At 55.6% G+C, this 57,671-nt stretch carries 48 protein-coding genes, 4 tRNA genes and 2 pseudogenes (2 of these 54 cut by a window edge); 25 read left to right on the forward strand and 29 right to left on the reverse strand.

Features of this window, described 5'->3' with window-relative positions; translation table 11 throughout:
• Positions 1-144, forward strand: the 3' portion of a protein-coding gene (gene queF / locus KCG46_RS07150) for a preQ(1) synthase (RefSeq protein ID WP_218404582.1). Its footprint begins 327 nt before the window's first position; the window shows 144 of its 471 coding nt (coding positions 328-471); its start codon lies beyond the left edge, outside the window; the stop codon is at positions 142-144.
• Between the two features lie 14 nt (positions 145-158).
• Here queF and KCG46_RS07155 read toward each other — a convergent pair whose 3' ends face one another.
• On the reverse strand, positions 159-1,445 hold the full coding sequence (locus KCG46_RS07155; protein WP_218404583.1) for an NADH:flavin oxidoreductase/NADH oxidase family protein: 1,287 nt from the start codon (positions 1,443-1,445) through the stop codon (positions 159-161).
• 189 nt (positions 1,446-1,634) lie between these two features.
• Between KCG46_RS07155 and KCG46_RS07160 the strand changes: the two genes are divergently transcribed.
• The 3 genes from KCG46_RS07160 to KCG46_RS07170 all read left to right on the forward strand — a co-directional run bounded on the left by KCG46_RS07160 (position 1,635) and on the right by KCG46_RS07170 (position 3,709).
• Positions 1,635-2,741 carry a class I SAM-dependent methyltransferase gene (locus KCG46_RS07160; RefSeq protein WP_218404584.1) on the forward strand — a complete coding sequence of 369 codons (1,107 nt, stop codon included), beginning with the start codon at positions 1,635-1,637 and terminating at the stop codon, positions 2,739-2,741.
• A gap of 187 nt (positions 2,742-2,928) precedes the next feature.
• Positions 2,929-3,486 (forward strand): helix-turn-helix domain-containing protein, encoded by a 558-nt coding sequence (locus KCG46_RS12630; RefSeq protein WP_255551813.1) that lies wholly within the window; start codon positions 2,929-2,931, stop codon positions 3,484-3,486.
• Positions 3,487-3,622: 136 nt separating this feature from the next.
• Positions 3,623-3,709, forward strand: a tRNA-Leu gene (locus KCG46_RS07170).
• A gap of 198 nt (positions 3,710-3,907) precedes the next feature.
• On the opposite strand, the gene KCG46_RS12635 is transcribed toward KCG46_RS07170, so the two are convergent.
• From KCG46_RS12635 to KCG46_RS07190, 5 genes and pseudogenes are all read right to left on the reverse strand, one after another.
• Positions 3,908-5,296 (reverse strand): PLP-dependent aminotransferase family protein, encoded by a 1,389-nt coding sequence (locus KCG46_RS12635; protein WP_255551814.1) that lies wholly within the window; start codon positions 5,294-5,296, stop codon positions 3,908-3,910.
• A 417-nt stretch (positions 5,297-5,713) separates the two neighbouring features.
• Positions 5,714-6,190: pseudogene (locus tag KCG46_RS12735) on the reverse strand (TniQ family protein); the annotation flags it as partial.
• Positions 6,126-7,022 carry a TniB family NTP-binding protein gene (locus KCG46_RS07180; protein ID WP_218404586.1) on the reverse strand — a complete coding sequence of 299 codons (897 nt, stop codon included), beginning with the start codon at positions 7,020-7,022 and terminating at the stop codon, positions 6,126-6,128. The pseudogene KCG46_RS12735 and the gene KCG46_RS07180, both read right to left, overlap by 65 nt.
• Positions 7,015-9,216 (reverse strand): TnsB C-terminal domain-containing protein, encoded by a 2,202-nt coding sequence (locus KCG46_RS07185; protein WP_218404587.1) that lies wholly within the window; start codon positions 9,214-9,216, stop codon positions 7,015-7,017. The genes KCG46_RS07180 and KCG46_RS07185 overlap by 8 nt, the downstream gene beginning before the upstream one ends.
• Complete coding sequence (locus tag KCG46_RS07190) at positions 9,213-9,698, reverse strand: hypothetical protein (RefSeq protein ID WP_218404588.1); 486 nt, start codon at positions 9,696-9,698, stop codon at positions 9,213-9,215. Before KCG46_RS07190 ends, KCG46_RS07185 begins: the two co-directional genes overlap by 4 nt.
• Positions 9,699-10,172: 474 nt before the next feature.
• Here KCG46_RS07190 and KCG46_RS07195 point away from each other — a divergent pair, with 474 nt between their 5' ends.
• On the forward strand, positions 10,173-10,616 hold the full coding sequence (locus KCG46_RS07195; protein ID WP_218404589.1) for a DUF6471 domain-containing protein: 444 nt from the start codon (positions 10,173-10,175) through the stop codon (positions 10,614-10,616).
• A 634-nt stretch (positions 10,617-11,250) separates the two neighbouring features.
• Here the strand turns inward: KCG46_RS07195 and KCG46_RS07200 are convergent.
• Positions 11,251-11,823, reverse strand: a complete 573-nt coding sequence (locus KCG46_RS07200; RefSeq protein ID WP_218404590.1) for a hypothetical protein — start codon at positions 11,821-11,823, stop codon at positions 11,251-11,253.
• Between the two features lie 391 nt (positions 11,824-12,214).
• On the opposite strand from KCG46_RS07200, the gene KCG46_RS07205 reads away from it, so the two are divergent.
• From KCG46_RS07205 to KCG46_RS07220, 4 genes are all read left to right on the forward strand, one after another.
• On the forward strand, positions 12,215-14,911 hold the full coding sequence (locus KCG46_RS07205) for an ATP-binding domain-containing protein (RefSeq protein WP_218404591.1): 2,697 nt from the start codon (positions 12,215-12,217) through the stop codon (positions 14,909-14,911).
• A gap of 331 nt (positions 14,912-15,242) precedes the next feature.
• The gene (locus tag KCG46_RS07210; protein ID WP_218404592.1) at positions 15,243-16,862 is read left to right on the forward strand and encodes a DEAD/DEAH box helicase; all 1,620 of its coding nucleotides are present in this window, start codon (positions 15,243-15,245) and stop codon (positions 16,860-16,862) included.
• On the forward strand, positions 16,855-18,684 hold the full coding sequence (locus KCG46_RS07215; protein WP_218404593.1) for an ATP-binding protein: 1,830 nt from the start codon (positions 16,855-16,857) through the stop codon (positions 18,682-18,684). The genes KCG46_RS07210 and KCG46_RS07215 overlap by 8 nt, the downstream gene beginning before the upstream one ends.
• A complete protein-coding gene (locus tag KCG46_RS07220) occupies positions 18,681-19,598 on the forward strand; it encodes a phospholipase D family protein (RefSeq protein ID WP_255551815.1) in 918 nt (305 codons plus the stop codon). Before KCG46_RS07215 ends, KCG46_RS07220 begins: the two co-directional genes overlap by 4 nt.
• 63 nt (positions 19,599-19,661) lie before the next feature.
• Here the strand turns inward: KCG46_RS07220 and KCG46_RS07225 are convergent, their stop codons facing one another.
• From KCG46_RS07225 to KCG46_RS07235, 3 genes are all read right to left on the reverse strand, one after another.
• Positions 19,662-20,495, reverse strand: a complete 834-nt coding sequence (locus KCG46_RS07225) for a phosphoadenosine phosphosulfate reductase domain-containing protein (RefSeq protein WP_218404595.1) — start codon at positions 20,493-20,495, stop codon at positions 19,662-19,664.
• Positions 20,492-23,581, reverse strand: a complete 3,090-nt coding sequence (locus KCG46_RS07230; protein WP_218404596.1) for a hypothetical protein — start codon at positions 23,579-23,581, stop codon at positions 20,492-20,494. The genes KCG46_RS07225 and KCG46_RS07230 overlap by 4 nt, the downstream gene beginning before the upstream one ends.
• A gap of 209 nt (positions 23,582-23,790) precedes the next feature.
• Positions 23,791-24,741, reverse strand: a complete 951-nt coding sequence (locus KCG46_RS07235; RefSeq protein WP_218404597.1) for a DUF4007 family protein — start codon at positions 24,739-24,741, stop codon at positions 23,791-23,793.
• Positions 24,742-24,766: 25 nt separating this feature from the next.
• Between KCG46_RS07235 and KCG46_RS07240 the strand changes: the two genes are divergently transcribed.
• Positions 24,767-25,972 carry a cysteine desulfurase family protein gene (locus tag KCG46_RS07240; RefSeq protein ID WP_218404598.1) on the forward strand — a complete coding sequence of 402 codons (1,206 nt, stop codon included), beginning with the start codon at positions 24,767-24,769 and terminating at the stop codon, positions 25,970-25,972.
• Between the two features lie 24 nt (positions 25,973-25,996).
• Here KCG46_RS07240 and KCG46_RS12640 read toward each other — a convergent pair.
• The 4 genes and pseudogenes from KCG46_RS12640 to KCG46_RS07255 form a co-directional block, all read right to left on the reverse strand.
• Positions 25,997-26,134, reverse strand: a pseudogene (locus KCG46_RS12640) (IS3 family transposase); the annotation flags it as partial.
• A gap of 254 nt (positions 26,135-26,388) precedes the next feature.
• Positions 26,389-27,651, reverse strand: coding sequence for a DGQHR domain-containing protein (locus KCG46_RS07245; RefSeq protein ID WP_218404599.1), 1,263 nt, complete (start codon positions 27,649-27,651; stop codon positions 26,389-26,391).
• Positions 27,651-28,178: a hypothetical protein gene (locus tag KCG46_RS07250; protein WP_218404600.1), complete on the reverse strand. Its 528-nt coding sequence runs from the start codon at positions 28,176-28,178 to the stop codon at positions 27,651-27,653. The genes KCG46_RS07245 and KCG46_RS07250 overlap by 1 nt, the downstream gene beginning before the upstream one ends.
• 517 nt (positions 28,179-28,695) lie before the next feature.
• Positions 28,696-28,771, reverse strand: a tRNA-Thr gene (locus KCG46_RS07255).
• Positions 28,772-28,960: 189 nt separating this feature from the next.
• On the opposite strand from KCG46_RS07255, the gene KCG46_RS07260 reads away from it, so the two are divergent.
• On the forward strand, positions 28,961-29,362 hold the full coding sequence (locus KCG46_RS07260) for a TM2 domain-containing protein (RefSeq protein ID WP_218404601.1): 402 nt from the start codon (positions 28,961-28,963) through the stop codon (positions 29,360-29,362).
• Here the strand turns inward: KCG46_RS07260 and KCG46_RS07265 are convergent, their stop codons facing one another.
• The 4 genes from KCG46_RS07265 to KCG46_RS07280 are packed head-to-tail and all read right to left on the reverse strand — an operon-like array spanning position 29,363 to position 33,059.
• Complete coding sequence (locus KCG46_RS07265) at positions 29,363-30,136, reverse strand: hypothetical protein (RefSeq protein ID WP_218404602.1); 774 nt, start codon at positions 30,134-30,136, stop codon at positions 29,363-29,365.
• 15 nt (positions 30,137-30,151) lie between these two features.
• Positions 30,152-31,051, reverse strand: a complete 900-nt coding sequence (locus KCG46_RS07270; protein ID WP_218404603.1) for a hypothetical protein — start codon at positions 31,049-31,051, stop codon at positions 30,152-30,154.
• Positions 31,051-31,779, reverse strand: coding sequence for a hypothetical protein (locus KCG46_RS07275; protein WP_218404604.1), 729 nt, complete (start codon positions 31,777-31,779; stop codon positions 31,051-31,053). Before KCG46_RS07275 ends, KCG46_RS07270 begins: the two co-directional genes overlap by 1 nt.
• A complete protein-coding gene (locus tag KCG46_RS07280; RefSeq protein ID WP_218404605.1) occupies positions 31,743-33,059 on the reverse strand; it encodes a replication-associated recombination protein A in 1,317 nt (438 codons plus the stop codon). Before KCG46_RS07280 ends, KCG46_RS07275 begins: the two co-directional genes overlap by 37 nt.
• A 103-nt stretch (positions 33,060-33,162) precedes the next feature.
• Here KCG46_RS07280 and KCG46_RS07285 point away from each other — a divergent pair, with 103 nt between their 5' ends.
• Together KCG46_RS07285 and KCG46_RS07290 are read left to right on the forward strand one after the other, a co-directional pair.
• Positions 33,163-33,810, forward strand: coding sequence for a PadR family transcriptional regulator (locus KCG46_RS07285; protein ID WP_255551816.1), 648 nt, complete (start codon positions 33,163-33,165; stop codon positions 33,808-33,810).
• Between the two features lie 114 nt (positions 33,811-33,924).
• Positions 33,925-34,362: a hypothetical protein gene (locus tag KCG46_RS07290; protein ID WP_255551817.1), complete on the forward strand. Its 438-nt coding sequence runs from the start codon at positions 33,925-33,927 to the stop codon at positions 34,360-34,362.
• A 4-nt stretch (positions 34,363-34,366) separates the two neighbouring features.
• Here the strand turns inward: KCG46_RS07290 and KCG46_RS07295 are convergent, their stop codons facing one another.
• Positions 34,367-35,581, reverse strand: a complete 1,215-nt coding sequence (locus KCG46_RS07295; protein WP_218404607.1) for a glycosyltransferase family 4 protein — start codon at positions 35,579-35,581, stop codon at positions 34,367-34,369.
• Between the two features lie 171 nt (positions 35,582-35,752).
• On the opposite strand from KCG46_RS07295, the gene KCG46_RS07300 reads away from it, so the two are divergent.
• The 3 genes from KCG46_RS07300 (at position 35,753) to KCG46_RS07310 (ending at position 39,808) form a co-directional block, all read left to right on the forward strand.
• Entirely contained in the window at positions 35,753-36,931 is a 1,179-nt protein-coding gene (locus KCG46_RS07300) for a phosphoserine transaminase (protein ID WP_218404608.1), read from the forward strand.
• A gap of 103 nt (positions 36,932-37,034) precedes the next feature.
• Positions 37,035-38,618 (forward strand): phosphoglycerate dehydrogenase, encoded by a 1,584-nt coding sequence (gene serA, locus KCG46_RS07305; RefSeq protein WP_218404609.1) that lies wholly within the window; start codon positions 37,035-37,037, stop codon positions 38,616-38,618.
• Between the two features lie 83 nt (positions 38,619-38,701).
• Positions 38,702-39,808 carry an ATP phosphoribosyltransferase regulatory subunit gene (locus KCG46_RS07310; RefSeq protein WP_218404610.1) on the forward strand — a complete coding sequence of 369 codons (1,107 nt, stop codon included), beginning with the start codon at positions 38,702-38,704 and terminating at the stop codon, positions 39,806-39,808.
• Here the strand turns inward: KCG46_RS07310 and KCG46_RS07315 are convergent.
• On the reverse strand, positions 39,805-40,839 hold the full coding sequence (locus tag KCG46_RS07315; RefSeq protein WP_218404611.1) for an alpha/beta hydrolase: 1,035 nt from the start codon (positions 40,837-40,839) through the stop codon (positions 39,805-39,807). The genes KCG46_RS07310 and KCG46_RS07315 overlap by 4 nt on opposite strands.
• A gap of 261 nt (positions 40,840-41,100) precedes the next feature.
• On the opposite strand from KCG46_RS07315, the gene KCG46_RS07320 reads away from it, so the two are divergent.
• The gene (locus KCG46_RS07320; protein WP_218404612.1) at positions 41,101-42,390 is read left to right on the forward strand and encodes an adenylosuccinate synthase; all 1,290 of its coding nucleotides are present in this window, start codon (positions 41,101-41,103) and stop codon (positions 42,388-42,390) included.
• Positions 42,391-42,484: 94 nt separating this feature from the next.
• Positions 42,485-43,051 (forward strand): L,D-transpeptidase family protein, encoded by a 567-nt coding sequence (locus KCG46_RS07325; RefSeq protein ID WP_218404613.1) that lies wholly within the window; start codon positions 42,485-42,487, stop codon positions 43,049-43,051.
• Positions 43,052-43,056: 5 nt separating this feature from the next.
• Here KCG46_RS07325 and KCG46_RS07330 read toward each other — a convergent pair whose 3' ends face one another.
• Together KCG46_RS07330 and KCG46_RS07335 are read right to left on the reverse strand one after the other, a co-directional pair.
• Entirely contained in the window at positions 43,057-43,440 is a 384-nt protein-coding gene (locus KCG46_RS07330; RefSeq protein WP_218404614.1) for a DUF6768 family protein, read from the reverse strand.
• The gene (locus KCG46_RS07335; protein WP_218404615.1) at positions 43,437-44,024 is read right to left on the reverse strand and encodes an RNA polymerase sigma factor; all 588 of its coding nucleotides are present in this window, start codon (positions 44,022-44,024) and stop codon (positions 43,437-43,439) included. Before KCG46_RS07335 ends, KCG46_RS07330 begins: the two co-directional genes overlap by 4 nt.
• A 128-nt stretch (positions 44,025-44,152) precedes the next feature.
• Here KCG46_RS07335 and KCG46_RS07340 point away from each other — a divergent pair, with 128 nt between their 5' ends.
• Positions 44,153-45,133, forward strand: a complete 981-nt coding sequence (locus tag KCG46_RS07340; RefSeq protein WP_218404616.1) for a winged helix DNA-binding protein — start codon at positions 44,153-44,155, stop codon at positions 45,131-45,133.
• A gap of 13 nt (positions 45,134-45,146) precedes the next feature.
• Here KCG46_RS07340 and KCG46_RS07345 read toward each other — a convergent pair whose 3' ends face one another.
• Genes KCG46_RS07345 through argH form a run of 4 tightly spaced genes read right to left on the reverse strand, consistent with a single transcriptional unit; the run spans position 45,147 to position 48,882 of the window.
• On the reverse strand, positions 45,147-45,998 hold the full coding sequence (locus tag KCG46_RS07345) for a precorrin-2 dehydrogenase/sirohydrochlorin ferrochelatase family protein (RefSeq protein WP_218404617.1): 852 nt from the start codon (positions 45,996-45,998) through the stop codon (positions 45,147-45,149).
• Positions 45,995-47,254: a diaminopimelate decarboxylase gene (gene lysA, locus KCG46_RS07350; RefSeq protein WP_218404618.1), complete on the reverse strand. Its 1,260-nt coding sequence runs from the start codon at positions 47,252-47,254 to the stop codon at positions 45,995-45,997. The genes KCG46_RS07345 and lysA overlap by 4 nt, the downstream gene beginning before the upstream one ends.
• Before the next feature lie 12 nt (positions 47,255-47,266).
• Positions 47,267-47,506: a hypothetical protein gene (locus KCG46_RS07355; protein WP_218405360.1), complete on the reverse strand. Its 240-nt coding sequence runs from the start codon at positions 47,504-47,506 to the stop codon at positions 47,267-47,269.
• A 2-nt stretch (positions 47,507-47,508) separates the two neighbouring features.
• Positions 47,509-48,882, reverse strand: coding sequence for an argininosuccinate lyase (gene argH, locus KCG46_RS07360; RefSeq protein ID WP_218405361.1), 1,374 nt, complete (start codon positions 48,880-48,882; stop codon positions 47,509-47,511).
• 52 nt (positions 48,883-48,934) lie between these two features.
• On the opposite strand from argH, the gene KCG46_RS07365 reads away from it, so the two are divergent.
• Positions 48,935-49,516 (forward strand): TlpA family protein disulfide reductase, encoded by a 582-nt coding sequence (locus tag KCG46_RS07365; protein ID WP_218404619.1) that lies wholly within the window; start codon positions 48,935-48,937, stop codon positions 49,514-49,516.
• Between the two features lie 33 nt (positions 49,517-49,549).
• Here KCG46_RS07365 and KCG46_RS07370 read toward each other — a convergent pair.
• Positions 49,550-49,625, reverse strand: a tRNA-Val gene (locus KCG46_RS07370).
• A 109-nt stretch (positions 49,626-49,734) separates the two neighbouring features.
• On the opposite strand from KCG46_RS07370, the gene KCG46_RS07375 reads away from it, so the two are divergent.
• Together KCG46_RS07375 and KCG46_RS07380 are read left to right on the forward strand one after the other, a co-directional pair.
• Positions 49,735-50,715 carry an asparaginase gene (locus KCG46_RS07375; protein WP_218404620.1) on the forward strand — a complete coding sequence of 327 codons (981 nt, stop codon included), beginning with the start codon at positions 49,735-49,737 and terminating at the stop codon, positions 50,713-50,715.
• A 91-nt stretch (positions 50,716-50,806) separates the two neighbouring features.
• A tRNA-OTHER gene (locus tag KCG46_RS07380) sits at positions 50,807-50,915 on the forward strand.
• A 144-nt stretch (positions 50,916-51,059) separates the two neighbouring features.
• Here the strand turns inward: KCG46_RS07380 and KCG46_RS07385 are convergent.
• Positions 51,060-53,369: a putative bifunctional diguanylate cyclase/phosphodiesterase gene (locus KCG46_RS07385; protein ID WP_218404621.1), complete on the reverse strand. Its 2,310-nt coding sequence runs from the start codon at positions 53,367-53,369 to the stop codon at positions 51,060-51,062.
• Positions 53,366-53,983, reverse strand: coding sequence for a cupredoxin domain-containing protein (locus KCG46_RS07390; protein WP_218404622.1), 618 nt, complete (start codon positions 53,981-53,983; stop codon positions 53,366-53,368). The genes KCG46_RS07385 and KCG46_RS07390 overlap by 4 nt, the downstream gene beginning before the upstream one ends.
• Positions 53,984-54,097: 114 nt before the next feature.
• Between KCG46_RS07390 and KCG46_RS07395 the strand changes: the two genes are divergently transcribed.
• From KCG46_RS07395 to KCG46_RS07405, 3 genes are all read left to right on the forward strand, one after another.
• Positions 54,098-54,943, forward strand: a complete 846-nt coding sequence (locus tag KCG46_RS07395; protein ID WP_255551818.1) for a DUF3034 family protein — start codon at positions 54,098-54,100, stop codon at positions 54,941-54,943.
• Between the two features lie 10 nt (positions 54,944-54,953).
• Positions 54,954-55,484 carry a group I truncated hemoglobin gene (locus KCG46_RS07400; protein ID WP_255551819.1) on the forward strand — a complete coding sequence of 177 codons (531 nt, stop codon included), beginning with the start codon at positions 54,954-54,956 and terminating at the stop codon, positions 55,482-55,484.
• A 168-nt stretch (positions 55,485-55,652) separates the two neighbouring features.
• Positions 55,653-57,671 carry the 5' portion of a serine protease gene (locus tag KCG46_RS07405; protein ID WP_218404625.1) on the forward strand. 144 nt of this gene lie beyond the right edge of the window, so 2,019 of the gene's 2,163 nt are visible here — the first part of the coding sequence; the start codon lies at positions 55,653-55,655; its stop codon lies off the right edge, out of view.

Genomic DNA, 57,671 nt, shown 5'->3' on the forward strand with positions numbered 1-57,671 from the left:
ATGAAGCCGCGTTGGCTTCGCATTGGTGGATATTGGTATCCGCGCGGCGGTATTCCGATTGATGTGTTCTGGCAGACCGGCGCACCGCCAGCGGATTTGTGGGTGCCTGATCAAGGCGTCGCCAGCTATCGCGGCAGGGGCTAGGTTCAGGGGCTGGCTTACCCGCGCGCTTTCATGATCGCTTTGTTGCGGGCTTCAACAGCGCGAAACGCTTTGAAAACTGGAAAGCTTTCATCCACGCGGCCCTGATGACCGAGCATCCAGAGTTGCTCGTAAAACCAGTAAATGCCCGCAAAACCGTTGATCGCTTTCATGATTTGCAGACGCTTGAGGAAACCGAGCCACTTTGGGATCAGGTCGAGGTTGTCTTCATAGCGCGGAAGGGCATCCAGCCCCGTCATCAGCTGCGTCGGGGCATCAGTCATCAGGCACATTGGCCGTCCCAGACCGACCACATCGGCTGCGCCGATGTCGAGCGCCTGCTCCATCGCAGCGCGGGTTCTAAAGCCGCCAGTGACCATCAGCGGCACGGCCACTTCGGATTGCATCGCTTTGGCGAAATCGACAAAGTAGGCCTCCCGCGCGGCGGTGGATGGGGCGACATTCTGGGCCTCTTCTTCCTCCATGCCTTCGACCCCCATCAATTTCGGCTGTTCATAGGTTCCGCCAGATATTTCGATCAGGTCAACCGATGCTGCTTCGAGCCATTTGACCACGGCGATGCTGTCCTCAAAGGCAAAGCCGCCTTTCTGGAAATCGGCACTGTTGAGTTTGACCGAGATCGGGAAATCGGCACCGACGGCTGTCCGGACAGCTTTGACCACCTCGAGCAGAAGACGCGCACGGTTTTCCAGACTGCCGCCATATTCATCGGTGCGCAGGTTTACGCGCGGACTAAGGAACTGTGAAATGAGATAGCCGTGTGCGCCGTGCACTTGGACACCGGTAAAGCCGGCATTTCGGCATGCCTTTGCCGCAATCGCCCAGCGGTTTACGAGGTCGGCGATTTCGTCTTTGGAAAGCGGTGTTGGTTTTCCGAACTGTCCACCGGGCAGGGCCAGTGCGACATCTGATGATGACTTTGGATTCGGGTTTACCAGCTTCTGCGTTTGCCGACCGCCGTGGCTGATCTGGGCCCACAGATGGTTGCCGGTACGCGTGCCTGCCTTGGCCCAACTTGCCAACCGTTTGGCCATATCGGCGTCGGGCTTCTGATCGATCACAACATTGCCGGGCCGTTCGAGATGGTCCTTGTCGATGATAATGTTTCCGGTCAGCAGCATCCCCGCGCCTCCGTCGGCCCAGATGCCGTAGAGCCGTTCTAACTCCGCCGTCGGGCGACCGTCGGGCGTTGCCAATCCCTCCGTCATTGCGCCTTTGGCGATCCGATTGGGCATGACGGCCCCGCAAGGTAATGTCAGCGGGTTACTCAGTTCGATGCCCATGATGTGCTCCTAATTAGGTCGTGATTTGCAACCCAACTAACGAAATGGAGGTGGAACGGCAAATTGGAAGCCCAACTAGGCGGATTGGTTTCGTCGGGGACAACGCTGGTCCGTTTTTCGAACCTATATCCCAATGCGCCACGATATATTCTGGCGCGGACGCGCCCCGCCACATCTTAGAGGTTTGCCATGCCTTTCGAGAGACCGTATTCGCCTTCGCCGCACAAGCTTTCGATTTTTTGGGGTAATAATTCTATCAACGCCTACACCGCAATAGCGCATCATGCCGTCTTGGCGGTGCCTCCTGGGCTAGAAGCTTTTGGGATTTCTACAGCTCGCCGTGAGTATGGACTAAAGTTCAAGATACTCGCGAGAGGCTTTATCCAATCGAAGGACACTAGCGAAGCCAAAGGTGTCGCGAATATTCTCGACAACGCACCGCTTTGGACATTTGGTAGTTACCGCCTTGTCGGCCAATTTAAGAAACTAGATCAAGATGCGACCGCGATATTGACTCAACGGCTTCGTGAAACGGTTAATGGTACGCAATGGGGCGGTCGCTCCTATTGGCTGGACAGTCCCGACAAGCGGCAGGATGAGCTCGCGCGTTGGGCACGCTCATTCATGAAGATTGATTTTGGTCTGATTAACAATCCGAGCAATTATTCAATTGCCCTGAAATTCTGTCAGGATGGCGCGGCTACCTATGCTTTGCTGGGCAAATCCATCTCGGTGAGAGAGAGGTTTGCTTATCGGCGCAGTGATGTGGGCGCGTCGATAAACCCCGTGCTTGCGGCCTGCCTTGCGCGGATGATGCCTGCAAAACTTGATGGTATGGCGATTGACCCGACATGCGGAAGCGGGACGCTTTTGTTCGAGCGTCTGCGCTATTCTCAGGAGCAAGGCGGGCTTGGCATTGACGTTAGCAAGGTGGCGCAGGAGGCTTTCACAGAGAACCTGCGTGACGCTGGTCTTGGAGGCCGCGACGTGAGATTCCAGCTGGGATCGTCAATAGATGCCAAGCATTGGCAATCCTGTTCGTCTGTGACGGCAAATCTGCCATTCGGAATACGTGTTCGCGAAAAGCCGGGTGCGCTTGATGAAATGTACCGCGCGATCCTAGGGAATGCGCAATCCAATCTCGCGGATGACGGGCGAATTCTGCTTACCAGCAGTTATCGCAGAGGCTTGGAGGGTGCTGCCCATGATTGGAGAGACCAACTAAAACTTCTCTCGAGATATCGGGCTGAGATGGGCGGACTACACTATCAAATTTTTGTCTTTGGCAGACGATAATGCCCGGTCACTTTTGTTGGAGAAGAGATTTGGGAAAGTGTGGGGTGTAACAACAGCTTGGATTTTGTAGACGTACTTTCAATGGCTTAGAGCCTTTCTGCGTCCAAGTTGATTGGACTAAACATCACAACTCATTGGTCCAAATTGCTGAGGTTTCAGAACTGGTTGGACTAACCTTCTCGCTTAAATGAGGATCGGCCTCTGGCTGCAAAATCATAGCGTTCTGCTATATCTCACTTCCTGCGAAAGGGAGATACGAGTGACTAATTCGGGAAAATTTGTTGAAGGTTGGCCAGCACTGATGTCGTCGGAAATGGCGGCGCGCTACGTCTCGGTCGATGAAGACTTACTCCTTCATCTTGCGAGCCAAATGGACATTCCGGTTGTCGAGGTGGAGGACCTCGCAATTCGCTGGCGGAGGCAAGACCTTGATCGACTGATCAAGAAACTACCTTCAGCATCAAGCAAGCTTATCAGCGATCGGCCAGCGCGTATTTTTAAGCTTGAGCGTTCGCAAGTCGAGGCGATCGCGGAAACAGTCGCAAGACATCTTGAACGTCATGAGTCGAGATCAGAGAGTAAACTTGTTTCGATAAATGAAGCGACTTCAATCCTCGGGATCGGGCGTTCTAGTGTCTACAGAATGATCAGCGAAGGCACCTTGGAGACCAGACACATCGGCCGAAGAACGCTCCTTCTTAGGAGCGACCTTAATGCGATCCTTGAAGGTTCTTGCGACAGCTGACTTGGCCGAAGATTGCAGGCCACTACCTTGGTGATTCTTTTGCGTAGCACAGGCTATTGTTGTTGACAGGAGCGCGGCGTCATCGCTATCCGCGCGCTTCGCATCGCTGCTCCAAACGAGCATTCAGCGACGGCGTGCCCAGATGGCGGAATTGGTAGACGCGCATGCTTCAGGTGCATGTATTCGCAAGGATGTGGAGGTTCGAGTCCTCTTCTGGGCACCATTTCCTCATTCCATTATTATCAGAATGACCTCTGTAAGCCGTGACGTGGCGGTAGAGCCCGTGGTCGTCATCGGCGCCGAACGAGCGCTCGCTCTCGAAAAGGCTCTCCAGGTTGTCGGCTGTTCGGGGCTAGCTGAAAAAGTGTGCCGGATCTGCCGCGGTCGGGCATACGCTAAGAGTTAATGTGTTCGGACCCGTTTAGAGGAACCGATGTAGTTGGCAGGCCCGAGTTATCACATGGTCGACCAAATTAAATTCGGTCGCTCCATCAGTCTCAGACCCTAGCGCTTCGTCTACGAGGAGAAAACCACGACCATCAGCACTGTTCACGCTTGCACCCGGCCAGATCTTGCCAGGCTCAATCGAGGCTTTCTCCACTTTCCTTAAACGGGCAGGTTGCAGTTTAGAAGTGAAGCTCGAAGTTAAACTGAATAGCTTCCGGTCTTGGTCGCTCCTCACAATGAAGCTCCATCTACCCGTTGTCGCCTTGACTTCAATCGCAGGCTCCGACGTAATACGCGTGGTCGCCGGTATGTCACGGGCGGCGAGATGCTCTTCGAGCTCATCTTTGATTGTGAACCATTCCGCAGAAACAGCAGTTTCAGGGGACGGAAGCCCTGTGATGCGCATCACTTCGTCTCGGTCAACAAACCGCGTGCCCGCTGATTTCCAATCATTTATCGGAAGCACTCCCATTGTCCTAAGAATCTTCAGAGCAGAAGTTGGATGACAACCTAAAGCCGGCGAATAAGCAGCTGCCTTGACGTAGCGGCTTTCAAACAGCTCGAGTGATGCTGGACAAACGCGTTCCTTGTGACGTGGGTCCTTTATGGTTTTGATAAGCGAGGCTTTGATTAGGCTTTTTATTCCCTCGTGCTTTGTGCCTAACCGGGCTGCGGCTTCCGCATACGTTATGGCGTCGCGCACTTGAGCCTTCGGACGAAGTCTCGCATGCAAATGCTTTTTTGGCGCATCAGCAACTTTAAGCCCTTTGAAAAGGTCAGGGCCTGAACTGTGATCGACGACCACTAAGCTCTTATCTCGAAGGATCCGGGACGAGGCTTCAGCTAACGAAATCCCAACTTGCTCGGCGAAGTGTGCAATGTACTTTCCGTCGAGCGAAGTGTCGCTCAGGGACGGCGAGGTTATCGAATTTACGAAAGCATCGAGTTCCATGTTCGTGTAGCGGTTTCTACCAACCATACGGAAAGCTGGGAGCAAGAGCTTGCGGGCAGCCAAGCTTTCTATGTCTTCAGACGTACAACCTAATCGCTTCGCCGCTTCCTCGGAGTCATAAGCACTTTGGATATATTTCTGCACGGATGCCAATTGCCCTTCGTTTAGTCGGAGGCCGCGAAGGTTTTTACGGTGTTTTGGAACGATTGCGAGCTTGCGGAGAAGAACTCGCATCGTGTGTGGCGTGAGACCAAGTCGCCTAGCTGCGCCTTTGATATTGAGGTGATCATCTTCGCCGTCGTACTTTGAAAGTCTACCTGATGGGGTGACTAAGCCATTTTTTACACGCGCACGAGCGAAGGCATCAGATGCTAGTTCGCGAAGAGCTTTATCCTTGATTGAAGCGAGCATATTCGGGGCTCCGTTACAACGACTTTTGAAACTGGCCCTGTCATAACCTGGCTGCAGCCAATCCACTCGGCGCAGCGTATCGATCATAACTTCGGAGCCCCCACAAAGTGGATCGAAGCCCAGCTGACAAAGGCTCCGTAGACTTTCGTGCGTCGCGCTATGCTTCTCCCCTCCACGATGGAACTTCCCCACGCAAACTGATGCTACTAGGATCGCCTCTAGCGACAGCCCATCAAGGTGGTCTGGTAGGCAGACCAGGTCGCCAGTCAAAGACTTCACTATAAAGTGATCGAGCTTACTAGCGATTTGCGTTGTCGCATGCGCTGCTCGGATTTTCCTTCCGCTACGCGTCCATCCAATCTCAGTGTGGTGCCAATCAAGCGGGTCACCGGGCAAGCCACCAATCAGAGCTACATCATGATGAGGACAGCTAGCGACGGGTACGAAATCAAACCAGGCACGGACGTATCGTCGCTCCTCCAAGCAGATAGGACAGACGCGCCGCTCGCTCTTACAAATGAATCGAAGAGGTACCTTGTGCCCGCATATATCGTAACCTTCTCCGCTGCGCTTCGGGGTGTAATGTTCGATCTCTTTGTAGCAATCGATCGGGAGGCGCTGCATAACGTTCAGCAGTTCATCGTAATCCCAGTCGCGACCACTGAGGCCCAAGGAATCGATGAAGGAGTCGGTGCTGTAAGCGTAATTTCTCTCCGCCGCACGGTGGATCCACCCTTGGATCGGTTCATGTGGGTACGTCTCTGCCGGCCAGATCGGCATGGGCAGAATGTTAGTTCCGATGTGGGTCTGTCCTTGGCTCATCGAAACTTCAGCCTTGACCGGGGCGAAACGGATTGAATGTCTCGCCGGGCTTTTTGCGCGCGTCGAAAGCATCGGCGAAGTGGCGAAGCTCGACCTGTTCGGAGCTATCGGCAATGGCACGATTGCCTGCGTCAATCAGGTAATTCTTCAGATGCCCAATGCATCCACCTGAGGCCAGGTAGAGGCGATAGGAAAAATCTTGGGCACCAAACCCGGACTTCTCGAAAGGCATCTCGCTGTCGAACTTATGGCAGAGGGCGCGAAAGCTCTTCGAATCCGAGGGATCATTCCAATCGTATGGGCTCAAGCGCAGATGCTCGAGACCACCCCGGCCAAAAAGCTGCGGGTCTTCAGCGATGATGGAGTAGGTCTCCGGCAATCCGATGCAAGCGATGTTGAATTGCTTCAGGTTGAGCATCTTGCGCAGCAAGCCTCTCGCGAAGTTCAAAATCCTCTTGTTCTTCTCGGGGAAGAGCTCCTGTGCCTCGTCGAAAATCACGTACTCAACTTCTGAACGACGCAACTCGCGAAGGATCAAGTTGATCAAATTCGCATTCGTAATCCGCGTAGAGACCGTCAGATCAAGCGCATCCGAGATGCTATCCAAGATACCGCGGGTGCCGCCCTCGATCGGGCAATCGACCAATAGCACTGGGCGTTTGACACCATCCTGCCCAACTCGTGGTCCATGTGCTGCAACGATCTCGTTGGCTGCAAAGCTCTTCCCGGTTCGGCTTTGTCCGATAAGTGCGCAGATATTGCCTCGGCTCGGAATCCCGCCTTCAACTGGCATGTGGAAGTGTTTGAGGGCCTTGGTGGCCTGCTGATGGTTTGGGTGATCGACAAAGATATCCCTGATCAACTGTTGACGCTCGCCAGGGGACGCGAGTGCGCGTTTAGTCATCTGTGCGTACTCCCGATTTCATCTCGCTCGCAAACTTTTCAATCTCGTCCATGTCGTCCTCGACTGGCGTGGATGTCGGGCCAGCAACTTGCGGATCTGGCGCGACTGCTGACTTTCGGTTTTCGCGGTACCGCTCTGCTACAATCAATGCAGGCGTTGGCATAAGGGGTGAGAGTGGCATCGGTTCATGGCCGGGGACTTGGGGCGAGCCCTGGGCGACATCGGCATGCAAAAGCTGCGCCCGGTCTCCGTAGAGGAAACGCACAAGGTTGCGTTCGAGCTTCTTGCGAGTTCCCGATTTTAGTACACCGAGCCCAGCTTCGATGATGGCCGCCTTCGCCTTCATCAGCGCGATGGGATCGCTTCTCTGTTCCTCGCGAACGAGCTCATGCTGACGGCAAAGCCGGTGTTGATGCACAGTAAGGCCTCGTGTGTATTCAGCCCATTTTTGAACAGCAGGAAGCTCGATGACCGGATCGGTATCCCCACTGTGAAGATAGACTTTCGAAAGGTCATAAGGATCTCGGTGCACCTGATACTTAGCAGGCCTTCCAGAGCTTGATTTCGCCCGATGACTTGGGTGAGTGAGTATCCGATCAAGTTCAGGCGTCCAATAGCGGATATGGTCCCATTCGACCCCATACTTTTGTACCGTTCGCTCTTCGTGTTCCCCGGCCAAAGCAATAAATAGCTTCTTATCAGGGAGGATAGGCAGATCGAAGGTATCAAGTTTGTCGCGCCATGCATCGATCGGGCTGCGAGACACTCCAGGCACTCGCCCCAAAGCGCGGTTAGGACTGGCGTTGTAGTCCGTGACGATCCATTTGGTGACCATGTCGCGGAACTCCGTCATAGTCAGAACCGGAGGCTCCGGTTCCTCGTATTGACGGTGATCGACCGCATTGGAATGCGTGGTACCTGGTAGGCGATGAGCAAACTTGGCTGCCTCGCGCATGAAGCGCTCAACAAGGCCTTTGAGCCATGGTTCGCGAGGCGGAAGTCGGACGATCTCGAAGCCAAGCTGAGCGGACGCGGTCCGGAGGTGGGTGTTGGCGAATTCGAGGCCGTTGTCGATGTAGAGGCGCTCGATGCGGCCCATGCACGGCCAATCTTCGTCCTTCAGGCCATCGATGTGGCTGATTTCTTTGCGATAGGTCGCATGCTTAATCCCGCCGATGACCGCTGCGTATGTCGGCACATCAAAGGAGACCGAAAATCCCAAGACCATCCGGGTGGCGCGATCGAGAAAAACCACCAGGGAGGGACGACCCAAGTGAGCCCCGTTCTCTGCTACCAGGAGCACGTCCATTGGGGTGAAATCGACCTCAACTTCCGCATAGGGCCGCTCAGGCAGGCTGCGCGTCTGATAAGTTTGAAATTTCTTGCGCGCTGAGTACTTTCCAACACGTCCAGCCTCAGCGACATACGGTGAAACTTTTTGACTGATCTCACGACGCAGGGTCGAGAGACTAGGAGACGCCAAGGTGCCCGTCTTGGTCAGGAACTTGGGGAGTGCAGTCTTGCAGAATTTTTTCCCGGCGGCGCTCTGATTGAATTCGAAGATGAACTTCTCAGCTTCCACATGAGCGTCTACGACGCTGCCGCCTTGAGAGTAGCGATCAAGTGCGCGTTCAATCGCCTCCTGAGAGATTTCAGGGAGGCGCGAGCCACGCTTGCCTTTCAGATCATGGCGTGCGGCATATGCGGCAAGTCCAATCTCAGCGTAATGCGCGTCATGCAGCTTCTTCCAATTGAGAACTGAACTAGAGGAGGGAGGGTTTTTGTCACCAATCAGGTCAGCTTTCTCGTCGATCCGCTCCTTGATCCATGGCTTACTGCACCGATAGCCATCAGCATGTTCGCTAACATACTGAACGTAGTCATGCTTGCGCATGGCATCGCAATTCGCATTTTCAGACAACGCTTGTGGCGCGAGGGGGGAAAGAGGGGCGTTCAGCGACGGCCGCGACCGCCACTTGAGTTCTCCCGCTCCATAAAGTTCGAAGAGTTCATTGTCGGACAGAATGATTGACTCGTTCGTCGCCAGTTTGAGCATTGCCCACTTATCGCCATGCCGAGACTGCGCGATGTATTCTTCATTCTTGACCCAGACGCTATCGCGAGCATGAATCCGAAGCTTGGGATACAAAGACGCGTCAGAATTGGGCCGGGATTCTTGGATCGCGTGCGTCATGCAGCGTCTCCCCGAAAGCGAACGGCGGTTTCCCGACCATAGTGCGTCTGGCAGTCTAGTAGCAGTTCACCCGTGAGCGCGAGGCGCATGATAGCTCCGAACACGTCGGGGAGGGCGTGGTGGCCATTTCCAGCGATCTCTTCGCAGAGGCGCCCAATAGTCGATGTGCCATGTGACTCGATTGCCTTACGAACGCTAAGTTCCGCAGAGAGGTCCGCAGGCTGGAAGCGATGCCGGTAAAGCTTGCGAGCATTCGACAGGCGCGGCTCAGCCCTGAGATCGAATTCGTTCCAAACAAGAAATTCTGCCCCAAAGTCCCTTTGATAGGCTGCGCGAATGAATGGCTCGCGTTTCGTCCACTTCTCATCATTGGCAAACCGGCTGGCCTTTGCATCGATAATCGAGAGGCAGCCATCCTTCGTAAGTGCAACGAAGTCGGGCGTATATTCATGCTTGTCTTGGCCTCCATCAGTATTGGGCATCCAATAGTGAAGCGTGTGCGGCTGGCATGCGTAGCACTTGATGCGATGGTCCACTGAGAGAAGCAGGTGAGCAATTGCCTCAAGACTACTCTCAAACGGAGCGTAGCTGCTCAGGCACTTGCGGCTTTTGGGGAAGATCCCATCGCGGGCAACCCAAACCTTCCGCGGCTTCCAAGAACGTTTCGGCATAGCTTCCTTTCGGAGCCCGAGGCGCTCTGCGGTGCTAATCGGCCGAACGATTTGGGAGGAGCTCCTTTGCTGAGGGCTATGCCGCTTGGCGAACCTTGCAGATGTCTCAATACGTTTGATTGTTTTCATGTCGTGATCCTTTCTATGGTGCCTTGAATTCGTTACCCAAGCACGTTATTAAGTGCCTGAGCATCGAATATGATGCTCATATGAAGGTCCAAATTTGCGCTGTCAAGTGCAAAAGCATTATTTATGATGCTTAAATACTAAATAAGGTGTGAAATCATGAAGCCGCTAGAAAAAATTGAACGAGAGTGGGCAACGAAAGTGATCCGAGCTCACATGGTGAAAACTGGAGTTTCTTATGCCGATTTAGTCGAGCGCTTGTCCCTACTTGGCATTGAGGAGAATGAGAGAAACCTGAGAAACAAAGTTGCTCGTGGCACATTTAGCGCAGCTTTTATGGCAGAGTGCCTAGCAGCCATCGGAGTTCAATACGTCGATGTCGACATCGCGCATGAGATGGTCGAGGAGCGCGAATTGATAGCCTTTGAAGCGACCGTTGCTCGATTGAATGCCGGACAATCGATGGAAGAGGCTCGGATCAAGCCAGACGACATCGACTCAGAAATGCTTGGGGATGCGATGAGAGTGCGACGCGGAAAAGCTGGCTGGCTGGCCGTGAAAGTCCCGAGGGCACTGAGCCGCGACGGATCGAAGGAAACCTAGAACTCGGTTAGCGGTCAAAGTCGATGGAGCAAGATTCGCAAGTTACGCCGACCAACCAAAAAATTGGTGCCGTATCGCGACCCGTTATGCCAAAGCCAAACGGCCCTATCTGCGACTGGCTGCTCTTTAACAGGAGAGGCTATGAACGCATTTCGGCAGGAAGGACGGTCGAAGTTAAACCATGCTACGGCCTGTGCCCTGGAGAGATCCCGCAGCACGATAGCGCAAGGACCTGCTCTGGGCAGACAGGGAAGGTCGTTCAAGTCGTATTTAAGAGAAACGTGACTGCGTGCTGGTTTTCAATCCCGCGGACTATGCTAGTAAGGCCGTTGAAGGGACCGGCATGCCAATCTTCACCATCCGCTTTGAGCGTTGGGAAAGGAAGGATGAAGTCTAATCGCCCTTTGTTCGTAACTGATGTCGCTCTTCCAAATATTCCTGATTGGATTGCCCAATAGCGTGGACGTTGAAGTCAATGCCAGAGACGTCGTCGAAATCGATGAGAAAGTCCTTCGCAGCCGCTACCTGAAATCCAACATTTGGGAACCTGACACCGAAGGCGTGTAGGCGGCGTTTATGGACCATGCCAACAAAATATAGATGATACTCCAGCTTTGAGCAGTGGGTCCTGATATCAGAACCATGCCTTCTGCTTTGCCGTAAAGAACGGTCCTGCGACATTGAGGCTGATCCGATGACACAGTTCTTTGGCGTCGATCGAGAAATGAGGCGCACGGGTCAGGTTCGAGCGCTCAAACTCCTCGTTGGAAAGCTCTTCAATATCATTTGCTGAGTGAAACCTAAGCCGCTTCGTTGTGGTATGTTGGCAGCATCCAAGCGTGCTCGCGAGGAATGGGCGAATGGTAGAGCGATCACCATAAAGATTGGCGTTGAACTGACGGCTTGCATCGTAGGTTGCGTCGATCCCCCAGTTGGAGTGGTCCTCTCCGAGCCGTAGCAACACCTCATTCCTGAGGCCAGGAAACCGAGGAGCCATAACGCGGGGTTCGACGCCGTGGTCTCCAGCAATTGCCAACACCATCATGTTAATAGCAATGCCGATGGATGGATTGACTGACTGGCCTTGAAGGCCATGCCACCCCGCTTGCTGGGCGAGGATCGTGATGTCGCGAGAGCCTTTGACGCAAAGGCGCTCGCATTCAGACGTGTTCAGCTGTTTCAGCTGAGCGGTAAACTCAGTTTGCATATGTATGTCCATTGAAATTGATCGGTTGGGGGGAGAGACCAAAGACAGCCATGCGAGTGAGAGCACTTGCCAACGTTCTGATCTATCTCATTGTAGAACAAAAAGAGAACATGTCAAGTGCTTTCGCTTGGTCCAACCAATTTTTGTCAGTTTTTGATCCAATGTGTGGGCAAACGTTTTATGGGGTGCTGATGCTTTGCCCGACTTGGTCCGGTCTGAAAGTGGGCCGATAGCGAAAGATCCACTTGTGGGTCTAAGGCCTCAGAAGTTGCCTTTCGGCAGACGGACGATCGCGAGGATGCCATTTTGATTATTTAAGTTTATCCGTATTACAGTGACTTGATCTTTTGTGCGGGCTAGCCTCTCTACATTGGCAAGGGGGACTAATCTGATGAACGACGACGAACAAAGACAGCATCTTGAAGATGCAGCCAAGCAATCGCTGGACGTGTTCGAGAAAATCTCCGCCAATGCACTCAGCCTGCTCAGCAGCGGGGGTGGAGCCTCGCTGAAAGCACTTGCCAGTGCCAACGCCTTCACGATGCAACAGACGGCGAAGACTCTCGGGAATATCGCCCGGGCACAGCACGAAGCTTCAGAAAAGCTCGCACGGGAACCGTCCATTGCCAGGGTCATCGCCGAAGACGAGGAGGGTAACCTCGAGACCTTCTTCATCTCCCGCGCCGCTGCTCCTGCTCCCTTCCTTAAGGGGGTTAGTTTCGCGAGTTACCGTTCGCCTGCCGGTCGCCTCGCATCCCTGCCTCCCGGGGAGAGCCTCAATCTGCGCCGCCCCAAGAGTAATGTCGTTTTCGAAGTCGTCGAGCGCGCGCTGTTTCATCCGGAACAACTCCCCCAAGGTTGGGACTCTCGCGACACATTGTTCCAGACCGAGGCCTTTGGCCCGGTAACCGTTGAATCTTTGCGCAGGCTATTTGATGAGGCAGCGGACGCTGGAAAGATTGAGGATGCGCTCGACGTCTTGCTCCGGGAAGAGGAAGCCCTGAACAGCATCGTCGACAAACGACGCAAGGCCTTGCTCAAGAAAATGGGTCTTCGCGATCAGCCAATCCTGGACCAGTTTCAGGACAAGATTTTTCGCATGCCAATCAACAGCCGGGCAATCTTGCTCGGACCGCCTGGCTCCGGCAAGACCACCACGCTAATCAAGCGACTAGGGCAGAAGGTCGACCTTGAGATTATCAAAGAAAACGAGCCCGACGAATATGCTCTAATAACACGGATGAGCGGTGGCGGGGAACCGCACACGAACAGCTGGCTTATGCTCACGCCAACAGAGCTACTCAGGACATATGTGAAGGAAGCCTTCGGACGGGAAAACATCGCCGCGCCTAACGAACGGGTCAGGACCTGGGTCGCGCACAGACGCGACCTTGCCCGCGATGCATTTCCGATCCTTCGGACGGGCGACGGAGGCGGTCCGTTTATCATGCGAGAAGATGAAGCCACACTACTGCCAGAGGCGGTATCCGGGACGCAGGACTGGTACACTGATTTTGACGACTGGCAGAACCAGAGGTTCTGGTCTGAATTCGTCGATGCCGCCGATCAGCTCACCGGTGATGCCGACCCGGCCATAGCAGCTCTTGGATCTCGCCTGGTAAAGGCAGTTGCGTCGGCGCGCAGCGAACCGGTCGCACAGGGTCTGTTCCGGCTTGTAGCGCTTATCGCCGGAGTGCGCAGCCTATTGTCAGAATCGCGCGATCGCAGCGACAAAACGCTCAGGAAGTCGCTCAATCTGCAGGTCAACAGCGACAAGGAGTTTCTGAGAAATCTGGGCCATCACATCGAAAGCCTCGGCGAACCGGCCGGAGACGATGCTGACGACGAAGATAGCGATAGCGACGAAGATGACGCCCCGCGCAACCAGCAGCCGCTCATGCGCATTGCCAATATCTATCTTTCCACCTTGCGCTCGCAGGCCCGTGCAGCCGCAAATGGTCGCAAGCCACGCGGGCGTACAGCAGCAATCTTAGCCTGGCTCGGCGAGAGGGTCCTGCCCGAAACAGATATCGAGCCAGTCGGGCGCGAACTCCTTCTGCAGCGGGCGCTGCTGCGCTTCTCCAACCCGGTCAGGCAATATCTCCGCGGCATTCCGCGACGTTACCGGTCCTTCCGACAGGTCCGGCGCGAAGAACAGCGCTGGTATCAGGCGGCCAAGGCAGGTCCGCACGTCCACGGACTTGAGGTCGATCTGATGCTGCTCGTCGGCCTTAGTCTAACAAAATCGATGGTTCGGGATGTCCGCTTGCGCAATCTAGGCGAAGATCCGGGGCTCGCCGCATTAGATCGCTCAGCCGGGCTCTTGCGGAATCAGGTTCTGGTTGATGAAGCGACGGACTTTTCACCTGTTCAGCTCGCCTGCATGGCGGCCCTGGCGCATCCGGCAGCCGATTCCTTCTTCGCTTGTGGTGATTTCAACCAGCGTATCACCAGCTGGGGCGCAAACAGCGTCTCGCAGCTGCGATGGGTCCTTCCTGATATTAAGGTCGAAAAGATCGCCATTGCTTATCGGCAGACGCGGCAACTTCTCGAATTCGCCCGCGCGATCGCGGCGATCTCAGGTGAAGAGCCGGTACTCGCCAAGCTTCCCGACCACGTTGACAATGAAGGCAACGCGCCAGCACTGGCCACCGGCCTACATGACCAGTCGAAGCTGGTTCGCTGGCTCGCCGCACGGATTCTCGAAATCGAAGCAGCAGTACAGCCCAACCCGCTCCCTACCATTGCCGTTCTTGTGAACAATAGGGAGCTAGGTAAACCGGTCGCGGAAACACTTGATCGCGAGCTTGAGGCGCGTAATCTCAGGGCAATCGACTGCACCGATGGGAGGACGATCAGCGAGGCGAACGAGGTTGGCATTTTCGATGTGAACGACATCAAGGGACTGGAATTCGAGGCTGTGTTCTTCCTCGCGATCGACAGACTGGCCGATGAACAGGATCTCTATGCGCGCTTTCTGTATGTCGGAGCGACGCGCGCGGCGACTTATCTCGGTATCACCTGCGAGGGTGACCTACCAGAATCGCTGACATTACTTGAAAACATGTTTATCGAATCCTGGAGCTGAGAGTATTGTTGACGCAGCGCTCGACAATTGAATAACGGCTGAGGATCATGTCCAATTTGATAGCCAGCGGCTGATTTATAATGGGAAGGCGTACTATTGTGCGTTAGCCTTAGAATACAAAATCAATTTGTTTGAGTAGGAGCGTTGGAGGGTTAAATATCTCGTGCAGGCAATGCTGATTAGCAGCGAAAACGACTACATCCAAGTCCCGCAGGCGCTTGAAGCATTGGCGGGGTTGGTCTCGTTCGACTAGTGAGCGAACATCAAATTATAGGCGGCGGAAGTATATTGGAAAAATTAGATATTTGCGCGTTATATAGGTCGCACTGCTATGAAGTCAGCTGACAAGAATTACGCGGGCTCGAGTCCAGGCGCGCGTCTTGAAGATGTGTTGGTCAAATTCACAACCGGAGATCTCGTCAACATCATTGGCGATGAAGTCCTGTCGTTAGCCGACGCCGCGATTTCGGCAGACAAGGACCGTCTGGTGGATGTCGCTGCGCAAAGGTTACGAAGCGACATCGAGCTTTTTGAATTTGGAAAAGCCGGGCGGCTTCTAACGCGAAATCTTTCATCAGAGAAGCGCGACGAACTGCAACAGCGGATAGACGGCGCGGAGGGCAGTGTTCAGACAGGCTCCTCATCGCATCGCTCTTTGGTAGCACAGTTCTTTGGAGTGTCCCAAAGCGCAGAAACGATCGATATCGCGCCACCGCATGTGTCTACTGTGTCCGCAGACTATGCACTGTTCGAACATCAACGATCGGTGGTCCGCAGAACGCAAGCCAAAATTGGCGGCGGCAATGGCCGCACCGTGATCCACATGCCGACGGGGGCGGGCAAAACGCGGACCGCAATGCATTATGCATGCTCGGAGCTGAATCGGAGCGAGAACGGTGTAATTATTTGGCTCGCGAGCGGAAAGGAGCTTCTTGATCAAGCCACTGAGGCATTCACGACGGCTTGGTCTCACCTTGGCAACAGGAGCGTAGAACTTGTGCGGTTCTGGGGAAATCATTCTCCGGATCCATCTTTGATTGAAGACGGGATAATCGTTGCCGGTCTACAGAAGATGCACCACTGGCATCGCTCCGATCCCATTCGCGCGTTGCGTCTCGGCGTAAAATCGCGCCTAGTTATTGTCGACGAGGCGCACCAAGCCATTGCGGCGACTTATCGCACAGTAATAGAAGGTCTCACGGAAGCCGGCCAACACAATGCGTTACTAGGACTGACCGCAACGCCGGGAAGGACTTGGAGCGATGTCTCACATGATCAGGAACTAGCTGATTTCTTCTCGGGTTCGAAAGTAGCACTTGAGATACCCCCTTACGATAATCCAGTCGAATATTTGCTAAAAGATGGATACCTCGCGCGCCCAACTTTCCATACCCTGCGCTACGTTGACGATGCAGATGAACACACGATTCCGAGCATGGTCGGTTCTAATGATTATGATGCAGCAGAAATCGACCATATTAGCGCCTCAAGACCGCGGAACTTAGCGATACTAAAAGCAGTCGCTGATCTCATTGCCAAAGGTCACACAAGGATCTTGGTATTTGCAGCGTCAGTCGAGCATGCGAAATTGATCAGCGCCGTACTATCACTTGAGGGCACAGAATCGAGCAGCGTTACCGCCGAGACGCCGGATGGATCACGGCGCGCGTTGCTAAGGCGATTCAAGAAACGCTCGAGTAAACCGATAGTCCTATGCAATTTCGGCGTCCTTACAACCGGATTTGACGCGCCAGCGACTAGTGCAGCAGTGATAGCTAGACCGACAAAATCGCTCGTTCTATTCAGTCAAATGGTGGGCCGCGCAACTCGCGGACCGAAAGCTGGCGGCAATGCCGAGAGCGAAATTATCACGGTGCATGATCCGAATGCACCAGGTTTTGGGGACGTCGCAGAGGCGTTCTTTAATTGGGAGGATGTCTGGAATGAGTGAAGAGACTTCGAACTTCGAGGAAGACTCTCATGTCATCCCGCAGATGCTGGCGATCCGTGCCATGCGCGACAGTGGTTACAGGAACACTGCTTACGCGTTGGCTGAACTAGTCGATAACGCAGCTCAAGCGGAGGCAAGCACAATCGAATTGTTCTGCGAAGAAGCTTTCGTTGAAGTGGATTCGCGCTCTCGCAAACGGTTGTCCAGAATTGCTGTGCTTGACGATGGTGTGGGGATGAATGCGTCCACCTTGCGCAAAGCGCTGCAGTTCGGGAATGGCACGCGGCTAAAGGACCGCACCGGTATCGGGCGCTTTGGAATGGGGCTTCCCAACTCCTCGATTGCACAGGCGTCGCGAGTTGACGTTTGGAGTTGGCAAAACGGCCCAGACAACGCGCTTACTAGCTATATCGACGTCGAAGAAATTTCCTCCGGTGCGCTTCGTAACGTTCCAATGCCTCGCGCTGAACGCTTACCCGTAGAATGGCGCAATCGTGCCGAAGTTGTCGGAGATACCGGCACCCTTGTCGTTTGGTCCGATCTCAGCTTGGGCCGAATGACATGGAAAGGTGCCAAAGCCACGATGTCCAATACTGCAAGGCTGATTGGTCGAACGCACCGCAACTTCATCGCCGACGACAGGTTGACAATTAGAATGGTCAGTTTGGACGAAACCGGTATATCGGATGAGTACGGAGTTGTGATAAACGATCCTATGTATTTGCGTGCATCGCCCGATCTTCCTGCACCGTTCGACACGGAGCCAATGTTCGAAAAGGCTTTTGATGAGACGATTAAGATCGATCTCAATGGCACCGAATACGAGGTGCATACGCGCTATTCAGTGGCGCGTGCTGCGACCGCCGATGAGGCCGACGGGGACAGGGGCAGAACCGAATACGGCAGGGATGCTGACAGGAACATGGGGGTTTCGGTGCTGCGGGCAGAACGCGAACTGATGCTCGATCGTTCATGGACAATACGCTACGATCCTAGGGAGAGATGGTGGGGCTGCGAAGTGGAGTTCCCTGCCGAACTTGACGAAATTTTCGGCGTCACAAACAATAAGCAGGCTGCCACCCATTTCACAGAACTTTCGGAACTGGACTGGAAGGATCTCGCCGAAGATGATGAAACCTCGATTAGCGAAGTGAAGGAGCGCCTTCGTGAAGAAGGGGATCCACGCGGCGTGCTGCTTGAGCTCAGTGAAACGATAAAGCGCAACCTGGTCCAGCTACGAAATAAGATCAAGACTCAAGCCAAGCCCCGGAAGCCTGGCGGAAAGGATAGACATGATGGTGATCCGACAGAGATTGCCAATAAGAAGTGGAGCAAGCAGGACGAAAAGAAGCCAATCGACGACGGTAACAAGGAATTATCCGACGAGGACGAAAAAGGTCTGGACGAAGATCTCGAGGAGGACGGTCGTTCGAAGGAAAAACGCAATGAGATACTTGCCAGGGTAAAATCAGGCGAGTTGAAAGTGTTGTTTGTCGAGAAAGAATTAGGTGGATCAGGCGACCTTTTTGTTGTGCGCACGCGAGGAAGTGCGACAGAAGTGATATTCAACCGACTACATCCAGCGTTCGAGGCAATCTTCGATACAGTATCCCTCGATGAGGATCTGGACGCGATGTCTACCGAAGATCTGCAAAGGCGGCTCCAAGCGGCAAGCACTGCAGTCCACCTTCTGTTTGCAGCCTGGGCACGCATGGAAAGAGAGGAGGCATCCAACCACCGAACGTTCGAAAGGGTTCGGGAGTCCTGGGGCAAGCTGGCACGCGACTTCCTCGAAGATAGTGCACCGGACGGCTTCGAATGAGGCGTGAGGGCGACAGGCTCCTTTTGCATGTCCAGGATGCGCAGACGGAGGTAACACTATGTGCGCCGTTTATGAAGCGTCACACGGTAAAGCGCATATTGAGCCGGGTCCCTGGGGGCATACCTGTCAAATTGGTTACCCGTTGGCGAGCCTATGAGGTTCGCTGCGGGGTTTCGGATCTTGAAGTTTTGGATCTAGTGAAGGACAGGCCGAACACTTCACTCGAGATACTCGATGCGCTTCATGCGAAGGCCTACCTATGCGATGGAACCGCTTTGATCGGCTCGGCCAATCTTACCGCGACTGCACTGGGTTGGGCTAAGGACAACAATGTCGAACTGCTTTTCAATGTCCCAGCCAGCGCGCCAGAGATTGTTGATTTAATGGCTGCATTGGAAAATGCCGTGCTGGCCACCTCTGACATGCGGGACACTGTGCAGGCTGCGGCAGACGCTATCGACTTAAACGATCCGCCCGATCCCCAGCTCGACCAGGCAGCGGGCTTAGGGCCGTGGCTGCCAATCAGTTCCGCTCCTGAGCGTTTGTGGACGGCCTACGGTGAGGAAGCAGAGCAGCGTTTGACTTCATCATATTTGAACATGGCACGCGCCGATCTTTCTGCGCTTTCGATACCGAGTGGTCTGAACGAAAATGAGTTCAACGCTGCGGTGGCATCAGCGTTGTGCACAATGCCGGCAATGACGCCGATGCTCGACGGTATTGACAGAGGGGAACTGTCGGATGCCGAAGCCATCCAGCATATCAAGGGTTTGAAAATTGAAGGTCCTCTAGATGCAGCGATGCAATGGGAAGTGGTGCGTAATTGGCTGAGAGTTTTCTTGCCCGACACCATTGAAGTGGTCGCGGCGACCTTCATCACACGCAAGCAACCAGGCGTCCGTACCGGGCGCTAAAGGCCAGATTGCACGGTTAACGAACTGGCCGGTCATAAGAGCTTTCGCACGCGCGGCTCGTCGCTACTTATGGCAGGTCAGGCAGGCTTTTGCGGCATTTCCATACAAATCATCGAGATCGATTACTGTGTCGGGCCGTAACGGGTTAGCCTTCAAACGCTTCTGGGCCCGCTCGATGCGCTTTTCATGATCTTTGCGGATCGCCTGCTGCCTTTCTGGACGCTCGAGTTCCAGCAGCGATTCACCATGGCTCCACGTGAATGGTGACCCATGGTCCATGGCATTCTTCTCGTATGCCTTGGCTTCTTCAAATGCCTCTGGGTGGCGTTCTTTGAGACGCACCCACTCGATCTTCTGCTGATAGAAACAGAAGGTGCAACCACTACGGGTTCGCCACTCGTAATAACTCGGCATTCCAAGCCCAGACCCATCGAGGATGTCGATTACGCCGGCTTTGTCGACGCCGGCGTCCTTGAATGGCAGGCTGGTCATCAGATTGCTTTTTGTCGACTGGTAACCTTCGCGGTAATCCTCATCGCTACGTATCGCCACGTATGAAATTACCGTGTCGCCATCGTCGAGATAGCTTTTGGTCCATTGCTCGAAGGGACGAAGTTTCAGTTGTCGGGTACACCAGCGTGACTGGGCAGACGGAAGATAACTTTTGTAGGTCTTCAGCCAATAATCGAAATCGCGATCGGGATTGAGGCGGAGAATTTCCTTGCCGAGATATCCTTCAAGCCGGGTTAGATACTCATAGACCTCCGGCAGCTCCTTGCCGGTGTCGGTAAAGAAATATTCGAGATCGAGTTCAGGGTGACGCTGACGCATGAAAACTGCGAGCGCTGCGCTGTCACGTCCGCCGGACAGTCCTAAAACGTGCCGAGTGATCGTCATGCCTTCTTCCTTTTAGAATCGATATTCGCCTCGACGAGATATCTTGAGGTTACCTCGGCAAGAGCGGCTAGGACCACCTCCCGTCGAAGCTCTATACCGGTATGCAACGCGTTGTTGATCGCCGCGGCCAAGGTTTCGATCTCATGGCGGTCCTCATCCGCGACTTGGAATTCGCCAACCACGGGAGCAGCTTCCTGCTCACGGCCGACAATGAGCGCTAATGCGTGACGCTTGTCCTTTCTGCCTTTCACATGGGCTAGTGTTTCGGTTTTCAAGAATTGCGCCGAAAGATCAGCTATCCCAACGCGCGCCTTTTCCTGATCGCGGTCATTCCAATCTCGAGCCAGTCGATCTGCCGCTACCGAGGCGAGGCCCTCCATGTCCTCACGCGTGCCGAAGAATTGCGAAAGTCGGCCGACGAAAGCTTCGAGACGTAGATCGCCTGAAATCTGCCTGATGTTCTCGGCCCTCATGCGCAGCATTTCGTAAGCTTTTGCGTCGCGTCCCCGAACGTTTAGCTCGCGCAAAAGTAGCTCGGTCAAATCGTCCATTATGGCAGGGTATGCAGCGCGCATCTCGGCGAGTAGTTCGCGCAGCACTACGGCAATATTTACAGGGTCGAGCGGTTCATCTGATCCGTCTGCCGCCAACATTGGCAAGTCGTCGAACAAAAGTTTGTTGGGATCGTTGGCCCGCTTAAGTATCTCACGCAAAGCAAGTGCTTTCGCGCTTAAGGTTTGGGTGCGTTTTGTCCATGGAACCAACGCATCGAAGTCGCCGACTATTTGCCGGGCCACACCTAATGGTCGCGCATCGGAGCCGGTGCCTATGATTGTGCCTAGCTCAGTCAACGTTTCTCCGATTAGCCCGGTCATATCGACGCGCCGGAGGCTGACCTCTGAAGGATCCCTGGCCAGATATTCAATTCCAAGCTCGTTCATCGCGCTTTGGAACACCCCATCACAATAGACTGCAATTCGATCCCGCCGGCTTTCAATGTAAGCGACTAAATAAACGGGGGCCAAACCGGCTTTGAGGCCGATGGGCGGTTTGGCCCACGCATCTAGCACATCTCCAGATGAAACAGGTCCGTCGTAGCGATTCATCACGGCATCGGCGACCGCCCAGAGAGGAGCTAGCGGATTTCCAGCTGTCGGAGCATGAAAGCCATCACCGACATGGAGATCGGCATCTTTCAAAAGGGACTCAAATAGCCCCCGCTCAGCCGGGTAGCTTTTGCCCGAAAATCCGAGATTGGCCTCGCTGCCGCGTCGCACCATTCTCTTCATAAGTTTGGTACGCGCACTTACCGCGTTGGACGACGGTTCTGAACAGTTCAGTAACTCGTTCAGTAGAACTGGTGATTGCGGGAAGCGCTCATCCATCAGGTGTGACAGGGCATCATTTAGTCCACGTCGGTCAAGCATACCCAATTCTTGGCCATTCGCGAACCAAATGCATTCCTCCAATATCTGTGAGAACCGCTGTTCGAGAATCTGCCGTAGCTCGCCGCGTCTTGCCTCAAGCTCCCGTTTGGCAATAGCATCGCCTGCTAGCTCTGGAAACCTGTCCTCGAATAGAGACAAAGCCTCCAGTTCACGGGCCATCGCCACCAGCTCTAATGCGCCCATGTGAATGCCGATGATATTCACGCGCGCATCGTGGGTCCGCACCAAAGAGCTCGCTTCAGCAAGTGATTTCACTGTTTGCGGGGACTCGCTGCGATCAGGAAGGACGACGACTAAGCGTCCCGAGATTTCCCCGGCAGTATCCAGTAACGGATCGCTAGAAATACCGAGGTTGCGTGGATAGGTGAGCACAATGTGGAACCACCGCGGAGCTCCGGTGTTAATCTGGTGTCTCTTGGCTAACATCGCCGGTATTTCTGCTAGGCGCGCCATTGCATCAAGGTCAGGCTCGCCCATCTCCGCGAGCACGCTGTTGAGATTGGCAGAGATATCGAAATCGGAGCCAGCGTAAGGTAAGTACAACCCGGTATGACGCCGGAAGACGATCTCTGAGCCTTTAACCAGCGCCGCCAACGCAGTTTCAACGTCCTGCTGCACACAATCGCTTAGGCATGTGGCTATCGTAGCCTCATCGGGTCTCAAAGGCGCGCGTCCTTGCAGAAGATGAAAGACAGCGATTACTTTCAAAACTCGGACTGAAACCTCATTTGCCCCGCGTGCTGATGCACGATCCACACAATCGCTGCCTAAGGTCCAGCGTCTTCCGTCAGGCGAAGATAGGATTGCCGCCTCGTAGTTTGCCCGGAGGTAGTCCCACAAGCGATCAAGGTGATAGGATATACCAGCTGATCGGCCCGAGCGAATATCCTGGAGACCGAATGGTTCGGCAGAATTCAAAAACGAGAAGACACTGCGTTGGTTCTGGCCGAACCTTCTACGTGAAACCGGTGCTAACATAGCGGCGGTGGTTGGGTGCAGCGGAGCCACGCGGCTCAACCGCTCAACAAGCGCATCACGTTCATCACCTGTCGGTTCAGGATGAAAGAGTTCGACCGTCTTTTCAGAAACGCGTTTGGAGCCCTTGGACTTCCCGCCGTCAGCCATCGCATCGGCGATTAACCCGATAGCTTCTTCAGCAGTGACAGAAACCGAGATGTCGATGAAGCGCCCTTGAATCTTCGACCAGTCATCCTTGACCCTTTGGCCGAGTCCGTCAGCATAATCTTCGAATGCTTGGTGAAGTATGCCGACGACGATCAGACGTCCGTTGCTGCGGCTTGCGACTTCCGCCAGATCCTGAAGGAAATGAGCATCTCCGCGTCCTTCGGCGATTGCCTCGAGTCCGCGTCCAAGTTCATCCAACACCAGCAGGACGCACTCTTTGGCGCATTTTTCCTCGAGTGCCGTAAGGATATCCGAGGCAGCTGTATCCAAAGGGAGACACAGAGATTCAGCAATTTGAGAGACAAGTGGCAGCTTTTGCGTGACTATGGGAAGCACAACCCATTTTGATGGAAAATTGGGCAGCGCACTTTTCAATGAAGCTATTACTTCGTCGCCGAAGATTTCCGCAGTCTGGGCGAATGCTTTGCCTCGAGAAGAGAACAGGGTCGACAAGGCAAGCGCTAGACTAGATTTGCCTGCGCCGTACGGCCCAGTCCATGTAAATGCTCCCTGTCCAGTATCACCTATGTGAGATGCCATAAAGCGGATAACGGCACGAAGCGATGGAGCGCACACGAAACCTTCGAGTGCTCCCTGCGAGCCAAGATCTGAATCAAGACGCACTGAACGCCGGAAGCGCGGAAGGATGTTAATTCGTTCAGTCATGCTGTTTGCGCTCCAGGTTCATCTTTCAGCCGACCTCTCAGCATATCAGCCAGCCATGCATACCTTTCCTCACGACCTACGGAACGCCGCCGCACCAATTGTCGTAAACCTGCGCTTTCCGACCAGGCGATATTGCCGTGGCTCACGCGATCGAGGCCCTCCAGCCGGTCCACCAAAGCTTCAGGTTCGAGCAGGAAGACGCGTCCCGGTGAACCGGATGTATATGCAATCCTTTCGAACGAAAGGGTTTCCGCGGTCGGAGCGGTGCGGTCCCAGAATTCTTCAAGTGCAAATAGGAATACCCAAGATGGTAGCGACCCATGTGCGGCCCTCACCAAGCGGACGCGGTGGCGATCAAGGGGTATAATTAAGCCCAGTTCCGAGAAGAGTGAACCGCCTGTCTCACCTTGGCCTCTGCCGCCGATGTAATTTCGTAGATGGCATTGCAGATCTCTATCCACGGTAGTTCGCGCCACTCTGGACCAATCTTCTCGTGCAGCTATTGCCATGATGGTGTCCAAAGCATCCTTGCGAAGCAAATCAGAACCATTGTATTCATTGAATAACCAATAAACGCTAGTCAGCCTAGGCCGAGATGCGCAGAACCAGTGTAACAACCAAATAGAAGACGGATCCTCAAGGTAAAGGTCAATCCCATTCTCCCCCAAAAGCAGCTCGCCGGCCCAACCAGTCACAAGCCCTTCGCTAGTCTCATCCAAAACGCCTGCTGCAATTGACCAGAATTTGATGGCCGCCACCATATTGCGACCGACGCCAAAACGCGTGATTGCAGCGGGATCCCTAAATATACCCGACGCATCCTTTGGTGAGGGCGCATCAGAAACGGCCCGGAATGCTTTTTGCAACCAACCATGCCGTAGCGGAAAGGTCTCATGACCGCTAAAGCATGGTCGATACCCTTCTATTTCTAACTCCGCAGTTCTCATAAATTCCTTCTGGGGCTATCATCCAGTGAGTAAACTGCCTTATAGGAACTGCTGGAGCCACCGTCCAGCCGGGAACATCATGCGGATCGACGATACGATATACCTCGACTATCAAGCGGCCACGCCGATCGATCCGCGTGTTTTGGCCGGCATGACCGATGCCTTCAGGCGAAATTTCGCCAACCCGCATGCAACTGATCATTTTCTCGGAAGACTTGCAAATGATGCGATAGAACATGCTGCGATCGCAATCGCAAATTGTGTTGGGGCGTTTGCGGAAGACATCGTCTTCACATCGGGAGCGACCGAGGCAAACGCATTGGCGCTAACATCAGCACGATCCGAGTGCGGCTTCGACAGGCACCCCACAATTGTGACATGTGGCGGCGACCACAAATCCGTGATTGATCAGGCGCATCATTTCGGTCTCAATGTTAGGACAATTGAGTTGGATAGCAACGGGGCGCCAGATATTGATCACGCGTCGCAGATCATTGATGGGGAAACTGCGCTCGTATCGGTTATAGGCGTAAACAACGAAAACGGAGCGATTACCGATCTCGCTTCGATCGGAGCTATTTGCGCAGAAACCGGTACGCTATTTCATGCAGACCTGTCTCAATCACTAAGTTCGGTTCCGATCGATATTGAGGCGGCGAACCTATCATACGCAACGCTTAGTTCTCAAAAAGCGTATGGCCCCAAAGGTATTGGTGCGTTGGTGGTTGATCCCAAAGCCAGAGCGAGGCTTTCGCCCTTATTGGTTGGCGGCGGTCAGCAGGACGGCTTGAGGGGAGGGACCATGCCTACCGAATTATGCGTAGGTTTCGGCATTGCATGTGATCTGATCAGAGAAGAACGGAAGACAGAAAGTTCCAGATTGGCCATTCTTCGGGACCGCCTCGTGAACGGCATCGAAGCGGCGGGATGGGGCAAGCTTCTAGGCGACCGCAGCAATCGTCATCCGGGCAACGCGTTAATCGAGCTATTCAAAATGAGCGCGTTCGATCTCCTCAGCCGAGCCCAACCGAAAATTGCAGCATCGACCCGTTCTTCATGTTCTAGCAGCGATGAGGACTATTCGCATGTTCTTAGAGCAATGGGACTTGGGCGAGAGCGCGCCGAACGCTGCGTGCGTTTCAGTCTAGGTCGTTTCTCTGACGAAAAGCAAATCGACGAAGTGCTCGCAACCTTAGACGGAATATCTCACGACATCGCCGAAAGAGATTGAGATGTGAAAACTGTGTTGGCTAGCTTTTGTAATGTTGTTCTCGCCGCGCAGGCCTTCCAGCACGATCCGGATTTTCTTTTCTGCGCTATACTGCTTGCGGGTCGCCCGGCGGATGTCTGTGACCACCGCTTGCGCGGAGGATTTTGAGTGTTTTGACTTCATCTTCGTTTCTTACGTCACTACGATGAACTCAAAATACTGACTCATTTTATCCAGCTAATCTGTCTATCGAATGCTGACGGCGGACAGATTGAGCCGCCAATGCCTTGGTTGCGTCGATATAGGCTTGAGCACGTTGCAATCTAGACTATTGGGTTTAGTCAATCAGATGCTTGCTGACCGACTTCCTTGCTTGCGATATCCGCCAACCGAGCAAGTTCTCAGAAGACAGAAATTATCGTATTATGAAGCTCTTTCTAAGCCACAGGCTTAGGGAGCATAGCTGTTTCGTCCCCAGTTTCATTACGATAGCGTAATAGCAGCTTTTCTTCGCTGAACTTGGAACGTCCAAGCATATACAGGAGCGTTTCACGCAATGTTACGCGGTTGCCACCAACGATGCGCTGAGTGTCCGGATCCCAGAGAAGTCCTTTGTATGGTGCCTTGCTGAGATCAGTTGGAAGCTTCGCCGCAGTCTTCACGGCCTTGTTTAGTGACATGTCCTTCGAAAGGCGCGCGATAACTTGGGTAAAAATGTCGAGGCCTATCGGGCGATATAACGCGCTTCCACCATGGCTTCCGCGAAACTCACTAACTGGCACTGCTGGATCACTTGCATCGAAAAATGATTTAAGTTCCTGAAAATGCTTTTTCATGAGGGTGAAATAGGCTTTCGAAAGTTCGAAGTAGGCCTGAAGGTCATCATCGCCGGGCCGGACCCGTGTTAGATTCACGCGAGTGTCCGTCAAAGCGGTGTCTACCTTAGTAAATAAATGCAGCAATAGGTCATAAAGATTGCCAATGGTGGTGAGGCTGGACTTATTTGATGTTGGAAGGTTGTTAGTTGCTACAAAGGCGATCCGCTTGCCTGAAAACAGTTGAGTATGTTCGATAAGCCATCGCACGGCGAGTGCCATCACGTCATCTTCGTCCAGAGCAATAATGTCGCCTTTGCTAACCGGGCGAGCAGTCTTATTAAGTGTGGTGAATAGGCGTCTGGTGCGTTCTAAACCGAGCTTAGTATCCTTGTGAGAAACAAAAATGACTGAAATATCGTCGTAACCACTTTTGTCTTGAACACCCTCGTCAAACGCACGCTTAATGCCGGCAAGCCGGTGCTGTCCATCTAGTGCAAATAGTTCTTCGTCACCCCGTAACGTTAGAAAACCGACGGACGCGACAGTCTCTTCGTTTAGATCAGCGAGTGCGACTTGACTTTTCTTAGTTCGCAGATCGGACAAGCCAATCCAATTCGGCTCACCCTTGTAGGTTGCAACTACCAGTGAATTAAAAAAGCGTTCGGGCTGATCTTCCAAGTACGTGGCGATCTCTTTGCTCCTACCAGCTTTGAGTTTGCGCTGAATCATATCAGAAAGCGCCTTGTGCTTGTGAATTTCATCAGCGTATCGAACTCGAACGGCAATTTCGTCGAGCGGCATTAGGCATGAATAGTACACCCATTTGCCCATAATCCCGCGCAATGCCGGTAGAGCGAAACCATCCGCGTCGCTTTTGCTCATTATCTGAATGCCTTTCGCTTAGCTTTTGTTTCCGCCTCAAGGTCTCCGTCAGAAAAAACAGGCATCATGCAAGAATTTAGCTGCTTTTCGAGCTGTTCGAGATCTTCAGATGACATATCAGCATCAACGGGTGCGAACTGGAATTGCAGGATGTTGTGCCAGGTACCTATTAGTCGGGCAATCGTAAGACGCTTAGCAACCTTTCGGGTGTTTAGGTAATCACGATACCGACTTCGAAGACTACGATTTGAGCGTCGCCCAGCGATGCCAATGTACATTACATATCCATGTGGCGGTAAAACCGGATGAGGAGCTTTCAGCGTGAATGCATAGATGCCCCGACGGTCGTCGGGTACCAAATCGACATCGCTCTCTCCATAGGGAACGCTCTCCCAATTCAGGTCGTCCAGATCGTACTCATCAGCTAACAACCTTTCAGCGTTCAAAATGCATTCAAATCTGTACTGCGAGATTTCCTTGATCCCAGTTTCTACTATGTCATTGAGTTCAGTAAGATCTACGGCCACATCGTTCTCTATTCAGCATCATCGCGATCAAACACCACTGTGCATCAGTCGTTTGTATCTGCCAACCGTGAAAGCGACTTACCACCCGGATGCAAGTAAAGTCTGCACCTAGCCTTTTGTATTAGGCTTTGTACGTTCTCGCCAAGTGGTGGGCGAGAGTGAATGAACCTTGATCAGATAAGACTCACCTGTTCTCACTTCGAAAATAAGCTTAAAAATTCAGCATATTGAATCGAAGTTCGAGCTACTGGAAACGTCCGCGCATATGGGAACATGACAGGCACACCGTGCGCAGCGGTGAGCATTTCTTTACCCGTCATCGGCATCCACCCATCGATGACATTTTGTCAATTTCGTCACGGTAGGATGAATGAACGAGGTGCTCCAAAGTATTTGTCAGCGTGCTTTCTGCTCAGGTAGCAATGACTGAAGGAACACGTCTATTTGCCCTTTGGCTTCGTCAGACGATCCAAGTATCTTGGATTTTGAACAATCAGTTGTGACGTCCCACAAGAAATGGTGCCGGCTACACGATTCGAACGCGTGGCCTGATGATTACAAATCAACTGCTCTACCAACTGAGCTAAGCCGGCCCATCTCTGTCCGCCTCTTTCGAAGCGGAGCCGTCCTTTAGTCGAAACCTTCGCTGCCCTCAAGAGGCAATTTGGCGTCAAACTTATTGCGTGTGCAGAGAGCGTTTGTCGTTTCGTCGATCATTGACGATTCACGCTTGCGCGGCGCCGATCATCCGCCCAAGACTATATTTGGTACAGGGACGGATCATGGACGAAACAGCGCACAAACAAATGGTGTTCGAGGCAAACCGGAAGTCGATGGGCATCGCCTATCTGCTCTGGCTCTTCCTTGGCTTTTTCGGGGTTCACCGATTTTACGCTGGATCGACCAAGACTGGCGTGATGCAGCTTGTGCTGGCACTTTCGGTTGTCGGCTGGCTGGTGCTGATCCCGTGGTTGCTCGCCGATCTGGTTTTGATTCCCGGTATGATCCGCGATGAAAACATGAAGACTATCAACATGTTGACGCACGGCAGTTCGGAAGCGCCAATTGCCGCAGCGCCCAAAGCTGTGACCGAGGCAGACCGCAGGCGCGATGCGATGCTCGAAGATTTGCGTACGACCGGATATCGTAAGAAGCCGCGCGATACATCGCACCTTTATCGGTAGTTATTTTTTGACCCGCCAATCTTTGCGGTAGGTCGATTCCTCGGTGTATTTGCGTTTGCTCGCTGCCATTTGCTGCGCGAGTTCCGCCTCATTTGAGGCCCTTACTTCATGCCCTTTGATCATTGCATCGCGGCGGATCGGGATCACTTGAACCATTGGCGATCCGGCGGGCAGCATAAATTCGCCAGGCCCCGCGGTCCAGATGAAGGGAAAGTTGATCGTTGTGTCGAACCGGTCGCAGTCGACTAGCCCTGAGAAGCAATAGAACGGCATTTCTGGTCGGTTTACGAGCGGCTGAAACAGCAGCGAGTAACCATCTGACACCTTGATCCGCCAAGGGTTGATGAATTTGAGTGGCATGACCTGAGCAAACGGAGGCTGCGGCGCACCGAGTTGTTGCGGCATGTGACTTTCGATCGGAGCAAAGGCGCAATGCTCACCCCAGCCCATCTCAATGTTCACTTCATCTGCTGGAACTTGCAATTGCACGTCGTAGGGGAGGGGGATTACGAAACCGAGTGAGAAAGCATCGGTCATTGGCAGGCATGCTTTGGCGGTCAGACCGGGCAGGCCTTCGGCGTCTAATACACCCATTTCCGGCTTGAGCTTGCGAAACCACTCCGGTGCGAAACGGATGGCGCGTTCGGGTTCTGGAATCGTGCCTGCCAGTGCAGGGTCGCAGAGAAACTCGATTTGAGGTTCATTGGGCGGTGCGGGACTTGTCTGGGGCGTTGACGCGTCGCCAAAGCCAAAATTGATCGAGAAATCACTCATGCGACGCAGCGTGTCCTAGAGCGCGCCGAAGGTCCAGCCTTCTGTGTAAGCAATTTCAGCAGTCAGGCATTTCGGCTCCCACCGGCGCCGTTCAGGAGCAACTTTGCGCAGCCATGCAGCGGTAAGCAATGCGTCCGAGGAATGGTCATCTACTTCGCCCGTCTGATCCACCGGAGGGCAATCCAGCGCGGAAAGAGCCGCGTTCAGATCTGCATAGGTCAGTAGTTTGGTTCTTGCGCCCAACGCAGCCGTCTCTTTGGAGGCGAGCCCGGTGTAAATCTCGACCAGCATCGACCCACCTTTTGTGACCCGCTTTTCGGGGATTGGGTCCATCGGCCATACGGGTAAGTCGCCGCGCAATTGATGCAGCATCCGCATTCCTGTGAGCGAGCTTTTGCCGACTTGGGCCGCACCGACGAGGTTGAAATTGCTGACCGGTCGGCATTTCTGCGCACGCTGAGCGGTCTCTGCTTCCCGGAACCGTCCTTCGCGGGTGACGGCGCTAGGCAGCAGGAAACGGTCGCCCACATGGTCTTTACCGTGGCGGAAGTACCGGGAGGCGTCCGGATGCGAGACAAAGCTGTTGGCTCCCAAATGCGGTTCATGGTCGCAAATCGCGTCGATCATCGCCCAAAGCCGCTTGGCGCTCTTAGGGCTCCTATCCCAACCCGGAAAGAATGCGCCCGCGTCATTGAAAGGCAGGCTGATCCCTAGATCAATGCCAACCAGCGAATTCGGCGGAAGATCGCTGCGCAAAATTTCCATCACTTCTGGGCGGGAGAAGCCGCGCGCCGGCGGATCGACCAGGACCGGAGGTCCGCCTTTGCCATCGGCAATAGCTATGGCGATACCCTTATGCCGCTCTCCTTTGGCACCGGACCAATCAATGGCGACGAAGTGATCGAAATCACGCATCACGATGCGAAGCAAACCTCGCCAGCGCTCAATTTCCAGCCATCTCTGGACCGAGAGACATACCGGTCGCGCTTGTACTCCGTAAGCTTTCGCCAATCCTCGACACGGTCATAGGGAACCGCAGAGAGGTGCAGGCAGCCATTGCCTTCCCATTTGTCGATCCGCCAATCCGCCATCGTTGGAAGATTGGTATCGACATGCACCGGGGTCATTCCGCTGGCATATGTGCGCCACACTGCGAAGCCTTCAAGCCCGCCCCATCCTGCGTCCGAGAACTGTATGGACGCCATGTAACCTCCCTCGGGCGAGAACACAGGCTTCGCGCCGGTATCAGTGCTGCTTCCAGTGCCCGCAGTGTCGATCAGCATATAGCCGCCGGCCTCATAACCGCTCCATTCGAAACCGAGGAACCGTTCATTCAATCTCTCATAAGCATCTGCGTCGATAGCCCATGTTGTTTCGACACAATGGACCGAACCCAGCTCCGTCCTCACTGCGAGCCAGTACATCGACATATCGGCAAAGTCTGCCCATGCGGCAGGAAAGCTCAGCATGGCCTCACGGTCAGGCGACGCGTCTTCCAAGACGGGTCTATCAGGACAGGCAGTCTCTGCATCAGGGCGCGTTTGTGGTTCATCTTGTGCGGCCGCAGAAAAAGTTGCGAATACAATTGCGGCAGCCGCAGTGCCGATCATTCCCGCAGTTCGGCGCGTCGTTTTGCCCACCATTCCATTCGCTCCTTAACCTTGCGCTCAAAACCGCGCTCGACTGGCGTGTAGTAATCCTGTGGCTCCATCCCCTCCGGCCAATAATTGTCGCCGGAAAAGCCGTCTTCGGAATTGTGATCGTAAGAATATCCGGTCCCGTAGCCAATGTCTTTCATAAGCTTAGTCGGCGCGTTCAGGATATTGGCAGGCGGCATAAGACTGCCGGTTTCCTTTGCGCTGCGGAATGAAGCCTTCTGCGCGTTATAGGCGGCGTTCGATTTGGGCGCTGTGGCGCAGTACAGGCAAGCTTGGGCGATTGCGACTTCGCCTTCTGGGCTGCCTAGGAATTCGTATGCCTGTTTGGCAGCAAGGCATTGCGTGAGCGCGTTGGGATCGGCGAGGCCGATATCCTCGCTGGCAAAGCGGACAAGGCGGCGCAGCACATAAAGCGGTTCTTCACCCGCAGTCAGCATTCGGGCCATGTAATAAAGCGCCGTCTGCGGATCGGAGCCGCGCAAAGATTTGTGCAGCGCGCTGATCAGATTGTAATGCCCGTCACGGTCTTTGTCATAAACGGCCACGCGCCGCTGAAGGAATGCCCCAAGCGCAGCCGGATCAAGCGGCTCCGGTATAGCGGCATTGTAAAGCGTCTCTGCCTGACCCAGCAAAAACCGGCCGTCACCATCTGCGCTCGCGATAAGGGCGGCTCTTGCATCATCGGTCAGAGGCAGCGGGTCTTCCAGTTGTTCCGCGCGGCCAAGCAAAGCTTCAAGTGCGGCGTGATCGAGACGTTCTAGGATCAGAACCTGTGCGCGGCTGAGTAGGGCCGCGTTCAAAGCAAAGCTGGGGTTTTCGGTCGTCGCGCCGATCAGCGTTACCGTGCCGCGCTCTACAAAAGGGAGAAACCCGTCTTGCTGCGCGCGGTTAAAACGGTGGATCTCGTCCACGAACAAGAGCGTGCGCTTACCTGCACCCGCCATCTTTTCTGCCTCGGCAAAGGCCTTCTTGAGGTCCGCAACACCAGAGAAAACGGCGCTGATTGAGGTGAAGCGCATGCCAACCTCGTCTGCGAGCAAACGGGCGATGCTGGTTTTACCAGTGCCCGGCGGCCCCCACAGGATCATGCTCGACAGCTTGCCCGCTGCGACCATACGGCCAATCGCGCCTTCGGGCCCAGTTAGATGGTCCTGACCGATAATCTCGGAGAGCGCACGCGGGCGCAAGCGATCCGCCAGCGGCGCATTGTCGCGCGGCGTGTCATCGCGAACAGGCGCGGGGTCGTCTTGAAACAGGTCAGCCATTCGTCGCCTGAAATAGGACGCTCGTCGGAAAAAGCCATGCGCCTCTTGCAACGACAGCTCTAAGATATATCTTGAACCTATCAAAAGATATCTGGAGTACGAAATGATGACTTGGCAGAAATACGGAAAAGGCGGCTGGAACAATCTCGGCCCGATGATCGCAATGATGGCAGCATCTGCCGCAAGTGACTGGGACAGCGGCGAGCGCCGCCAGCGCCGAGGCCGAAATTGGCAAGACGGCCCGCGCCGCAGCAAGCGCCGTGGGCGCATGTTCGGCTCAGGCGAATTGCGCCTCGCATTGCTGGCACTCATCAATGAAGAGCCGCGTCACGGATATGAATTGATCCGTGCGATCGAAGACATGACCGGCGGCGGCTATGCGCCAAGTCCAGGCGCGGTGTACCCGACGCTGCAAATGTTGGAGGAAGAAGGCCAGATCAAACAGGCTAAGCCGAAAACCAAAGCCAAAGGTGATGATGCGGGCAGCAAGAAACCGTTCAAGGCAACCAAAACCGGCATTGCCGAGCTTGAAGAGCGCAGCGATGAAGTCGACCAACTGATGGGCCGTATTTCCGAGCACGGTGACCGCGCCGAACGCGTGAAGGAAAAGTCACCCGATCTGTTCCGCGCGATGGGCAACCTCGCCAATGTCCTGAAAAACCGTGCGAGCAACGGAAAACTCGACAAAGCAGCCATCGACGAGATTGTCGACATTATTGACGAGGTCTCCAAGCGTATCGAACGCATGTGACCGGCTGACTATCCGAAACAGAGGCGCGGTAATCCTTAACGGGTTTGCCGCGCCTTTCTCGTTTCTCTATCCTGTCGCCATGGATGGGGTCGCGCCGTCTTGGGAGGGATAATTATGAGCGAGCTTGGACAGGCGAAAACACCTTGGCATTTGTGGGTAATCGGTGTGATCGCAACAATCTGGAACGCTGGTGGGGTGGCAAGCTATCTTGCCACCGAAACCGGCAATCTCGAAGCGATGGGAATGACCGCGGAACAGATTGCGTATTTCTCCAGCTTCCCGGCATGGGCTGTTGCCTTTTGGGCGCTCGGTGTCTGGGGATGTTTTTTGGGTTCAATCGCCTTGCTGCTGCGCCGCAAATTCGCGGTTTGGTTGTATGGAATCTCGATCGTCGGACTGCTCGGCACGACCTACTACGAACGCGCTGTCGCCGACATTCCAGAATCAATGCAAACCCATGGTCAGCTTTGGTTCGCTGTCGCAATTTGGGTGATTACGATCAGCCTTTTCGTTTACGCCAGCCGCATGGCCCGTGCGGGAGTGCTCAGGTAAGTCGTCAGGAAGAGGCGGCCTTGCGCGCCGCGTCCACCGCCTCTTTTTTCTGCAAAATTCTGCGATCCTCGACCAGCCGGATATACGTATCGGCGACAACCTGATTGATCGCTTCCCAGCTGAACTCGCGGCTGCGTGCTTCACCTGCAGCGCCGTGCGACATGCGCAGCGCAGGATCGGTACAGTAAGGCGCAATTGCCTCTGCAAAAGCGGCGGCGTTGGTGTCCTTGTCTTTAGTCGGCGGGACGAGCTGTCCTGTTACGCCGTGATTCACAAGGCTCGCCGCACCGGTCGCACCAGCTGCGACCACTGGCAATCCGCAAGCCATCGCCTCTAAAGTGACATTACCGAAAGTCTCTGTGATCGACGGATTGAAGAAGATATCGCCGCTCGCGAGCGCCTGACCCAGATCGGCACCGGTCTTGAAGCCTGCGAAAATGCCCCCTGGCAGGTTGGTTTCGAACCATTCGCGCGCCGGACCGTCCCCGATAACCAGAACCTTGTGCGGGACTTGACGCTTGCGCAGTTGAACGATGGTCTCGGCGAAGACATCCAGCCCTTTTTCCATCACGAGACGGCCAAGGAAAACAATCGCGACATCATCATCGGCAAGGCCTAACGAGCGACGCCACTCCAGATCGCGCTTTTCCGAAGAGAAAACATCGCGCTCAACGCCCCGGCTCCACAGGCCGATATCGTCGTGCATATCTTGCGCCAGCAATTCTTCGATCATGCTGTCCGATGGCGCGACCAACGCATCGCAGCGATTGTAGAACCGCTTGAGCAGCTTCACGACCAGCGGCTCCAAAAAGCCGAGCTTGTAATAGCGCGGATAGGTTTCAAACCGGGTGTGAACCGATGCCAGAACGGGAATGTCGTGATCCTGCGCCCAGCGCAGCGCCTCATGGCTTGAAGGGTCGGGCGAGGACAGGTGCACGATATTGGGCGCAAACTTTTCCAGATCGCGCTTTGCTTTCCTGCCTAGCCGGGTCGGCAGACGGTACTCGCCGCGACCAAACGGCACGCCGACCGACTTCACACCGATCAAATCGCCGGTCGGTTCAAAATCCGGTTCGTCAACTGTGGGCGAATAGACGCGGACCTGCGCGCCTTTGGCCAGCAAAGAGCCGACCAACCGGTTCAAGGCCTGATTCGCCCCGTCGCGGGTGTAATTGTAGTTGCCGCTGAACAGGGCGATGCGCAGATCGGATGTTTCCATATCAGCGTCCGTTTAGGCGAGCCGTGCCAGATTTGCGAGAGGGGATAGGAAAAACTAGAAACGGGAAAACAATCGCACTTCGTACGTTGACTCTCCAACCCGCATCTTTAGTGCGGCCAGTGGGCCACGCGGTCCCAACGCCGCGCGAGCTCTCTGTAAGGAGAGAATACAATGACTGACTACGCACGTGGGCTCTTGCACGAGCCGCCGCTCAAACCTGAGCGTCCTCAATTTTCATCCGGCCCAACTGTAAAGTTCCCCGGATGGTCCCTCGACAAACTCAAAACAGATTCGCTTGGACGTTCGCACCGTTCGAAGCTCGCCAAAGGTCGGCTGAAATACGCCATCGACCTGACGCGTCAGCTATTGGGTGTGCCGGACGATTACCTCGTGGGCATCATGCCTGCATCGGACACGGGCGCTCTCGAAGCGGCGATGTGGACCATGCTTGATCCCGCTCGCCCGGCAACGGTCGCGGCTTGGGAAAGCTTTGGCAATGTCTGGATTCAGGATGCGGTGAAGCAGCTTAAGCTGCCAAATCTGCAAACACTCACGGCGGATTACGGCGAGATCCCCGACCTTTCGACCATCCCGCAGCGCAACGATGTTGTGTTCACATGGAATGGCACGACATCGGGCGCGATGATCCCGAACACGGACTGGCTTGAGCCGGGCCGTGAGGGCATCACGATCAACGACGCGACCAGCGCTATCTTTGCCATGGAAATGGACTGGGCAAAGCTGGATGCGACGACATTCAGCTGGCAAAAAGTGATGGGCAGCGAAGCCCAGCACGGCATGCTGATCCTTTCACCCAAGGCGGTTGAGCGGATCGAAAGCTATGATCCGGCATGGCCGTTGCCTAAGCTGTTCCGCCTTAAAAAAGGCGACAAGATCAACAAAGGCATCTTTGAAGGCGCGACGATTAACACGCCTTCGCTGCTGGCAACCGAAGATTATATCGCTGCGCTGGAATGGGCGAAGTCGATCGGCGGACGTCAGGCCATGTTCGAACGCGCCAACGCGAACGCGAAAATCGTTAAAGACTGGATCGAAGCAAAACCGTGGTTGCGCAACATGGCTTCTGACCCGGCGCTGCGCACCAATACCGGTGTCTGCATGATGTTCCAGGGCGACTGGTATGACAGCCTTTCGGCCGAAGATCAGGCCGCCGTGCCAAAGAAAATCGTCGCCATGCTCGAAGAGCGGCATGTGGGTTACGACTTCAACGGCTATCGCGACGCCCCACCTTCGCTGCGCATCTGGTGCGGTGGAACTTTGGAGCAAGAGGACATTCAACGCCTCTTGCCGTGGATTGAGTGGGCTTACGAGACCGTCAAGAACGGCTGATCGGTGCGCGGCCCGGCATGTTCGGGCCGCCGCCGTCCCCCTTTATTGAGATTTACAGACCGCGACGTTTGGAATGACGCGCGGCTGGCCAAAGGAAATACCCATGACCAAACCTAAAGTGCTCATCTCTGACAAGATGGACCCGAATGCCGCGCGTATCTTCGAAGAGCGCGGCTGTGATGTTGATGTGATTACAGGCGAAAACGCCGAAGAATTGAAGGCGCGCATCGGCGAATATCACGGCCTTGCAATTCGTTCTTCGACCACTGTTACACCGGAAATCCTGGACGCTGCGACGAACCTGAAAGTGATCGGCCGCGCTGGTATCGGGGTCGACAATGTCGATATTCCGTATGCCAGCGGCAAGGGCGTGGTTGTGATGAACACCCCGTTCGGCAACTCGATCACAACGGCTGAACACGCGATCGCGATGACGATGGCGCTGGCCCGCATGATCCCGGCCGCCAACGCGCGCACGCAGAACGGCGAATGGCCCAAGAAAGACTTTATGGGCATCGAAGTCACCGGCAAGACGCTTGGCCTGATCGGGGCTGGCAATATTGGCGGCATCGTTGCCACCCGTGCGCAGGGCCTTCGCATGAAAGTGATCGCATACGATCCTTTCTTGACCGAAGACCGTGCGGTTGAGCTGGGCATCGAGAAAGTCGATCTCGACAATCTGCTATCCCGCGCAGATTTCGTGTCGCTCCATACACCGCTGACCGATCAGACACGCAATATTCTGAGCCGTGAGCGGCTGGAAAATGCGAAGCCCGGCATCCGTATCGTGAACTGCGCACGTGGCGGTTTGATCGACGAGGCGGCGCTGAAAGATTGCCTTGAAAGCGGTCAGGTTGCAGGCGCGGCTCTTGACGTTTTCGCCGAAGAGCCAGCCAAGGAAAACCCACTGTTCGGCGCGCCGAATTTTATCTGCACTCCGCACCTTGGTGCGTCCACAACCGAAGCGCAGGTCAATGTAGCGCTGCAGGTTGCCGAGCAGATGGCCGACTATCTCGTCAATGGTGGCGTAACAAACGCGCTCAATATGCCATCGCTGTCGGCTGAAGAAGCTCCGAAGCTGAAGCCATACATGGCCTTGGCGGAGCGCCTCGGTTCTCTGGTTGGACAGCTTGCGCATGGTAACCTGACCAAGATCAGCATCGAGCGTGAAGGCGCCGCTGCGCAGCTCAATGGTAAGCCGATTACCGGCGCGGTTCTAGCGGGCTTTATGCGGCGTTATTCCGACACGGTGAACATGGTCAACGCGCCATACCTTGCCAAGGAACGCGGCCTTGAGGTCAGCGAGATACGCCATGAACGCGACGGGGCGTTTAACACTCTGATCCGCGTTACGGTCGAAACAGAAAGCGGTCCGCGCTCGGTCGCAGGCACGCTGTTTGGCAGTGACAAGCCGCGTCTGGTAGAGATTTTTGGCATCGGTATCGAAGCCGAACTCGACGGTCACATGCTCTACATTGTCAACGATGATAAGCCGGGCTTTATCGGCCGCATCGGTTCGCTTTTGGGCGAGCGCGGTATCAATATCGGCACATTCAACCTTGGCCGCCGCGATGCGGGCGGGGAAGCGGTGCTGCTGCTGAGCCTTGATGATGCACCAACCGCTGAAACTATTGCCGAGGCTGAAAAGGTCGAAGGCGTGAAAACGGTCACCGCACTGGTTTTTTAGGATGAGGTAATTTGCGATGATCGCGGCCTTGGGCTCGACTGGGCTTGACCTGGGGCCACGATCCTCTCAGGCGCATTTTCGAAATGACTGATAACACCGATCTTCTTCCCGAAGGACTCGAAGACCGTCTGCCAGCATCGGCGGATCGGATCACTCGGACAATGCGTGCCTGCCTCGATGTGCTGGATAGCCATGGGTATGACCGCGTGCGCCCGCCGCTGCTCGAATTTGAAAGTTCACTGAACCGCCGCATGCAGGGCATTTCGACGCGCTCGATGTTTCGCTTTGTCGATCCGTCGAGCCTTCGCACGCTTGCGCTGCGCAGCGATATTACCCCCCAGATTGGCCGTATTGCGGCGACGAGCATGGCGGAAGCTGCGCGGCCTTTGCGCCTCGCCTATTGCGGCGACACCGCCGTGATCCGTGCAAGCCAGCTCGATCCGGCGCGGGAGCGTTTGCAATTGGGCGCCGAGCTGATTGGTGCAGATACAGCCGCTGCGGCGGGTGAAATGGTCGCATTGGCGATAAGCGCGCTTAAGGCGGCAGGCCTGACCGGTATCTCGGTCGATTTCACGATGCCTGATCTGGTAGACACGCTTGCGGCGCAAGACTTGTCTATGCAGCCTGATACGGTCGAGGCGATCCGACGCGAGTTGGATACGAAGGATGCTGGCGGATTGAAAGCAGCAGGCGGCGAAGCCTATCTGCCGTTGATCCATGCAACCGGCCCGTTTGCTGATGCAATGGCCACGCTGCGCGATTTGGATGCAGGCGGCGCGCTTGGTACGCGGCTTGACGGGCTTGAGGCAATCGCAGCGCAGGTCGGCGATGCCGCGCGCATCACGCTTGATCCGACCGAACGCCACGGCTTTGAATACCAAAGCTGGTTCGGCTTTACTCTTTATGCCGCCAATGTTCGCGGAGCAGCCGGACGAGGCGGGACATATCGGATCGGCGGAAGCGATGAGGCCGCAACCGGCTTCACGCTCTATGTCGATGCGCTGGCCGATGCCGCGCCGCAAGGTGAAGCCGCGCAAACAGTGTACCTGCCAACCGGTTTCAGCGCGAGCAAAGCCAAGCGCCTTCGCGCCGATGGTTGGCGCACGGTCGCACAGCTATCGGCCAGCGAAGATCCCAAGGCGATGGGCTGCACGCATATCCTTGAGAATGGCGAGCCTAAGGCGCTCTAATTGAAAACGCGGCCAAGGAATGCGTCGATAGCCTGCGTTTGTTCGGCTCCTGCCGGGATGCCGATTTCCCGGTTCATCCGGCCATGATCGGTGTTCGAAATTGGAACGGCCTGCGCAGCCGAGCCAGCTTCCGTCAGACTGCCGACGAGCAGTTCTGACTGTTCTTTCGATTTAGCCCGTTCGGCGACATAAAACGCCAGCCAATTCGGGGCATCTGCTCCGCCGACGTGGGTAACTGGCGACAAAGCGCGGTGCCGGTCTGCGTCCTCGCCAAACACGTTTTTGTATAGGGTTTCTGAGCGCGCACCGGCATTGGCCATACTGCTGCTGATTTCATACCCAGCCCCGTCGAGCAGGATAACACCGCGAATGGCATCAAACGCTTCGCCGGCATATTGCGGATCTGTGCTGACTAAAGCGGCGAGATGCGCTCCTGCGCTATGCCCCATCACGACGATACGATCCGGATCGAACCCAATCGCTGATGCTTGGCCGCGCAGCGCCTGAATTGCTGTGCCTATATCTGCTGCCTGCTGTTCAACAGGCGCGTCTGGCATCAATCGGTATCCAGCCGATGCAAAAAAGTAGTTCGCATTTGTGAAATGAGCGGGTTTCGATTGCACCAGTTTATGATTGCCGACTGACCAGCCTCCGCCATGAATGTGGAGCACAAGCGGCAATTCATCCACCGCGCCCTCCGGCTCAAAAACGTCGATCTGCTGACGCTGATCATTGCCATAGATGATGGTGCGGTCTGGCCTGATCATCGTCTGTGAGGCGGCCCTATTGCCCCGATCTCGTGCACCTCTGCGTTGCTGCATCCGGTCGCGCAGCTCGCCCGAGCATTTGCTGGAGAGCTGATCCGCTTTTTCTTGCAAGCAGCTGCGTATTTGCGAACGGTCACGTCCGCATAGCTCCCTGACTTCCTGCATACATTCGCGGGATGGTCGCTCGCGTTGCTGGGCCAGAATTGGTGTCGCGATCACCGCAGTGGTGGCGAGGATAATGAGATTTTTATGCACGCGTTTCATGCGCGTTCTCCTTTGTCAGCCCCCATTGAAGTGCTGTCTTGCGCAACGCGTCCGTCCTGCCAAGAATATCTGCGTCGCAAATTGTATTGGCCGCCGTGCAAGTCCGGCAGGTATGCGGTAATCGGCATTGCTTGACAGCAGGGCTCCCGCCGCTCTAGTCCGCACCGGCATTTCGGGCCGTTCGCCCGTCCATTTCATCCCCTACGTCGAGTCCTGTCGAAGGACGTTTGAGGATCCCCGGGCAGGGGTGAAGGAATACCCATGGCTAACGTAACTGTAATCGGCGCTCAGTGGGGCGATGAAGGCAAAGGCAAGATTGTCGACTGGCTCGCCAGCCGCGCTGATGCTGTTGTCCGCTTTCAAGGCGGGCATAATGCCGGTCACACTTTGGTGATTGATGGCAATGTCTTCAAATTGAGCTTGCTGCCCTCGGGTATCGTGTCCGGCACGATGAGCATGATCGGCAATGGTGTCGTACTCGATCCTTGGGCGCTGCGCGACGAGGTTACGAAGCTCGAAGGGCAAGGCGTACGCATTGACGACGATAATCTTGCTGTGGCGGATAACTGTCCGCTGATCCTGCCACTGCATCGCGATCTGGACGGCCTGCGCGAAACAGCGGCGGGCACGGGCAAAATCGGCACGACGGGCCGGGGCATTGGCCCAGCCTATGAAGATAAAGTTGGTCGCCGCGCGATCCGTGTTTGCGATCTGGCCCATCTGGATGATCTGGATTCGCAGCTTGATCGCCTATGCGCGCATCATGACGCGCTGCGAGCAGGATTCGATCAGCCTCCAGTAGACCGCGAGGCGCTGCTCGCTGAACTGCGCGAGATCGCACCGTTTGTAATGCGGTTTGCCCAACCAGTTTGGAAACGGCTCAAGAAAGTGCGCAAAGCTGGGGCGAAAATCCTGTTCGAAGGCGCGCAGGGCGTGCTGCTGGATGTCGATCACGGAACTTATCCCTTCGTCACCAGCTCAAATACTGTCAGCGGCACAGCGGCAGCTGGAAGCGGCCTTGGCCCCAATGCAGCCGGCTTCGTTCTGGGCATCGTAAAGGCCTACACCACCCGCGTCGGCTCCGGCCCATTCCCGACGGAGCTGAATGACGAAATCGGACAAGGCATCGGTGAGCGCGGGCATGAATTCGGCACCGTCACCGGCCGTCAACGCCGCGTTGGCTGGTTCGATGCCGTCATCGTGCGCCAAACGTGTTCGATCAGCGGCGTGACCGGCATTGCTTTCACCAAGATCGATGTTCTCGATGGCCTCAAGACGGTCAAAATATGCACCGGCTACCGGCTAAACGGTAATGTTCTTGATTACCTGCCCAGCCATGCCGGTGATCAGGCCGCGGTCGAGCCGATTTATGAAGAGATGGAAGGTTGGAGCGAAAGCACCGTCGGCGCGCGCAGCTATGCCGACCTGCCGGCCAATGCGATCAAGTATATACAGCGCGTACAGGAATTGATCGAATGCCCCGTTTCGCTCGTATCGACCAGCCCGGAACGTGACGATACGATCCTGATGCGTGATCCTTTCGAGGACTAAGAGCCTGCGAAAACGCAGTTAGCGAGTCCTTGACTGGGACATAGGCCAAGAGGCGCAATTGTGCCTCGCAGTGTTGCGCGCTAGTTCTTTGGCTATGGAACGCGCAGCTACCCTCTTGCTCCTGGTTACCCTTGCTGGATGTTCTTCATCGGCGACTGAAGCGGTGCTTGCGCCTGTTTCAGAGCCGCGTGTCGCTGCGCGTTCCATTCCCGATTACCAACCAAGCCGCCCGGCGCCCCGAGTGCTGGCCGATTACCTTATTGTCGACAAGTCAGAACGGCTGTTGATCGCGTATAGCAATGGCCAGCCGATCCGTGCCTATCGCGGCATCCAGTTTGGCGATGCGCCAATGGGTCACAAAAGGTTTGAAGGGGATGAGAGGACGCCCGAGGGCATTTACACTATCGATACCCGCAACCCGCGCAGCAGCTTTCACCTAAGCCTGCGCATCTCCTATCCCAACCGCCGCGACCAGGCCTTTGCCGCGCAATATGGCCGTTCCGCGGGCGGAGATATCTTCATTCACGGTCAGCCCACCGGCTATCGCGGCCCGCCTTTGCAAGGCGACTGGACCGATGGCTGTATCGCGCTGACCAATGAAGAGATCGAAGAGCTTTGGAGCCTCGTTCCCGATGGCACCCCGATCGAAATACGCCGCTGATCGGATCAGTCTTTCTGCTCGCTGAGCAAGGCGACCTGAACCTGCAACCTTTTTACTTCGCTAAGGAGTGTCAGCATGTTCATGCGAGCGAACATCCACTCTTTCAGAAACCCTTGCATGATGAGCAGGCCGATTGTCATCAGACCCCAGCCCAGCATCGCTTCTGATCCATCAGCCGTGACAGCGCGGTAGAAGCAGTAGGCGAGGCCGATTCCTATCACGATGGCGATACCAAATGCGAATTTGGCCCATCCGCCCAGCGGCCCGTGCCAGCTATCACCGATCTGCTGGAACATGCCGCGATCTGTATCGAGGCTGGCGAGAAATTCGTGATCATCGCTGCCCAATGCATCCGCGATATTGGTGTCGGTATTCTTGATATTGCTCATGGCAATTCTCCTTCGAAGCAATCTGGATTGAGCGCCGCTTTCAGTTTGCGGCGAGCGTGGAACAGGCGACTTTTCGCAGTGCCTGTTGGAATGGATTGCACCTCAGCGATTTCGGCCAGAGTGAGGCCTTCTACGAAGTGCAAATGCGCAGCGAGGCGTTGATCTGGCGGTAGCGCGGCAAAGGCCTGTTGGATGGCAATCCGTCCGTCTTGTGAGGCCGTCTGTGCGGTTTCTTGCGATAGCTCTTCGACATGATCCCTATCGCGAATTGAGCTGCGCACATGGCTGGCACCGCGTCGGTGCAGGATCGCAAAAGCATAGGAGCGAAACCGCGCCGGATTGCGCAAACCGGCAATGCCTTTCCAAATGCCGATCCAGCAATCCTGAGCTAGATCGCGTGCCAAATCGGCATCACCGGTGTAGCGATAGGCCGCGCGGATAAGCCGGGTATCCCACCGCATATGCAGCCTGTCCAAGGCGCGGCGATCACCCTGCTGAACCATGACGACAAGCAATTCGTCGAACAGAACGCCAGAACTTGGCGGCGCCGGACGAGACAGGGAAGGGCGAGATGTTTTGGTCATCACTTGGGTAGTCCACGACTAGGCCGAAATGGTTCAATTGTGCCCGTTCAAAACTCGAAAAATCGCCGATTATCTTGACCTGATCCTGATTTGTTCTACTCTCGTTCTTCATTTCGGGAGTCGATTCGATGGTCCAGGCTGAATACACCACTCAAGATTTTTCATATGATGGCGCGCACGACGCGGCTGGTCTTCCAGCGAGAGTGGCAATTTTCGCGGATCGTGGGACAACCCGTTCCCAGATTGCTCAAGACCTGACCGGTGCGGGATTCCGATGCACGCAGGGCGGGGCGCTTGCTGACCTCCTGGAGGGGCCTCTGACGCTGCTTGGTGATGTGGTGATGGTAGATTGTCCCGTTATTGACGCAGCTGGCATGGCAGCACTTAGCAGGCTCGATATGCGGGTATCGCGTTCAGGTGCGCAGCTGATTGTTGCAACCTCTTTGAATGCGCTGGACGATGTGTTCGCGGCCCTTGATCAGTCTCACCCGCAGATCTTGGTTGAGCCTAGCCGCGCAGAACGTGTGGTCGCAGTGGGCAGGGTGCTTGCTGATGTGTCGAATGAACGTGTGCGTGAAATGACCGAAGAGGACAGGATCGCTCTTCTGCGTCTCTCACAGCAAGTGGACGCGATCGCGCAGCAACTCGATCAGATTTCATTCGCCGATGACAGCGCGCCAGAGCGGCTTTCCGATTTTAGTCATAGTTTTCGCGGGAAAGGTGAAACGGTGTCGACTGGTCACGGGATGGCGCGGTACCCACTGCCTGACCCTTCCATCGTGCGCCAGATTATCGCCAGTCGTCAGGCGCGCTCCCGCTTTTTCGATGAGGAACTGTTTGCCGATCCGGCGTGGGATATGCTGCTCGATCTGACGGCTGCACATGCAGAGCATCAGCGTGTTAGCGTCACATCGCTGTGTATCGCTGCTGCGGTTCCTGCGACCACGGCATTGCGCTGGATTAAGCAATTGGTCGAAACGGGCGTGTTTGAACGGGTCGCAGATCCGGCTGACAAACGCCGTGCCTTTATCGCTCTAAGTGACCAATCGCTTGAGGGGATGGCTCGCTATTTTGCCGAGGTTGATGTGCCTTTGGCTCACGCTGCGTGACCCACATTTCTGGCTACTGATGATAGCGCAGGATAACAGTTAAGCGGCTTTTGCTATGCAGTGTGACGCAATCGGGCGCTGCTCCATCTTTGCGGTTCGTTTTGCAGGCTGGACCTGAACACGTGACACGCACGGCATCAGCGCGAGCGCGGGCAAGTATCCCTGCAGGCACATCGCCGCTGGCGCAGACAACATCTGCTTCGCCGAGAAGCCGGGCTTGCTTGATTGTCAGGTCATCGGGATCAGCGCCTGTTAGTGCGAACTCTTCCACCCGTGCGGGAACATCGGAGGCAGCCTGCTTTGACCACTCATTCACCCTTTCATGTGATGCAGGGCCAAACGGATCGAGAGTGCCGCCTTCACGCAAAGCCTCATCCACGGCGCGCCGGCGGTCGCCTCCATCGGGATAGCTCAATCGCAAATCGACCCGTGCCCCAAACAGTGCGCTGGCGAGTTTTCCAAGAGTGTCCGGCAAAATCCTCTCAAGCCGTAAGCGGATATGCTTGGCGAGCCCAGCAGAGGCTCCTCCTGTACCCACTGCGATCAACAGCGGATTGCGGTCCAGTATGCTCGGCGTGGTAAAATCGCACAGTTCAGGCCGGTCCACGACGTTCACTAGCATACCGGCGCAGCGAAGATTGATCGCCGCGGCCTCACAAGCCTTCGCATCTTCGTAAGCGACAAATGCGATGCGCACGCCTTCATCTACAGCGCGCTGTATATCATCAACGATGACACCGCCTGCGCGCTCGACAAGTCGCCGTTTTGGTTCGGCTGTATCGCCTTCGCCCAGAACCAGCACCTGTTGCCCAGTAATCTGGTGGAACAGCGGCAGGCTTCCGAGTTCAGGCGCTGCACGTGTCATGCAAGCCAGTCCGGAACCCGTTCCGCGTCCATAATTGATCCGGCATCGATTCTGTCGGCGACAACGGCGAATTTGTCTCCATCGACCAGCACCTCGGCGACAAACCCGCGCGAATTGTAGCTGGAGGCCATTGTCGCGCCGTACGCGCCTGCCGTGCGGAAAACGGCAAGCTCTCCGCTGGTCAGAGCGTCGCATTCGCGGCCCATCGCAAAGGTGTCGCCAGTCTCGCAGATCGGGCCAACGATGTTAGCCGTCATTTCCGCGCCGGTCGGCTCGACCGCTTCGAAATGGTGATATGCGCCGTAAAGGGCTGGGCGGGCAAGATCGTTCATCGCGGCATCGACAATCACGAACGGATGGTTGAGACCGCGCTTCACGCGAACAACGCGGGTCAGCAATACACCAGCATTGCCGGCAATCACGCGGCCTGGTTCGAAGATCAGCGCCACGCCCCAATCCTTTGTGACGCGCGCGACCATTGCGCCATAATCGGCGGGTGCAGGCAGCACTTCGCCTTTGCGGTATGGCACGCCAAGCCCGCCGCCCAAATCGACATGGGTGATAGTGTGGCCCGCGCCGCGCAGCGCCTTCACCAGCGCGCCAAGCTTCTCAAACGCGCGCTCCAGCGGGGCAGTTTCGGCAAGCTGGCTGCCAATATGCACCGCGACACCGCGCAGGTTCACGCTGTCATGCGAGGCGAGTTTGCCAAAAATCTGACCTGCCTGATCAATCGGTACACCGAATTTGTTGTCGGCCTTACCGGTGGAAATCTTGTCATGCGTGCCCGCATCGACATCGGGATTAATCCGCAGCGCACATTGCGCGGTAAGGCCCATCCCGGCAGCGATCTCGGCGAGCTCTAGGCCCTCTTCTTCGCTTTCAATGTTAAACTGGCCGATGCCCGCTTCCAAAGCGGCGACGAGTTCGGCAGCAGTTTTGCCGACGCCTGAAAACACGATCTTTTCCGGCGCGATACCGGCGGCAAGCGCACGGCGCATTTCGCCCACGGAGACACAATCCGCGCCGTATCCCTCTTTTTGCAACACCTTCAGCACGGCAAGGTTCGGGTTGGCCTTCACAGCAAAGGCGATCAGCTTGTCCGGGACAGCGTCCAATGCCTCGCGAAATACGCGTGCGTGCCGCTCCAACGTAGCGCGTGAATAGACATAGACGGGCGTACCGACTTCGTCTGCGATGCGCGGCAGCGGAACGTCCTCGGCGTGCATGACGCCGTCTTTTAGTGCGAAATGATCCATAGGGCGGGGCGCTTATTCAGGAGGGAGATCGAAAGGGTCATCGCCGCGCTCTTCGGAACGGCGGCGCAATTCCACGCTGCGTTCAGGGGCGGCTAGCGCGTCAAGTTCGAGCAATTCATCGGTGGCAGGTTTCTCGGTCGCGCCAAAAGGGGCAGGGGGCAGGTTTGCGCCTTCGGGCGGGGCAAGCGGCGCGACTGTGCCGCAGGCGCCAAGCGCCAGACCCAATCCAAGACAGATTCCAAACCGTGCCATCATCAAACCATACCCAACTGTTCGCGCGCTCGCTGTACTTGGTTACGTACCTGCGCCGGAGCGGTTCCGCCATAGCTGGATCGCGCAGCAACAGATGCATCAACACTCAGCGCCTTGAAGACGCGTTCGTCAATACGTTCGTCGATGGCTTTAAGCTCGGCCAAGGGCAGTTCATCCAGAGCGACGCCGCGGGATTCCGCTAGTTTCACAGCTGTGCCGGTGATGTGGTGCGCCTCGCGGAACGGAATGTCGGCTTCGGTCACCAGCCAATCGGCAAGGTCGGTCGCGGTCGCATAACCAAGCTCCGCTGCTTCGCGCATCCGCTGCGTCTTGAATGTGCTGTCTGCCACCATCCCAGTCATTGCGGCGATGCTGAGCGCCATCAGGCCCGCTGCCTCAAACACAGGCGGTTTGTCGTCCTGCATATCCTTGGAATAGGCGAGCGGGAGGCCCTTCATAGTGATCATCAGAGCGGTGCTGCACCCTATCACGCGTCCGGCATGGCCGCGCACAAGCTCTGCGGCATCGGGGTTTTTCTTTTGCGGCATGATTGAGCTGCCGGTGGAAAGTGTGTCGGGCATGCGGACAAAGCCATATGGCTGGCTGGCCCAGATAATCATTTCCTCTGCCAGACGCGACAAATGCAGTGCGCAGGTGCTGGCTGCGTAAAGGTAATCCAGCGCGAAATCGCGGTCCGACACGGCATCGAGCGAGTTTGCGGTTGGCCGGTCAAAACCAAGAGCCGATGCCGTCATGTTGCGATCAATCGGAAAGCCGGTGCCTGCCAGCGCAGCACTACCGAGCGGGCTTTCATTGAGCCGCACGCGCGAATCTGCGATCCGCGAACGATCACGCCTGATCATCTCGTAATAGGCGAGCAGATGATGGCCGAGTGTCACCGGCTGCGCGGTTTGGAGGTGGGTAAAGCCCGGCATGATGCTGTCCGCATGCTCGTCTGCGCGGGTCACCAGCGCGCGTTGGAGCGCGGCAAGGCCGGCATCCATATCGTCCAGCGCCTCCCGCACCCAAAGCCGAAAATCGGTTGCGACCTGATCATTGCGACTGCGCGCTGTGTGCAAACGGCCCGCAGCAGCGCCGACGATTTCAGCAAGCCGAGCCTCTGTCGTCATGTGAATGTCTTCGAGGTCCCAATCCTCTGGAACACCGTCTTTTTCGTATTCAACGGCGACCTGGTTCAGGCCGTCATGGATCGCATTGGCGTCGGCTTCGCTGACGATCCCTTGCTTTGCGAGCATGGCGACATGGGCCAGTGACCCGGCGATATCCTGCCGCCACAATGCCTTGTCGAACGGGATCGAGGCGTTGATTTCCCGCATGATCGCGCTAGGCCCGTCTGCGAACCGGCCGCCCCACATTGTGTTCGATTGGGTGTTGGGCTTCGTGCTGGAAATGTTGGAGGTCTCGCTCATGATCCGGTCTTTGCTTGTTCTCGCCGCATCGGCGTTTGTTCTTGTCGGCTGCGATAGTAGGCCGGAAGATCTTTCGCAACGGGCGGAAGACGCTGTTGGTCCAAGCTACACCCCGCCGCCGCCTTTGCCGGGGCAGATCGTGCGTTTCAAGGCGGGTACGCAGCTGCCGGAACTGACATTCAGCGACCCATCAGGTGCGCAGTTGAACACCGCAGACCTCAAAGGTACGCCTGTGGTGTTAAATCTCTGGGCGACATGGTGCGCTCCTTGCGTGATCGAAATGCCGACGCTGGACGCACTCGGGACGGAGCTGGACGGCGAAGTTAAGGTGCTCACTGTAAGTCAGGACGTGCGCGGGGCCGAAGTGGTCGCGCCGTTCTTTGCCCAGCGCGAATTTGCCAATCTCGAACAATGGCTTGATCCCGATGCGCAGCTCAATCAGGCGCTCAATCCCGAAGGGTTGATGCCGGTCACAATTCTTTTCGACGCCGACGGCAAGGAATTGCTGCGCGTTGCGGGCGGATATGAATGGGATTCAGAAGAAGCGATTGCGGCAATCCGGGAGGCGCTGGCCGAATAGCCAAGCGCTGAATGCCGAAATTCCAGGGACACGTGGTGGGCGATGACAGGCTCGAACTGCCGACCCTCTCGGTGTAAACGAGATGCTCTACCAACTGAGCTAATCGCCCCACGTTGTCTTGCTCATAGCTGAGCGAGAGAGCGCTATCTAGCGGCAAAAGATTCAAAATCAATCGCTGATGTGGTGGAAAATGCACTTCACGGGTAAAGGCGCACCCTATGAGCACCCAAAATCTCCTCGTTTTGGCCACTGGTGGCACCATTGCTGGCGCTGCCGATTCGGCGACGCGCCACGATTACCGGCCCGGACAAATCGGCATTGATGACTTTTTGAGCCGAGTCGAAGAGCTCGGGATCGAAGCGAACCTGACGGGAAAGCAGATCGCCAATATTGGCTCGGAAGATATGTCGCCGGAAATCTGGTCCGATCTGCACAAAGCGACCGCCGCCGCGATCTCTGATCCGTCATGCGACGGGATCATCATTACCCACGGTACCGATACAGTCGAAGAAACCGCGTTCATGCTTGATGTGACTCTGCCAACGACCAAGCCGGTGGTGTTGGTCGGGGCGATGCGTCCAGCGACGGCAGTGGGCTATGATGGCCTACGAAATTTCGCCAACGCTATGCGCGTCGCGAGCGATCCCCAAGCCGCAGGGCGGGGCGTCTTGGTCGTAATGGGAGACCGGGTGTTTGCGTCGCGCGATATCCGCAAAAACCGCACACGCGGGACCGATGCATTTGCAGGCTTCCCGCGCGATGCGGTGGGTCTGGTCACGCCAAGCGCGCTCGACTGGTTCGGAGCGCCATGGCGCAGCGATGAGAGTGCGCGGTTCGATTTCCGCACTGATCTGCCGGATGTGCCGGTGCTGTTCATCCATGCGGGCATCACACCCGATTATGTGGACCGGCTGGTTACGCCAGAAACGCGCGGGATCATCGTGTGCGGAGTGGGAGAGGGCAATATGCCCGATCCGGTGCGTCAGCGGCTATTTGAGCTGTGCAATGAAAGCCTGAGCATCGTCCGCGCCAGCCGTTTGGGCGAAGGGTTGGTCGATCGCGAGCCGGAGGACGATGCAAACGGATTTGTCGCCGCGCGTGCTTTAGGCCCCGCAAAAGCGCGCATCCTACTGCAATTGCTGATCGCGGCTGGCATTTCAGAGCCCGGCGCGATCCAGATTCAATTTGATCGCCGGTGATGTCCGCTGCGGCTCTTTTTCGGTTGAGAGCGGACTGTCGGTTTACGTCCCAGTTGCTGACATGGCGGCAAGTTTTGTCTAGGTGGGATGCTGAGACGTGGCAGAGTGGCTGATTGCGGGTGCCGCCTTCCCTAGCGAAAGTTATAGAAGGAGCACTACGGAGCAAAAGCTCCGCGCAGGTTCGAATCCTGTCGTCTCGCTTTTTGAGTAAAACCCTCGCGTCCGCTTCCCACCCCAGTTGCAGCCATTGAGCCGCGACTTGAATCGGGCTGATTACCCACAGTCCGCTTTGTCTTTTGCAAAGGTCAGGGCCCGCCGCACTCTTTTGGCCCGCTAATCGTCGCTCAGGCTACTCTTGAACTCTGTACCGAGGCGCTATTTTCAAACAGCTCAGCAACATCGCTCGCCGCCATTGGTTTGCTGAACAAATAGCCTTGAATGTTACGACACCCCTCTTGTTTTAGCACTTCGAGTTGTTCGTCGATCTCAACACCTTCGGCCAAGGTATCCATACCGAGCGCATCGGCAAGTGTCGTGATTGCGCGAACCACCGCGTGTGAGTTCCCGCCTTGTCCCAGATCTTCGACGAAGCTGCGATCGATTTTGACTTTGTCGAACGGAAATGATCGCAGATAGCTGAGTGAGGAGTAGCCAGTGCCAAAATCATCCAGGGCGATACGAACGCCAAGGCTGCGCAGGTTGTGAAGGGTCGAAAGTGTCTTTTCGACGTCAGCGATAAAGATGCTTTCCGTGATTTCCAGTTCCAGCCTGCTTGCCGCCAAACCGGTGCTGGAAAGCGCCTGAAGGATGGTGTTCGTCAGACCTGCATAGGTAAACTGTTTGGGAGATATGTTGACAGCAACCGATACGTCTTCTGGCCATTCTGCGGCTTGCCGACATGCCTCGCGAATGACCCATTCGCCGATCGGCAAGATCAAGCCGGTTTCTTCCGCCAGAGGTATAAAATCAAGCGGGCTGATCCGGCCGCGTTCAGGATGGTTCCAGCGCAGCAATGCCTCGAAACCTGTAAAGCGATCCTCGGCGATGCTGTAGAGCGGTTGATAATGCAGTTCGAAATCGCCGTCGCGCAGGGCGCTGCGCATATCAAGTTCGGTTTGCCTGCGCTCACGGGCCTGCTGATCAAGTGCGGGTTCAAAGAAATGATACGTCGATTTGCCCTCGCTCTTGGCACGGTAAAGCGCGAGATCGGCATTCTTCATCAAAGTGGTGCCGTCATTCCCATCGCTTGGTGCCACCGCGATGCCGATGCTTGCGCTGCATTCCGCTTGCTGGCCTTCGAGTTCGATTGTCCGCGAAAAGCAATTTTGGATCCGGTCTGCCACAGACGCAAGGCTCGTATCGCTTGCGATGTCATCGATCAGAATGGCGAATTCATCACCACCCAAGCGGGCGATCATGGCCTCCGGCAACATCTCGCACAGATTGCTCGCAACATCGCGTAACATCATGTCCCCGGCCGGATGGCCGAGAGTATCGTTCACAACCTTGAAGTTGTCGAGATCGGCATAAACCACCATAAGCTGGTCTGTACCCCGGAGCTGTGCGACACCCCGGTTAAGTTGCTCCAGAAACAGCTTACGGTTTGGCAGCCCGGTAAGATCATCGTGCAGCCCCACATGGACGATTTTCCGTTCCCGTTCCTCAATCGCGCTCACCATCTGGTTAAAGCTTCCCGCCAACCGACCGATTTCGTCATCGGTTTCGATAACCAGGTCGACCTTGTTTCCAGCGCTAATCTGACGTGTCGCTTTGTCCAGTTTTTGCAGCGGGCCTGTGATAGTTTTCGCCACACGCCAGCTAAGGCCCACCACCAAAACGATCCCGCCCAATGCAAGGATAGCAAGCAGCCACTGCAGGCCGGAATACTCCGCCATGGATCCTGTCAATGAATGGCGCAGAACCAAACGCGGTGACAATTCATCGTCGAAAGTGGGCAATGCAGATAGGTAATAAAGGTGGCGCTCGCTCTGTTCATACTCGAACACCTCGCCGTTCGGCCTGTCGCGAAGAGTAGCAGGCAAGGACGACGCACTTTCCACACTCGCTTCAAGGTCAATCGCTGCCAGATCTGTAAGACGATTGAGTTCGGTTTTATCCATCGGCTGAGCGAGGACAAGCCACCCGATCAAATCGGGCGCAGTGATCTGCGATGCCGCGGCTAGCGACAGTTCACCATCCACCATCATGATACCCTGGTCCTGGCCATCATCCAGCTTGAACCACAGCGCATCGCTTGAGCTTATACCTGCTTCACCTGAAGCGATGATATCACCTTCGAGGGTAACAACGAATGCCGCACCAGTGCGCGAACGTGACCTGAGGCTAACGAGAGCGCTGTTTATGGTCGGAGCGTCTTCCGTTGCGACCGCCTCGCGAAAGCCAAAATCACGGGCCAGAACATCAGATGAGCTGCGCATCTGGCTTGCTCTTAGGTCAATTATCTCATTAAAAACGCGCGCATTGGCCTGCATATCGCGGGTCGCACTCGTCTCGCCAAAGCGAGAGAGACCGCCTCCCGCAATCGCAAGAATCGCCGCCAGAACGAGCGCGAACAGCCCGGTATACAGCGCAGCGATACGCAGCTGCAGCGAACCAAATCGCAGAGTTAGGAACTTCGGCAATTCGGTCCTCACCGCAGGCGTACCTTAACTTTGCGCGACTGGTCACCGGTAGAAATTCTAACCGAGGAGCTCTTTTCGTTGCGCGGCGCGCGCAGCCGCGGATGCCAGACGGTAAGTTTGGCATTGCCTGCGGGCATTGAGCGGAGAGTTATGTAGCCGTTACGATCGGTTTTGCCTGCAAAAGGCGTCTCTGTGACGCGGATGTAACCGCGCATATTATCGTGAATGTTGCAGCCGAGCTTGACGCTGCCGGCCACGGCAAATTTGTAAGACCGCGTTTGATCACGGCCGTAAAGGTCAATCTCGAACCGGGCTGGCTTTGAGAAACTGTAAACCGAATGCCGGACGTGATCGAGATTGGGGAAAGCAACCGTGCTGCCTTTTGCGACGACCAACGTGCCCGGCGTAAATTGCTGATTTCGTTGAGCCATCGCCATTCGCCAGGGGAACTGGATCGAACCGGACCAGCCGCCATCCGGCATCAGTTCGACTACCGCGTCGCGCACAGGCACTCCGCGCTCATCCGTGACTTGAACCCGAAGGCTTGTCGAAGATGATGCGGCCAACGCATAGCCGGTAAAAACACCGATCAGACAAAAGGCTAATATGGATCTAAAAAACAACACCGCACCGGCCTAGACGTAAGAGTTTAAGAAATTCTCGGCGTAGAGTTAACCTCGATTTAGGCATGTTTGAGTACGCCCAAGCCTATGCGAAAAATTGTGCTGATAAGCGGATGCATGGTGAGCGCGTTTTGCGCGTCGGTGGCGCAAGCCGAAGAGCTCGAATGGTTTGAGGGCGACAAGCTCGTCCTTACCAATGGAGCCTCGACGGTCGAAGGCGCAAGCGGCGGTGGTATTGCGACGTGGGCGACCATATCCGGTCTGGAAATGGATAATGGTGTCGGCGTATCCGCACATATCACTGCAATCGACTTGCCTGACTTCGGATTCCAGAGCCACGGTGTTTCCATCGGTATCAAGAACCGGGTCGAGCTTTCATATGCTCGGCAAAACTTCGACACACGTGACGTGGGTGAGGCGCTTGGGCTTGGCCAGGGTTATGTCTTCAACCAGGACGTGTTCGGCGCAAAGGTTCGCCTTTTTGGTGACATGGTTTATGGCGATCCATTGCTTCCACAAGTGAGCGTCGGTGTGCAGCACAAGCGCAATCTGGATGGTCCCGTCGTGCGTGCCGTTGGCGCCGCCGATGATGAAGGTACCGACTACACAATCAGCGCGACGAAACTGTTTTTGCGTCACAGCATTCTTATGAACGCCACTGTTCGATATACCAATGCCAACCAGACAGGCTTATTGGGATTTGGTAGCGCATCGGGCAAAGGGCATACTGTGCAATTCGAAGGGTCTATTGCATATCAGCTTTCACGCCGTGCTGTGATCGGCGCCGAAGTGCGTACGAAGCCTGACAATCTCGACCTGGGTGAGGATGACTGGATCGACCTTTTCGCTGCCTATGCTATTTCTGATAATATCACGGTAACGGCTGCTTATGCAGACCTCGGATCGATCGCTACATTCGAAGATCAGCGCGGCGCCTTTCTCTCTGCACAACTGGCTTTTTGAGGATGAACTCTTGATCAAGACTGCCATTCTTACACTTTTCCTTTTGCAGCAGGCTCCTGCCGAAAATGTCGATTGGGACAAGGAATTCGGTGTCGAAGAAAGGGTGCGCGACCCGGAAACAGGCGAGTTTCCGGTGGAGCCCTATCAACAAAGCAATGAGAATGCGGGTGCGAAACCATTCCAAGGCGAGCAATTGCCCGCTGCCTTTGGGGGCCGCGAGGGCATTCAGAAGATCGCCGATCGCACTGTCGAACTGAGCGAGGCTGATCCGCGGATATCTGACATTTTCGTATCGCACGACATGGTCCGCCTTAAACGGACGCTTGGCGAACAATTCTGTTACCTATTGGGAGCCGGTTGCGACTATTCAGGCCGGGACATGCGCACTGCGCATGCTGGCCTTGGCGCAACGAAAGCTGATCTAAACGCGCTGGTCGAGAACCTGCAAAAGGCGATGCGCGAGGCCAAGGTTCCTTTCGCTGATCAGAACAAACTGCTTTCAAAGCTCGCACCAATGTCGAAAGACGTGACCGAGAGATAATCTAGGCACCCCCATTGAACTACGAGCGCACCTGTGCCGATTGCAGACTGTCCGCTATGGACAAATTAGGCACCTAAGGCTGCCATGCTTCGTGCGCGTGGCATCGGTTCCTTGTTGGCGGAGGTTCTGTGCGGTAGATTGGCTTACGGCTTTGGGGGGAATAGAGCTATGCGACCAAATGCATTCGTTCTTGCGGCGGCGATGGGCTTGTCGGCCTGTGCGGGCACAGGCAATATTGCATCCTCAAGCAATGCCATCCAGCCCACATGGGACGAATTCGCGGCCGGCGAGTTGGCTCCGGAACCTGATCCCAATATCGTCATTAACACAGTAGAACCTGTTCAAGTCTTCGACCGGCACCCCAACGAGCCTCATCCCGTCAGGGTTCGCATGGCCAGTGATCTTGATGCCGAACAGCTTGCCATTGTCGAAGCCGCTTTGGGCTACAGGCAATCGGTAGAAAATCATCCGGCAGCGACTTACGAGATTGCACCGCATCCGGAGTTTCCCGAGCATCTGGTGTTTTACAGGATCAAAGGGATGGGCGGGGCAGAGGCCGCAGCAATCGACCCGCGGATGAACCGCCAAGGGGCGATGACGTTGGAGGATATACTCCATTTCTATTCGTCGCGCGAAAGCAGTATTGAGAACGCCTGGGCGTCCAATGTGCCTGTACCCATCGATCTGGGGCGCGCAGACCGCGAAGGTTTTGCCGCCGATCTGGATCGCCATATCTCAGCACTGGCGCGCCGAGCAGCGTTGCTAACCATCGGTCAGTCCGGCGGTGATTACCCGAGCACCTCGATCTGCTTAAGCGAAGGAGCCGGATACGGTGCATCGTGCGCCATGCCAGATAGCATGGACTGGAATGAGGTGCGCGCGGGGCAGGGGTATTACTTTTCTGTCGCCGCGAAACTGGACAAGCCGCATCATATCGCTGTGATTTCGATTTCTCCGAGCGGCAAGGTTTCGCATTTGTTGTCTCAATGGACGCGTTTCCCCGCCTACGGAGCCGAAACCGACTTTCCGATCAAATACGTCCCGACCGAATACGTGGATGACAATGGAAACCGCGTGCGTGTGTCGCAGCCAGTCACGCAGCAGCCCCGAGCTTACCCCAATGGCAAATTGATCGGTTCCGGAAGTGAGGCTGCATCGGCGCAAAATGCTGGCGGTCCGGAAACGTCGCGTAGCTATAGTTCAGTCGATAGCCGGATGATGGCCTTTGCCGCTACCGCTCAGCAGAGCGCGATTTTCACAGAACCCGGACGGCATCAGGTGATCGTCATGGCGACAGAAGATGCGATCAATCAGGCCATTTGGGAGCTTCAATGGGGCGACCAAGTACCGGCCAATATGTGTGTTGGAGACATTGAGGAATCGCTGTGCTCGGCGCTCACTCGGGGCGTGCCGGGCGATAATTTTGATTGGCCGCAAAACATCCGCACTTTCACAGTCGATGCTCTCAAACCCATTCGATCCGACGGTTACATAATCAACGGGTTTGCCGCCTCTGCCGGTATCTCCAAATGGCAGGCTCAGCTTTTCTTGTACCGGGAAGGCGATGCGTTTCATCGCTCGACATCCAGCCCGCGCAACAATTTTGAAAAGGCGCACAAATGCGGTGGGTCATATGTTGGCGGCGGTTACATTCTGACCGCGGCGCATTGCATTCGGCCAGATTTGAAGGAGATGCGCATCCGGCTTGGCACGCGTGATATCGCAACCGGAGGGCGGACGTTCAGGGTTCACTCTGCCGCGATACATCGCCGTGCGAAATCGAGTTCAAGCAGGGCGGATATTGCGCTGATCCGGATTGATGATCCGCGCGGTTATCTGGCACGTATGGGCGGCAGCCTCGCCGCGATCGCAACGGCGGGTAGCGGCCGTTATCGCTCGACACGGTACAACAAACTCATCGTCACAGGCTGGGGTTATATGAGCGCGGCATCGCCCGGTGCGGGCGGCCCGGTTGCGGCCGATGGGACAACCCAGCGAAACCCGCGCTATCTGCAAGGGCTCTCTCTGCTGCCAGTGCCTGCGAACGCTTGCACCCGGCTTCGCGGATTCGGCGGTTTCAGCGCAGCGGACATTCTTTGCGCGAGAGGCTCAATCGCGGGCAGCGATTCTTGCAATGGTGATAGCGGCGGGCCGGTCACGTCACGCGTGGGCAACCGCAGGGTTCTG

The sequence above is a fragment of the Erythrobacter crassostreae genome (genome assembly GCF_019204045.1).
Lineage (GTDB): Bacteria > Pseudomonadota > Alphaproteobacteria > Sphingomonadales > Sphingomonadaceae > Erythrobacter > Erythrobacter crassostreae.

Excerpts from the sequence above, each read along its gene's own strand:
- KCG46_RS07155 (WP_218404583.1), bottom strand. The coding sequence starts at position 1,445 with ATGGGCATCGAACTGAGTAACCCGCTGACATTACCTTGCGGGGCCGTC.
- KCG46_RS07160 (WP_218404584.1), top strand. The coding sequence starts at position 1,635 with ATGCCTTTCGAGAGACCGTATTCGCCTTCGCCGCACAAGCTTTCGATT.
- KCG46_RS12630 (WP_255551813.1), top strand. The coding sequence starts at position 2,929 with ATGAGGATCGGCCTCTGGCTGCAAAATCATAGCGTTCTGCTATATCTC.
- KCG46_RS12635 (WP_255551814.1), bottom strand. The coding sequence starts at position 5,296 with ATGCTCGCTTCAATCAAGGATAAAGCTCTTCGCGAACTAGCATCTGAT.
- KCG46_RS07180 (WP_218404586.1), bottom strand. The coding sequence starts at position 7,022 with ATGACTAAACGCGCACTCGCGTCCCCTGGCGAGCGTCAACAGTTGATC.
- KCG46_RS07185 (WP_218404587.1), bottom strand. The coding sequence starts at position 9,216 with ATGACGCACGCGATCCAAGAATCCCGGCCCAATTCTGACGCGTCTTTG.
- KCG46_RS07190 (WP_218404588.1), bottom strand. The coding sequence starts at position 9,698 with ATGCCCAATACTGATGGAGGCCAAGACAAGCATGAATATACGCCCGAC.
- KCG46_RS07195 (WP_218404589.1), top strand. The coding sequence starts at position 10,173 with ATGAAGCCGCTAGAAAAAATTGAACGAGAGTGGGCAACGAAAGTGATC.
- KCG46_RS07200 (WP_218404590.1), bottom strand. The coding sequence starts at position 11,823 with ATGCAAACTGAGTTTACCGCTCAGCTGAAACAGCTGAACACGTCTGAA.
- KCG46_RS07205 (WP_218404591.1), top strand. The coding sequence starts at position 12,215 with ATGAACGACGACGAACAAAGACAGCATCTTGAAGATGCAGCCAAGCAA.
- KCG46_RS07210 (WP_218404592.1), top strand. The coding sequence starts at position 15,243 with ATGAAGTCAGCTGACAAGAATTACGCGGGCTCGAGTCCAGGCGCGCGT.
- KCG46_RS07215 (WP_218404593.1), top strand. The coding sequence starts at position 16,855 with ATGAGTGAAGAGACTTCGAACTTCGAGGAAGACTCTCATGTCATCCCG.
- KCG46_RS07220 (WP_255551815.1), top strand. The coding sequence starts at position 18,681 with ATGAGGCGTGAGGGCGACAGGCTCCTTTTGCATGTCCAGGATGCGCAG.
- KCG46_RS07225 (WP_218404595.1), bottom strand. The coding sequence starts at position 20,495 with ATGACGATCACTCGGCACGTTTTAGGACTGTCCGGCGGACGTGACAGC.
- KCG46_RS07235 (WP_218404597.1), bottom strand. The coding sequence starts at position 24,741 with ATGAGAACTGCGGAGTTAGAAATAGAAGGGTATCGACCATGCTTTAGC.
- KCG46_RS07245 (WP_218404599.1), bottom strand. The coding sequence starts at position 27,651 with ATGAGCAAAAGCGACGCGGATGGTTTCGCTCTACCGGCATTGCGCGGG.
- KCG46_RS07260 (WP_218404601.1), top strand. The coding sequence starts at position 28,961 with ATGGACGAAACAGCGCACAAACAAATGGTGTTCGAGGCAAACCGGAAG.
- KCG46_RS07265 (WP_218404602.1), bottom strand. The coding sequence starts at position 30,136 with ATGAGTGATTTCTCGATCAATTTTGGCTTTGGCGACGCGTCAACGCCC.
- KCG46_RS07270 (WP_218404603.1), bottom strand. The coding sequence starts at position 31,051 with ATGCGTGATTTCGATCACTTCGTCGCCATTGATTGGTCCGGTGCCAAA.
- KCG46_RS07275 (WP_218404604.1), bottom strand. The coding sequence starts at position 31,779 with ATGGTGGGCAAAACGACGCGCCGAACTGCGGGAATGATCGGCACTGCG.
- KCG46_RS07280 (WP_218404605.1), bottom strand. The coding sequence starts at position 33,059 with ATGGCTGACCTGTTTCAAGACGACCCCGCGCCTGTTCGCGATGACACG.
- KCG46_RS07285 (WP_255551816.1), top strand. The coding sequence starts at position 33,163 with ATGATGACTTGGCAGAAATACGGAAAAGGCGGCTGGAACAATCTCGGC.
- KCG46_RS07290 (WP_255551817.1), top strand. The coding sequence starts at position 33,925 with ATGAGCGAGCTTGGACAGGCGAAAACACCTTGGCATTTGTGGGTAATC.
- KCG46_RS07295 (WP_218404607.1), bottom strand. The coding sequence starts at position 35,581 with ATGGAAACATCCGATCTGCGCATCGCCCTGTTCAGCGGCAACTACAAT.
- KCG46_RS07300 (WP_218404608.1), top strand. The coding sequence starts at position 35,753 with ATGACTGACTACGCACGTGGGCTCTTGCACGAGCCGCCGCTCAAACCT.
- serA (WP_218404609.1), top strand. The coding sequence starts at position 37,035 with ATGACCAAACCTAAAGTGCTCATCTCTGACAAGATGGACCCGAATGCC.
- KCG46_RS07310 (WP_218404610.1), top strand. The coding sequence starts at position 38,702 with ATGACTGATAACACCGATCTTCTTCCCGAAGGACTCGAAGACCGTCTG.
- KCG46_RS07315 (WP_218404611.1), bottom strand. The coding sequence starts at position 40,839 with ATGAAACGCGTGCATAAAAATCTCATTATCCTCGCCACCACTGCGGTG.
- KCG46_RS07320 (WP_218404612.1), top strand. The coding sequence starts at position 41,101 with ATGGCTAACGTAACTGTAATCGGCGCTCAGTGGGGCGATGAAGGCAAA.
- KCG46_RS07325 (WP_218404613.1), top strand. The coding sequence starts at position 42,485 with ATGGAACGCGCAGCTACCCTCTTGCTCCTGGTTACCCTTGCTGGATGT.
- KCG46_RS07330 (WP_218404614.1), bottom strand. The coding sequence starts at position 43,440 with ATGAGCAATATCAAGAATACCGACACCAATATCGCGGATGCATTGGGC.
- KCG46_RS07335 (WP_218404615.1), bottom strand. The coding sequence starts at position 44,024 with ATGACCAAAACATCTCGCCCTTCCCTGTCTCGTCCGGCGCCGCCAAGT.
- KCG46_RS07340 (WP_218404616.1), top strand. The coding sequence starts at position 44,153 with ATGGTCCAGGCTGAATACACCACTCAAGATTTTTCATATGATGGCGCG.
- KCG46_RS07345 (WP_218404617.1), bottom strand. The coding sequence starts at position 45,998 with ATGACACGTGCAGCGCCTGAACTCGGAAGCCTGCCGCTGTTCCACCAG.
- lysA (WP_218404618.1), bottom strand. The coding sequence starts at position 47,254 with ATGGATCATTTCGCACTAAAAGACGGCGTCATGCACGCCGAGGACGTT.
- KCG46_RS07355 (WP_218405360.1), bottom strand. The coding sequence starts at position 47,506 with ATGGCACGGTTTGGAATCTGTCTTGGATTGGGTCTGGCGCTTGGCGCC.
- argH (WP_218405361.1), bottom strand. The coding sequence starts at position 48,882 with ATGTGGGGCGGCCGGTTCGCAGACGGGCCTAGCGCGATCATGCGGGAA.
- KCG46_RS07365 (WP_218404619.1), top strand. The coding sequence starts at position 48,935 with ATGATCCGGTCTTTGCTTGTTCTCGCCGCATCGGCGTTTGTTCTTGTC.
- KCG46_RS07375 (WP_218404620.1), top strand. The coding sequence starts at position 49,735 with ATGAGCACCCAAAATCTCCTCGTTTTGGCCACTGGTGGCACCATTGCT.
- KCG46_RS07395 (WP_255551818.1), top strand. The coding sequence starts at position 54,098 with ATGGTGAGCGCGTTTTGCGCGTCGGTGGCGCAAGCCGAAGAGCTCGAA.